52 protein-coding genes and 3 pseudogenes (1 of these 55 running past the window's edge) are annotated in these 57,671 nt (G+C 61.3%); 38 read left to right on the top strand and 17 right to left on the bottom strand.

Translation table 11 applies throughout. The features are described 5' to 3' along the window. The 20 genes and pseudogenes from AC07YV_RS22955 to AC07YV_RS22860 form a co-directional block, all read left to right on the top strand. Positions 1 to 1,409, top strand: partial view of an acyltransferase family protein gene (locus tag AC07YV_RS22955; RefSeq protein WP_102701407.1) — the 3' portion only. 532 nt of this gene lie to the left of the window's left edge; only the last 1,409 of its 1,941 coding nucleotides appear in the window; its start codon lies beyond the left edge, outside the window; the stop codon is at positions 1,407 to 1,409. Between the two features lie 486 nt (positions 1,410 to 1,895). Beyond that, entirely contained in the window at positions 1,896 to 3,248 is a 1,353-nt protein-coding gene (locus AC07YV_RS22950) for a UDP-glucose dehydrogenase family protein (protein ID WP_102701408.1), read from the top strand. Continuing rightward, on the top strand, positions 3,245 to 4,249 hold the full coding sequence (locus AC07YV_RS22945; protein ID WP_102701409.1) for an NAD-dependent epimerase: 1,005 nt from the start codon (positions 3,245 to 3,247) through the stop codon (positions 4,247 to 4,249). Before AC07YV_RS22950 ends, AC07YV_RS22945 begins: the two co-directional genes overlap by 4 nt. Before the next feature lie 166 nt (positions 4,250 to 4,415). Beyond that, on the top strand, positions 4,416 to 5,162 hold the full coding sequence (locus tag AC07YV_RS22940) for a sugar transferase (protein ID WP_102701410.1): 747 nt from the start codon (positions 4,416 to 4,418) through the stop codon (positions 5,160 to 5,162). After that, entirely contained in the window at positions 5,163 to 5,810 is a 648-nt protein-coding gene (locus AC07YV_RS22935) for a CpsD/CapB family tyrosine-protein kinase (protein ID WP_102701411.1), read from the top strand. 21 nt (positions 5,811 to 5,831) lie between these two features. Continuing rightward, the gene (locus AC07YV_RS22930; RefSeq protein ID WP_102701412.1) at positions 5,832 to 6,860 is read left to right on the top strand and encodes a polysaccharide biosynthesis/export family protein; all 1,029 of its coding nucleotides are present in this window, start codon (positions 5,832 to 5,834) and stop codon (positions 6,858 to 6,860) included. 16 nt (positions 6,861 to 6,876) lie between these two features. Next, entirely contained in the window at positions 6,877 to 8,469 is a 1,593-nt protein-coding gene (locus AC07YV_RS22925) for a GumC family protein (protein ID WP_102701413.1), read from the top strand. Then, complete coding sequence (locus tag AC07YV_RS22920) at positions 8,466 to 9,560, top strand: glycosyltransferase family 4 protein (protein ID WP_102701448.1); 1,095 nt, start codon at positions 8,466 to 8,468, stop codon at positions 9,558 to 9,560. Before AC07YV_RS22925 ends, AC07YV_RS22920 begins: the two co-directional genes overlap by 4 nt. Beyond that, positions 9,557 to 10,924 (top strand): O-antigen ligase family protein, encoded by a 1,368-nt coding sequence (locus AC07YV_RS22915; protein ID WP_102701414.1) that lies wholly within the window; start codon positions 9,557 to 9,559, stop codon positions 10,922 to 10,924. Before AC07YV_RS22920 ends, AC07YV_RS22915 begins: the two co-directional genes overlap by 4 nt. Further along, complete coding sequence (locus AC07YV_RS22910; protein ID WP_102701415.1) at positions 10,921 to 11,889, top strand: glycosyltransferase family 2 protein; 969 nt, start codon at positions 10,921 to 10,923, stop codon at positions 11,887 to 11,889. Before AC07YV_RS22915 ends, AC07YV_RS22910 begins: the two co-directional genes overlap by 4 nt. Next, positions 11,882 to 13,018, top strand: coding sequence for a glycosyltransferase (locus AC07YV_RS22905; RefSeq protein ID WP_102701416.1), 1,137 nt, complete (start codon positions 11,882 to 11,884; stop codon positions 13,016 to 13,018). The genes AC07YV_RS22910 and AC07YV_RS22905 overlap by 8 nt, the downstream gene beginning before the upstream one ends. A gap of 12 nt (positions 13,019 to 13,030) precedes the next feature. Beyond that, on the top strand, positions 13,031 to 14,032 hold the full coding sequence (locus tag AC07YV_RS22900) for a polysaccharide deacetylase family protein (RefSeq protein ID WP_102701449.1): 1,002 nt from the start codon (positions 13,031 to 13,033) through the stop codon (positions 14,030 to 14,032). After that, the gene (locus AC07YV_RS22895; protein ID WP_102701417.1) at positions 14,029 to 15,333 is read left to right on the top strand and encodes a lipopolysaccharide biosynthesis protein; all 1,305 of its coding nucleotides are present in this window, start codon (positions 14,029 to 14,031) and stop codon (positions 15,331 to 15,333) included. Before AC07YV_RS22900 ends, AC07YV_RS22895 begins: the two co-directional genes overlap by 4 nt. Further along, a complete protein-coding gene (locus AC07YV_RS22890; protein ID WP_102701418.1) occupies positions 15,330 to 17,249 on the top strand; it encodes a hypothetical protein in 1,920 nt (639 codons plus the stop codon). The genes AC07YV_RS22895 and AC07YV_RS22890 overlap by 4 nt, the downstream gene beginning before the upstream one ends. A gap of 87 nt (positions 17,250 to 17,336) precedes the next feature. Further along, positions 17,337 to 18,026 carry an N-acetyltransferase gene (locus AC07YV_RS22885; protein WP_102701419.1) on the top strand — a complete coding sequence of 230 codons (690 nt, stop codon included), beginning with the start codon at positions 17,337 to 17,339 and terminating at the stop codon, positions 18,024 to 18,026. A gap of 4 nt (positions 18,027 to 18,030) precedes the next feature. Beyond that, on the top strand, positions 18,031 to 19,242 hold the full coding sequence (locus AC07YV_RS22880; RefSeq protein WP_102701420.1) for a GNAT family N-acetyltransferase: 1,212 nt from the start codon (positions 18,031 to 18,033) through the stop codon (positions 19,240 to 19,242). Beyond that, the gene (locus AC07YV_RS22875) at positions 19,214 to 20,008 is read left to right on the top strand and encodes a ChbG/HpnK family deacetylase (RefSeq protein ID WP_102701421.1); all 795 of its coding nucleotides are present in this window, start codon (positions 19,214 to 19,216) and stop codon (positions 20,006 to 20,008) included. Before AC07YV_RS22880 ends, AC07YV_RS22875 begins: the two co-directional genes overlap by 29 nt. A 306-nt stretch (positions 20,009 to 20,314) precedes the next feature. Continuing rightward, the gene (locus tag AC07YV_RS22870) at positions 20,315 to 21,010 is read left to right on the top strand and encodes a GNAT family N-acetyltransferase (protein WP_102701422.1); all 696 of its coding nucleotides are present in this window, start codon (positions 20,315 to 20,317) and stop codon (positions 21,008 to 21,010) included. A 197-nt stretch (positions 21,011 to 21,207) separates the two neighbouring features. After that, positions 21,208 to 21,496 (top strand): annotated as a pseudogene (locus tag AC07YV_RS22865) (type II toxin-antitoxin system RelE/ParE family toxin). A 2-nt stretch (positions 21,497 to 21,498) separates the two neighbouring features. Then, positions 21,499 to 21,807, top strand: coding sequence for an addiction module antidote protein (locus AC07YV_RS22860; protein ID WP_007973802.1), 309 nt, complete (start codon positions 21,499 to 21,501; stop codon positions 21,805 to 21,807). Between the two features lie 14 nt (positions 21,808 to 21,821). Here the strand turns inward: AC07YV_RS22860 and AC07YV_RS22855 are convergent, their stop codons facing one another. Further along, complete coding sequence (locus AC07YV_RS22855) at positions 21,822 to 22,634, bottom strand: class I SAM-dependent methyltransferase (RefSeq protein WP_102701423.1); 813 nt, start codon at positions 22,632 to 22,634, stop codon at positions 21,822 to 21,824. A gap of 172 nt (positions 22,635 to 22,806) precedes the next feature. On the opposite strand from AC07YV_RS22855, the gene AC07YV_RS22850 reads away from it, so the two are divergent. Beyond that, a complete protein-coding gene (locus tag AC07YV_RS22850; protein ID WP_102701424.1) occupies positions 22,807 to 23,187 on the top strand; it encodes a hypothetical protein in 381 nt (126 codons plus the stop codon). Here AC07YV_RS22850 and AC07YV_RS22845 read toward each other — a convergent pair whose 3' ends face one another. The 5 genes from AC07YV_RS22845 to AC07YV_RS22825 form a co-directional block, all read right to left on the bottom strand. Next, positions 23,188 to 24,621, bottom strand: a complete 1,434-nt coding sequence (locus tag AC07YV_RS22845; protein WP_102701425.1) for a sigma-54-dependent transcriptional regulator — start codon at positions 24,619 to 24,621, stop codon at positions 23,188 to 23,190. It lies immediately after the preceding gene. Next, the gene (locus AC07YV_RS22840; RefSeq protein ID WP_102701426.1) at positions 24,590 to 26,083 is read right to left on the bottom strand and encodes a sensor histidine kinase; all 1,494 of its coding nucleotides are present in this window, start codon (positions 26,081 to 26,083) and stop codon (positions 24,590 to 24,592) included. Before AC07YV_RS22840 ends, AC07YV_RS22845 begins: the two co-directional genes overlap by 32 nt. Positions 26,084 to 26,186: 103 nt before the next feature. After that, on the bottom strand, positions 26,187 to 27,299 hold the full coding sequence (locus tag AC07YV_RS22835; protein ID WP_173900841.1) for an SCO family protein: 1,113 nt from the start codon (positions 27,297 to 27,299) through the stop codon (positions 26,187 to 26,189). Positions 27,300 to 27,322: 23 nt separating this feature from the next. Then, positions 27,323 to 27,544, bottom strand: a complete 222-nt coding sequence (locus tag AC07YV_RS22830; protein ID WP_102701427.1) for a hypothetical protein — start codon at positions 27,542 to 27,544, stop codon at positions 27,323 to 27,325. Between the two features lie 184 nt (positions 27,545 to 27,728). Next, complete coding sequence (locus tag AC07YV_RS22825) at positions 27,729 to 29,174, bottom strand: sensor histidine kinase (protein WP_102701428.1); 1,446 nt, start codon at positions 29,172 to 29,174, stop codon at positions 27,729 to 27,731. A 276-nt stretch (positions 29,175 to 29,450) separates the two neighbouring features. Here AC07YV_RS22825 and AC07YV_RS22820 point away from each other — a divergent pair, with 276 nt between their 5' ends. From AC07YV_RS22820 to AC07YV_RS22805, 4 genes are read left to right on the top strand one after another with little or no spacing between them, the layout of a single operon-like run. After that, entirely contained in the window at positions 29,451 to 30,797 is a 1,347-nt protein-coding gene (locus tag AC07YV_RS22820; protein ID WP_102701429.1) for a hypothetical protein, read from the top strand. Positions 30,798 to 30,832: 35 nt separating this feature from the next. After that, positions 30,833 to 33,082 (top strand): Ig-like domain-containing protein, encoded by a 2,250-nt coding sequence (locus AC07YV_RS22815; protein ID WP_102701430.1) that lies wholly within the window; start codon positions 30,833 to 30,835, stop codon positions 33,080 to 33,082. A gap of 60 nt (positions 33,083 to 33,142) precedes the next feature. After that, positions 33,143 to 33,604, top strand: a complete 462-nt coding sequence (locus AC07YV_RS22810) for a curlin (protein WP_102701431.1) — start codon at positions 33,143 to 33,145, stop codon at positions 33,602 to 33,604. 29 nt (positions 33,605 to 33,633) lie between these two features. After that, positions 33,634 to 35,085, top strand: coding sequence for a curlin (locus AC07YV_RS22805; protein WP_102701432.1), 1,452 nt, complete (start codon positions 33,634 to 33,636; stop codon positions 35,083 to 35,085). Between the two features lie 249 nt (positions 35,086 to 35,334). Here AC07YV_RS22805 and AC07YV_RS22800 read toward each other — a convergent pair whose 3' ends face one another. Next, a complete protein-coding gene (locus AC07YV_RS22800) occupies positions 35,335 to 36,741 on the bottom strand; it encodes an FAD/NAD(P)-binding protein (protein WP_102701433.1) in 1,407 nt (468 codons plus the stop codon). A gap of 14 nt (positions 36,742 to 36,755) precedes the next feature. Then, the gene (locus AC07YV_RS22795) at positions 36,756 to 37,319 is read right to left on the bottom strand and encodes a helix-turn-helix domain-containing protein (protein WP_102701434.1); all 564 of its coding nucleotides are present in this window, start codon (positions 37,317 to 37,319) and stop codon (positions 36,756 to 36,758) included. Positions 37,320 to 37,334: 15 nt separating this feature from the next. Here AC07YV_RS22795 and AC07YV_RS22790 point away from each other — a divergent pair, with 15 nt between their 5' ends. The 7 genes from AC07YV_RS22790 (at position 37,335) to AC07YV_RS22760 (ending at position 44,670) form a co-directional block, all read left to right on the top strand. Further along, positions 37,335 to 38,336, top strand: a complete 1,002-nt coding sequence (locus AC07YV_RS22790) for a DMT family transporter (protein WP_102701435.1) — start codon at positions 37,335 to 37,337, stop codon at positions 38,334 to 38,336. Between the two features lie 270 nt (positions 38,337 to 38,606). Beyond that, positions 38,607 to 41,525 carry a monovalent cation/H+ antiporter subunit A gene (locus AC07YV_RS22785; RefSeq protein ID WP_102701436.1) on the top strand — a complete coding sequence of 973 codons (2,919 nt, stop codon included), beginning with the start codon at positions 38,607 to 38,609 and terminating at the stop codon, positions 41,523 to 41,525. Beyond that, positions 41,525 to 41,869 (top strand): Na+/H+ antiporter subunit C, encoded by a 345-nt coding sequence (locus AC07YV_RS22780; RefSeq protein WP_007973781.1) that lies wholly within the window; start codon positions 41,525 to 41,527, stop codon positions 41,867 to 41,869. The genes AC07YV_RS22785 and AC07YV_RS22780 overlap by 1 nt, the downstream gene beginning before the upstream one ends. After that, the gene (locus tag AC07YV_RS22775; protein WP_102701437.1) at positions 41,866 to 43,551 is read left to right on the top strand and encodes a monovalent cation/H+ antiporter subunit D; all 1,686 of its coding nucleotides are present in this window, start codon (positions 41,866 to 41,868) and stop codon (positions 43,549 to 43,551) included. Before AC07YV_RS22780 ends, AC07YV_RS22775 begins: the two co-directional genes overlap by 4 nt. Further along, positions 43,548 to 44,036, top strand: coding sequence for a Na+/H+ antiporter subunit E (locus tag AC07YV_RS22770; protein ID WP_102701438.1), 489 nt, complete (start codon positions 43,548 to 43,550; stop codon positions 44,034 to 44,036). Before AC07YV_RS22775 ends, AC07YV_RS22770 begins: the two co-directional genes overlap by 4 nt. Beyond that, positions 44,033 to 44,311: a K+/H+ antiporter subunit F gene (locus AC07YV_RS22765; RefSeq protein ID WP_102701439.1), complete on the top strand. Its 279-nt coding sequence runs from the start codon at positions 44,033 to 44,035 to the stop codon at positions 44,309 to 44,311. Before AC07YV_RS22770 ends, AC07YV_RS22765 begins: the two co-directional genes overlap by 4 nt. Then, entirely contained in the window at positions 44,308 to 44,670 is a 363-nt protein-coding gene (locus tag AC07YV_RS22760) for a Na+/H+ antiporter subunit G (RefSeq protein ID WP_102701440.1), read from the top strand. Before AC07YV_RS22765 ends, AC07YV_RS22760 begins: the two co-directional genes overlap by 4 nt. A 139-nt stretch (positions 44,671 to 44,809) precedes the next feature. Here AC07YV_RS22760 and AC07YV_RS22755 read toward each other — a convergent pair whose 3' ends face one another. The 4 genes from AC07YV_RS22755 to AC07YV_RS22740 all read right to left on the bottom strand — a co-directional run bounded on the left by AC07YV_RS22755 (position 44,810) and on the right by AC07YV_RS22740 (position 47,139). After that, entirely contained in the window at positions 44,810 to 45,247 is a 438-nt protein-coding gene (locus AC07YV_RS22755; RefSeq protein WP_102701441.1) for a DUF3995 domain-containing protein, read from the bottom strand. Positions 45,248 to 45,354: 107 nt separating this feature from the next. Next, the gene (locus tag AC07YV_RS22750; protein ID WP_102701442.1) at positions 45,355 to 46,368 is read right to left on the bottom strand and encodes an ABC transporter substrate-binding protein; all 1,014 of its coding nucleotides are present in this window, start codon (positions 46,366 to 46,368) and stop codon (positions 45,355 to 45,357) included. A gap of 118 nt (positions 46,369 to 46,486) precedes the next feature. Continuing rightward, positions 46,487 to 46,690, bottom strand: a complete 204-nt coding sequence (locus AC07YV_RS22745) for a hypothetical protein (protein ID WP_095967984.1) — start codon at positions 46,688 to 46,690, stop codon at positions 46,487 to 46,489. Beyond that, positions 46,690 to 47,139 (bottom strand): hypothetical protein, encoded by a 450-nt coding sequence (locus AC07YV_RS22740; RefSeq protein WP_173900842.1) that lies wholly within the window; start codon positions 47,137 to 47,139, stop codon positions 46,690 to 46,692. The genes AC07YV_RS22745 and AC07YV_RS22740 overlap by 1 nt, the downstream gene beginning before the upstream one ends. A 433-nt stretch (positions 47,140 to 47,572) precedes the next feature. Between AC07YV_RS22740 and AC07YV_RS22735 the strand changes: the two genes are divergently transcribed. The 3 genes from AC07YV_RS22735 (at position 47,573) to AC07YV_RS22725 (ending at position 48,582) form a co-directional block, all read left to right on the top strand. Next, positions 47,573 to 47,821: a hypothetical protein gene (locus AC07YV_RS22735; protein WP_102701444.1), complete on the top strand. Its 249-nt coding sequence runs from the start codon at positions 47,573 to 47,575 to the stop codon at positions 47,819 to 47,821. 161 nt (positions 47,822 to 47,982) lie between these two features. Beyond that, positions 47,983 to 48,213 (top strand): hypothetical protein, encoded by a 231-nt coding sequence (locus AC07YV_RS22730; RefSeq protein ID WP_007973761.1) that lies wholly within the window; start codon positions 47,983 to 47,985, stop codon positions 48,211 to 48,213. Between the two features lie 132 nt (positions 48,214 to 48,345). Next, the gene (locus AC07YV_RS22725; RefSeq protein ID WP_007973758.1) at positions 48,346 to 48,582 is read left to right on the top strand and encodes a DUF2789 domain-containing protein; all 237 of its coding nucleotides are present in this window, start codon (positions 48,346 to 48,348) and stop codon (positions 48,580 to 48,582) included. Positions 48,583 to 48,587: 5 nt separating this feature from the next. Here the strand turns inward: AC07YV_RS22725 and AC07YV_RS22720 are convergent, their stop codons facing one another. The 3 genes from AC07YV_RS22720 to AC07YV_RS22710 form a co-directional block, all read right to left on the bottom strand. Further along, positions 48,588 to 48,791 carry a hypothetical protein gene (locus AC07YV_RS22720; protein ID WP_102701451.1) on the bottom strand — a complete coding sequence of 68 codons (204 nt, stop codon included), beginning with the start codon at positions 48,789 to 48,791 and terminating at the stop codon, positions 48,588 to 48,590. A 127-nt stretch (positions 48,792 to 48,918) separates the two neighbouring features. Next, on the bottom strand, positions 48,919 to 50,142 hold the full coding sequence (locus tag AC07YV_RS22715; protein ID WP_494990356.1) for a methyl-accepting chemotaxis protein: 1,224 nt from the start codon (positions 50,140 to 50,142) through the stop codon (positions 48,919 to 48,921). A 618-nt stretch (positions 50,143 to 50,760) separates the two neighbouring features. Then, positions 50,761 to 51,165, bottom strand: a complete 405-nt coding sequence (locus tag AC07YV_RS22710) for a TraR/DksA family transcriptional regulator (RefSeq protein ID WP_007935965.1) — start codon at positions 51,163 to 51,165, stop codon at positions 50,761 to 50,763. Positions 51,166 to 51,547: 382 nt separating this feature from the next. Here AC07YV_RS22710 and AC07YV_RS22705 point away from each other — a divergent pair. Beyond that, positions 51,548 to 51,787, top strand: a pseudogene (locus tag AC07YV_RS22705) (glutathione S-transferase N-terminal domain-containing protein); the annotation flags it as partial. Positions 51,788 to 52,637: 850 nt separating this feature from the next. On the opposite strand, the gene AC07YV_RS22700 reads toward AC07YV_RS22705, so the two are convergent. Then, the gene (locus AC07YV_RS22700) at positions 52,638 to 53,099 is read right to left on the bottom strand and encodes a hypothetical protein (RefSeq protein WP_102701445.1); all 462 of its coding nucleotides are present in this window, start codon (positions 53,097 to 53,099) and stop codon (positions 52,638 to 52,640) included. An 88-nt stretch (positions 53,100 to 53,187) separates the two neighbouring features. Here AC07YV_RS22700 and AC07YV_RS22695 point away from each other — a divergent pair, with 88 nt between their 5' ends. Both AC07YV_RS22695 and AC07YV_RS22690 read left to right on the top strand, forming a co-directional pair. Further along, positions 53,188 to 53,460 (top strand): helix-turn-helix domain-containing protein, encoded by a 273-nt coding sequence (locus AC07YV_RS22695; protein WP_102701446.1) that lies wholly within the window; start codon positions 53,188 to 53,190, stop codon positions 53,458 to 53,460. Between the two features lie 592 nt (positions 53,461 to 54,052). Next, positions 54,053 to 54,655, top strand: a pseudogene (locus AC07YV_RS22690) (DDE-type integrase/transposase/recombinase); the annotation flags it as partial. Positions 54,656 to 54,802: 147 nt separating this feature from the next. On the opposite strand, the gene AC07YV_RS22685 reads toward AC07YV_RS22690, so the two are convergent. Further along, a partial coding sequence (locus AC07YV_RS22685; protein WP_494990355.1) for an Ig-like domain-containing protein occupies positions 54,803 to 57,671 on the bottom strand: 2,869 nt, incomplete at its 5' end.

Below are 57,671 nucleotides of genomic sequence, written 5' to 3'. Positions count from 1 at the left end.
TGGGGGTTTCCGAGTACGCGACGGGGGTCTTCGCCACGGCCGCCTACTACCTGCTGCCCACGCGTTTTTTCGAACTGATGCTGGGCGGGCTGTTGGCGATCTACCTCCATTCACCGCGCGTAATCGGCAAACGGGCGGCCCATGGCTATGCGCTGGCGGGCTACCTGCTGATCGGTTTCTCGCTATTTGCCTTGAACCCCGACTCCACCTTTCCCGGGATCAACGCCCTGATTCCCTGCCTGGGCGCCGCCTTGCTGATCCTGGCCGGCAGCGGTGAACGCCACTCACGCTTGCTCACCAGCCGGCCCATGGTGTTTATCGGCCTGATCTCCTACTCGCTGTATTTGTGGCACTGGCCGCTGATTGCCTTCCTGAACTACGTGGAAATCCCCATCGACCTGCCCGTGGGCGCGCTGCTGATGGCCGCCTCTGTCCTGCTGTCGTGGCTGTCCTGGCGGTACGTCGAGGTGCCGTTTCGCCGTACCGGGGCAGGCCTGCACTTTGCCCGGGTGTTCACCCGCCGGTTTGCCCTTCCGGCGTTGGGGCTGGCCGTGCTGGCGGGGCTGAGCCTGCAGTTCAACGGTTTTCCACAACGCTTCAACGCCGACGTTTCAGCGCTTGAAGGGATGACCCTGAACAAGCCTGCCGAGGTCCGCCGCGGCTGCCATGTGCCCAATGCGCTGTACCAGACCGAACCCAATGAGCACTGCCGATTGGGTGCAACCAAGGATGAGCTGGACGGCATCATGATCGGCGACTCGTTTGCCAATCACTTCACCGGCATGGTCGACATTCTGGCCAGGCCCGACAACATGATGCTCATGGACTACACCATGGACTCCTGCCCGCCGATCCTCGGCTACACCGCCGAAATGCCTCCGGTGTATGCGGCCCATTGTGCGAAACGCAACGAGCGGGTGTTCAGCCTGATCGAGCAGAACAAGTATCGCTACGTGGTACTGGCGGCGATCTGGCCCAAGGATGACCGGGCCAGGGATCTGGTCGAAGCGAGCCTGCGGCGGGTGGTGGAGAACAGCGGCCAGGTGATCGTCATCCTGAGCAACCAGCACATCGAAAAGGCCGCGAGTTGCCCGATTCGCCGGCTGATGTTCGGCACCGGCCGCAACTGCTCGGTCGCCCAGAGCGCTCTGGCGCCCTATTGGGCGGACGTGCGGGCCAGGTTCCCGCAGATACGCTTCATCGACCCCAACCAGGTGATATGCCCGGCCGGCGTGTGCAGTCCGATCATCGAGGGTCAGTTGCTGTACCTGGACGACTCACACTTGAACGAAGTGGGCTCGCGGTTTATCGGCCACACCTTGCTCGATCGTGGCTTCTCCCTGCTGCACGACCCCAGGGCGAAACCGCAAACCGCCGACGCAAGGCGGGGTGCCAGCGTGGTCAATTGACGCCGCTTCCCCGCTCACGGGCGCTCCGGTAGAAGGTGCGCCCGGCTCATGAAAATGCCATTGGCCAGCCCCCCGTCGACCTGTCAGATCATTGAATTTTGCAATGACCTCGAAAGGCAACATGCCAATAGATTGTCGGTCGATTCTTGACGCTGGCATATCGCCACATACGCGCAAGAGCTGTCGGACCTTGGGGAAAAGCGTCAATAAACCGGTGACTCAAATCTGACACACTCAAGCTGCTACAGCCCTTGTATTTCGCGGCTTACGACCGTTTATCGCTTTCTTTGGACTCTCGCCAAAAGCCCGAAATCGGGGGAAAACCCAACACTGGTGCGAGGTTGATGGCATTTGGCCCCCCCGAGTTTGGGGGTGTCTTGCCCTTTTAACATGCCGGATGGTTGACGCGGTTTTCCGAGGCTGGTCTATACCCCTTTTTACAGTTTTCACTTCGCGACTCTCCACCGTCTTACGAGGCACGCCAATATGGACGTGAGCGTATTTGGTACGGGCTATGTTGGCCTGATACAAGCAGCGGCACTGGCCGATGTCGGGCATCGTGTCCTGTGCGTCGACATCGACCCGAACAAGATCCGGCAACTGCAACAGGCCGTGCCACCGATCAGTGAGCCAGGGCTTTCCGCCACCCTTGAAGAAAACATCAAGGCCGGTCGCCTGCTCTTCACCACCCAGGCCAGCGATGCGGTGGAGCATGCCGATCTGATCTTCATCGCCGTCGGTACGCCCGCCGACGAAGACGGTTCCGCCGACCTCAGCCATGTGCTGAACGTGGCCCGGCAGATTGCCAATTACATGGAGGCCGACCGCACCCTGATCATCAAGTCCACGGTGCCGGTCGGCACGGCGGACCAGGTCAGTGCCACCGCTGTCGAAGAGTTGCAGCGCCGCGGCAAAGGCTCGTTGAAGGTTCGGGTGGTGTCCAACCCGGAGTTTCTCAAGGAAGGCAGTGCCCTGGCCGATTGCATGCGCCCGGACCGGATCATCGTCGGTACCGCCGACGATGAAGCCCGCAGCCAGATGAGCGACCTCTACGCACCGTTCTGCCGCAACCACGAAAAACTGATGTTCATGGACAATCGCAGTGCCGAGCTGACCAAGTACGCGGCGAACGCGATGCTGGCCACGCGCATCAGCTTCATGAACGAACTGGCCAACCTCACCGAGTTGCTGGGCGCCGATATCGAAGCGGTGCGCAAAGGCATCGGTTCGGACCCGCGCATCGGTTACCACTTCATCTACCCCGGTTGCGGCTTCGGCGGTTCCTGCTTCCCCAAGGACCTGCGCGCCCTCCTGCACACCGCCGAGCACTGCGGCATGCCCTTGCGTCTGCTGCGTAGCGTGACCGAGGTCAACGACCTCCAGCGCCATATCCTGTTCAGCAAACTCAAGGCGCAATTTCCCGGCGGGCTGGCCGGCAAATCCATCGCCTTGTGGGGCCTGGCGTTCAAACCCAACACCGATGACATGCGCGAAGCCCCCAGCCGTTATCTCATGGAGGCACTCTGGGCCGAAGGCGCGAGCGTGCAGGCCTACGACCCGGAAGCCATGTCCGAATGCCGGCGCCTCTACGGCTACCGCGACGACCTGCATCTGTGCGCCACCCGCGATGACACACTCGAAGACGCCGATGCCCTGGTGATCTGCACCGAGTGGAAGAACTTCCGCGTGGTCGACTTCGACCTGCTGGCGAGCAAACTGCGCTGCCGGGTGATCGTCGACGGGCGCAACCTCTACAACCCGGAACAGGTGGCGGCTGCCGGCCTGCACTACAGCGGCATCGGCTTGCGCCACATCGTGCCCGAGGCCTTGCGTCCATGAAGATTCTCGTCACCGGAGCGGCCGGCTTCATTGGTGCCCATTGCGTGCTGCGACTGCTGCGCGACGGCCACCAGGTGTTCGGCCTGGACAACTTCAACAGCTACTACGACCCGCAACTCAAGCACGATCGTGTGCGTTGGGTGCAGGAGCAGGCACGCCCTTTCCAGCTCGCAACGGTTGACCTGGCCGATACGCCGGCCATAGAGGCGCTGTTTGCCAGGGAGAAACCCGAGGTGGTGATCCACCTCGCCGCCCAGGCCGGAGTGCGCTACTCCCTGGAGAATCCCCGGGCATACCTGGACAGCAACTTGAGCGGTTTCCTGAACATCCTCGAAAGCTGCCGCAAGCACCCGGTCAAACACTTGATCTACGCCTCGTCCAGCTCGGTGTATGGCGCCAACCAGCACACACCCTACTCGGTGCGCGATGGTGTCGATCACCCGCTCTCGCTGTATGCCGCGACCAAGAAGTCCAACGAGTTGATGGCCCACAGCTACAGCCACCTGTTCGGCATTCCCTGCACCGGGCTGCGCTTCTTCACGGTATACGGCCCCTGGGGACGGCCCGACATGTCGCCGATCCAGTTCGCCCGGGCCATCGCCGAAGATCAGCCACTGAAGCTGTTCAACTACGGCGAGCACCAGCGGGACTTCACCTACATCGACGACATCATCGAGAGCATCACGCGCCTGATCGAGTGCCCACCGCAAGCCAATGACCAATGGGACCGCGAACACCCGGACCCGGCCACGAGCATGGCGCCCTGGCGGATTTTCAACATCGGCGGCCAGCACCCGGTAGCGCTCAAGGACTATCTGGCGTTGCTGGAAAAACACATGGGTCACAAAGCCCGGGTCGAGCTGCTGCCGCTGCAACCCGGCGATGTGCTCAACACCTGCGCCGATGCCAGCGACCTGGCACACGCGACCGATTTCCAGCCGCGCATCGAGCTGGATGAGGGACTTGGGCGCTTCGTTGCCTGGTTCCGCGCTTACTACTAACCAAGTAATTAAACATTTAACACTAATCAAATAAGTAATTAACTGACTAATACCAATTAACTAAGTAACAAAGCGATAAAAAACAATTAACTAAACAATAATCTGTTTAGCACTAACTAACTGCCTATCGCCCACGCCGCACGCGGCTGAACTTTGCGGAGGAATTATGACTGGTCATGAGAAAAGTGTGCCCCTGGATGCAATGCGCAGAGACAAGCGCATGGACCCCGAGCACCGCATGCGCATGGACGCCGCCATTCACATGCAGGGACGTGGCTGGATTACCGGTCGCGACGGTGGCCGACCCTGGACCCTGTCGCGCACCAACCGCGTGTTGGCCAGCTGCGGTGCGCTGCTGATCCTGGTGCTGATTGCGCCGGTGCTGCTGGGCCTGGCGCTGGCCATCAAGTGCACCAGCCCGGGGCCGGTGATGTTCGTGCAAAAGCGCACCGGTTACCGCGGCCGCCTGTTCGGCATGTACAAGTTCCGCACCATGGTCATCAACGCCGAGGAGCTCAAGGAGTCCCTGCGGCACCTGAACAAGCACGGCGCCGACGCCATCGATTTCAAGATCGACAAGGACCCGCGCATCACCGGCATCGGCGGCTTTCTGCGGCGCACCAGTCTCGACGAGCTGCCGAACCTGTTCAACGTAGTGAGCGGCGACATGCGTCTTGTCGGCCCCAGGCCCACTTCGTTCAACGCCTACCGCTACAAGGACAATCACCTCGTTCGCCTGAGTATCTACCCCGGCATGACCGGCCTGTGGCAGATCTCCGGGCGCAGCAATATCGATTTCGACCAGCGTGTCGAGCTGGATCTGCGTTACATCGCCCAACAGAGCCTGCTGCTTGATTTGAAGATTCTGTTGAAAACCCCTTTCAAAGTATTCAGCGGCCACGGAGCGAGTTAAATGGACGGTTCAACTGCTAAAAGCCTCAGCATTGCCAGCCCGAGCGAGTCCAACCTGACATCGACCGTGCTGGACCAGGACCTGCGGATCCTGTTCCTGACCGCCGCCAACCCCGGCGCGGGCACCACCACCAGCGCCCTGGCGCTGGCCAGCCAACTGGCGCAGATGAGCAGCGGCCTGGTGCTGCTAGTGGACGCCAGCCAGTCGGCGACCAACCTCACGCAACAGTTGGGGTTGACCCGGGAACGGGGGTTTCACGACTTGCTGTTCAACACCCAGAACCCGCCCTTGTTGCAGGACTGTGTGGTGGACGTGTCCAGCCTGCCGTTCCACGTGCTGCCGTTCGGCCGCCACTCCCGGGGCAACGAACACCTCACACCGGAACGCCTGGGCCCGCTGCTCGATCAACTCGGCAGTCAGTACCGCTTCGTAGTGATCGATGGCGATGCCGTGTATTCGGATTCCGACACCCTGGCCATCAGCACCCAGGCGGACGGCGTGGTCATGGTCGTGCGCTCTGAAGACACTCGCTGGGAAGTGGCCCAGGCCGCGGCCCAGCGCCTGAGCCAGGCCGGCGCGAAACTGGTCGGCAGCGTGTTCAACCGACGCAAGTACTACATGCCCAAGTGGCTGTACAAAAACCTGTGAGCCACCAGAAAGGATGACGCCATGAACGCCAAGATGCTTGTCCTGCTGTTGCTGCCGCTTGCAGGTTGCTCCAGCACTTCCTCCGACCAGTCCCAAAGCATGCCGGTGCAGATCCTCACGGCCCCGCCGGCCAATGCCCAGGCCACCGACGTGCCCAAGGTCGAGCAGACCTTGCGGCCACAAGATGTACTGGACGTGATTTTCCACATCAGCACCAGTGGTTCCGACGCCTATCGCGTGCAGTCCGGGGACATGATCTCGCTGAACTTCACCGCCGCCAGCCAGCTCAACGGCAACCAGTTGGTGCTACCCGACGGCACCATTGAACTGCCAGGGGCCAACACCTCGGTGAAAATCGAGGGGCTGACGCGCGATCAGGCACGCGAAGCGATTCAGCGCGCCTACGACCGCAAACAGCTGTTCCAGCCCAACCGCAATCAGCTGTCGGTGAACCTGGTGAGCCCGCTGACCAATGAACAGAACCTCAAGTCCGTGCTCAACCACCCCGGCACCGGCATGAGCCGGGAAATCACCGTGGGCACCGACGGCTACGCCAGCTTCCCGGAAATCGGCTCCGTGCCGCTGCAAGGCATGACCGTCAACCAACTGGAGGCCTACCTCAATAAACGCTACGCCACCTTGCCGGGCCGCATGACCGTGGACGTGCTGCTCAAGTCCACCGCCGGCAACGAGATCTTTGTGCTGGGTGAAGTCGGCCAGCCGGGCTCCTACCCGATCCGCCGCCCGGTATCAGTGCTTGAGGCCCTGACCATGGCACGCGGCTCCAACGTCAAGGCGCGCCTGGACTCGGTGATGATCATGCGGCGCAACGGCAACCAGGTGGTCGCGCATCGTTATGACGTGGAGAAAGCCTTGTCCGGCGATGCCTCGCAGATCGCCTACCTGCAGGCGGACGACATGCTGTACGTGCCCAAGACCAAACTGGCCAGCGCCGGCGAACTCGCCCGGCAACTGGCGGACGTGGTGTTGTTCCAGGGCGTGGGCATGAGCTTCAGCTATCGCGTCGACAACAAAGACAGCAACGACTAACTCACAGGTGACCGCCATGAATCCAAAGGAAAACTACCTGCATGAGTTCTTCAGGATCTTCTTCGCCAACAAGCAATTGGTGAAACGAGTATTCCTGATCTTTGCAGTGATCGCCGTGGTCTTGCCGCTGATGCTCAAGCAGAGCTTCGATATCACCGCCCAGGTGATCGTGCAGTCCAAGAAGCTCTCCCAGGGGGATGCCACCAGCACCCTCAACCAGGAGAACGCGTCCTTCATTCCGCCGTCGCTGGCGGACATGGAGACCGAGAGCAATATCCTGCGTTCGCCGGCCTTGATTCGCCAGACCATCGACCAGTTGCGCGAAAAGGGTGAGTACACACCGCCCGTGAGCGTCTTCAACAAACTGCTGGTGCAGCCGTTCAAACGGTATGTCAGCAATCCCGTTCGCGAGCAGGTGATCAACCCGCTTCGCAACATGCTGGGGCTGCAGACCGATCCGGTACGCGACACTGCGCTCGATGTCCTCACGCAGGAAGCGTCCGACGCCCTCAAGGTTGAAACCTTGCCAGGCTCCAACGTGATCTCGATCGTCTACAGCTTCCCTGACCCGGCCCAGGGCACCCGCTTCGTCGCCGCCCTGCTGCAGAACTACCTGGTCAACCGCCAGGAAATGCAATCGATCGACCTGCCGCAGAGCTTCTACGAAACCAAGAAATTGCAGTACCAGGTGCGTCTCGATGGCCTGGAAGCCAACCGCCTGGCCTTGCTCGAAAAGATCGGCTCGTCCGATCCCAAGGAAGAAATCACGTTCCGCCTCAACGCGATCAACACCGAGGAGCAAGCGCTGAACCTGTATCAGGACCGGTTGCTGCAAAGCCAGCGCTGGCTCGAATACCTGAAAACCAACCTGGCCAGCGCCAACAACGCCCGGTTCAACGACTACACCTTCCCCTACACCTTCACCACCACGGTCGACAACGTCGCGTTCGAAGACCGCGAGATCAAGCAGCTGGGTGAGCAACTGACGACCCTGGTCAGCCGCTACATGAGCGACCTGGCGATCTTCCAGCCCAGCAGTGAGCCGATGCTGCTGGCACGTGAGCAGATCACCCGCACCCGTGGGCAGTTCCTGAAGATTGTCAGCAACCGGATCCAGGAGCGCACCAGCGACCTGGCGACGGTCAGCTCGGTCATCGACCAGAAAACCGCGCGCATTGCCGAGTTCAAGAACCGCATCCACCAGTTGCAGGAAACCCAGAGCAAGCTGCGGCAGATGGACACCGAGATCGATGCGTTGCATGCGGCGTTCTCCACCTATGCCCAGCGCTTCGCCGAAAGCAGCACCGCGCGTGCGCTGGACAACGACCTGTCCAACGCCCGGGTGCTCAGCCCGCCGTTCGAACCGACTGAGGCGGCGTTTCCCAAACCGCTGCTGATCATTCCGTTCGGGCTGTTCACCGGTCTGCTGCTGGCGATTGCCCTGGTCTACGTGCGTGAGTTCTTCGACCACCGCTTCAAGCACCCTGCGCAAATCAGCCATGAACTGGGCTTGCCGGTGCTGCTGGTGCTCAACGATCAAAGCGTCCTGCCAAACAATCCGCACAAGAACTGGAGCGTTCCGGCCCTCGTGCATTGGGTGCGCAATTGAACGCGGCGCTCGGCACCCCCCGCGACCTGCCGATCATTCATTTGCTCAGCAGCGGCGGCTTCTATGGGGCCGAGCGGATGCTGCTGGACCATTGCCTGGCGACGCCGGGGCAGCACCAGGTGCTGTTTCTCGATGCCCCGCCAGAGCTGATCGCGCGTTTTCGCCAGGCCGGTGTCGATTGCCTGGGCTGCGCGGGCCTGGGCGCGTTGCTGGGGCATTTGCGCCAGCGTCGGGACCGGCGGCCACTGATCAATACGCACAACTTCAAGGGCCTGCTGTTCGGCTGGGTCGGCGCCACGCTGTTGCGCCTGCCCCTGGTGATCACCCAGCACGGCTTCACCCCGCGCAGCCGCAAGCAGAAGTTCTACACCTGGCTGAGCCTGCAACTGTGCCGCACGGCTTCGGTGGACCGGGTGGTGTGTGTCGCCGAAAGCATTGCGGTGCTGCATCGCCAGGCCAACGTGCGCACGGACAAGTTGCAGGTGATCCCCAACGGCTTGCCGGCGGCCAACGACCTGCTGCCGCACAGTGGCGCACGTCAACGCTGGCTGGCCGGTTACGTCGGGCGCCTGAGCAGTGAAAAAGGCCCTGACCTGTTTCTCGATGCGCTGATCCCGTTGTGCCAGCAGTATCCGCAACTGGATGCGGTGATGCTCGGCGACGGGCCGGAGCGGGAAAGCCTGCAGGCGCGCATCGACGAGGCCGGCATGCAGGCACGCATCACCTTGCCGGGTTACCAGACCGACATGCGCGCCTGGTGGCGGCAACTCGATGCGCTGGTGATCAGCTCGCGCACCGAAGGCACGCCGATGATTCTGCTCGAAGCGATGCAGGCCGGCGTGCCGGTGGTGGCCTTTGGCGTCGGCGGGATTCCCGATGTCGTGCAGGACCGCCACAACGGCCTGCTCGCCGCGCCCACCGACAGCGCCGCCCTCGCCCGCCAGATCGGCACGCTGGTGCGAGACCCGGCACTGGCCGGCGAGTTGATCGACAACGCAAAACGTACGCAACGGGATCGCTACGACCTCAAGGCCCTGGCCGAACGCTGGTCGCAGCTTTACATCCGCACTGCACGGGAGGCACGCGCGTGATTTTTCCACTCTCGATCGTCAGTTTGCTCGGCCTGGTCTGCCTCGGTCTGCTGGCCAGCCCCTATCCGTACCTGGCGCCGGGCGCGGTGCTGGGCCTGGTGGGTGTCGCGGTGCTGTACCGCAAGCCGGCCTGGGGCCTGCTGGGCATTGTCGCCATCCTGCCGTTCGAGGGGTTGTTCAAGGACAACGCGTTATCGGGCTCCAAGTTCCTCGGAGCCTCGCTGGCGCTGGTCCTGATGCTGCAACTGGCGATTCGGCAACTGCCGGCCGATCGCCTGCGCAGCAATATCTGGCACTTGCTGGTCGGTTTCATGCTGCTGTACCTGCTGAGCCTGTTGAACACCGACGACATGGGCATCTCCCTGGGCCACCTGCGCGAATTGAGCGTCGGCCTGATTCTGTTTGTCATCACCCTGCTGGTGGCGCGTGAGTTGAACCTCGACATGTTCGCCCGGCTGGTCGCCATCAGTGTCGCGGTGACCTGCGCCATGGCCATGTTCTCCACCAAATACCAGGACGCGGGCCGCGCCTCCGGGCTGCTCAAGGACCCGAACAACTTTGCCCTGCTGATCGCCTTCGCCGTGCCCATGGCACTGTTGCTGGTGGTGCGCAGCCCGAACCTGTTGCACCGGTTGTTCTGGGGGGGCTGCACTCTCCTGTTGCTGGGCGGCATGACCAAGACCGATTCCCGTTCCGGGCTGGTGGTGTTGTTCCTCAGCCTGTTGATCGGTGCGTGGCATTACCGTGCGCAGTTGCCACGCATTCGTCCGCGTCACCTGGGCTTTGCCATGCTCGGCCTGGCGATTGTGATTCCGCTGGGGTTCTATGCGATGCCGGCCGGTTACGTGGAGCGCATCCAGTCGCTGAGCATCCTCAGTTCCGGGGCCAAGAGCCAGGACCCGTCCCTGGGCCGTCGCGCCTCCTACATTGTGGTCGGCAGCTCGATGATTGCCGAGAACCCCTTGCTCGGCACCGGCCCCGGCACCTTCCCGCTGCATTACGCCACCACCGGTTACGCCAAGGCCTTTTCCATCAAGGGCGAGACGCAAGACCTGTACCGGCGCGCCCACAACACCTACCTGGAAATCTTCAGTGAACTGGGGATTCCCGCCGGCCTGATGTTCGTCGGCATGCTGGCGCTGGGGTTGTACAACCTGCTTCGCGCCCGCCGGGCCTGGCTGTTGCGCGGGGACGCAGCGCGAGCCGATGTGATGACCCACCTGAGCATGAGTTTTCTGTCATTGACCTTGTTCCTGATGTTCCTCAGCGCGCCGAACCACAAATACCTGTGGATCATGCTCGCGTTGACCAGCGTGCTGCGCACCAAGGCCGAAGACGCCCCGTTGACGGAGGCCAAGGCATGACCCGCATCAGTATCGTCATCCCGATGTACAACGAAGCCCGGCACATCGCCCGGACCCTGTTTGCGGCACAACATGCCGCCGATGCGGCCAGGGTGGAATGCGAGTTGATCGTGGTCGACAACGGCTCCGACGACCAGGGCCCGCACATCGCCCGGCAGTTCGGCGCCCAGGTGCTGGTCCTGCCCGGCCTGCTCATCGGCGCATTGCGCAATCGCGGCGCGGCGATCGCCCGGGGTGAATGGCTGGCCTTTATCGATGCCGACATCGAGATGCCGGAGAACTGGTTCGAAGTGCTGTTCGACCTCGAATCCGTCGGCCAGGCCGATGTCATGGGGCTTGACCTGCACACCCCGGCCGAAGCGCCGTGGTACGCCGATGCCTGGCAGCGCCGCACCTTGCGCCCCGATACGCAGCCGCTGCATGCCGTGCAATGGCTGCCCAGTTCCAACCTGCTGATGCGCCGTCGCTGGTTCGACAAGGTTGGCGGTTTCAATGAACAACTGCGCACCGGCGAGGACAAGGAACTGACCATGCGCCTGGCCGACGCCGGCGCCAGGCTGCGCTCGGTGAACCAGAGCGTGGCGCTGCACTGGGGCTACGAAGGCAGTTGGCGCGAATGGATGGGCAAGGAACTGTGGCGCCAGGGCAGTCATCTGCAACTGTTGCGCACCCATGGCCCGAGCCTGCGCCTGCTGCGTTTTCCACTACTGTCGATGGTCGCCTGGGGGATCGACTTCCTGGCCATTTCCGCCCTGCTCGACGGCTTCCCCCACCATGCGGTGCTGATGCTGATGCTGACTCTCCTGCCCGCCCTGGGCCTGAGCCTGCGCCAGAGTGCCAAACACCACGACCCGCGCCTGACCCTGCAACTCTGGGGCCTGCACTGGGTGCGCCTGCACCTGGCGGGCGCCGGATTCATCCTCAGCCTTTGTCATTGGAATGCCAGGAGGCCCGCCCGTGGCTGAATTCATTTTCTGGTTGTGCCTGTTGCTACCGGTCTACGCCTACCTCGGCTATCCCCTGTTACTGACGTTGCTGGCACCCTTTTATCGGGCACCGCGTCACGGACCGGCGCAACCGATGGACGTGAGCATCGTGATTGCCGCCCACAACGAGGCGCGGCATATCGAAGAAAAACTGCGCACCGTGCTGGCCCAGGATTACCAGGCCCGCTCGCTGCACATCATCCTCGCCAGTGACGGTTCGACCGACGACACCGTGGCCTGCGCCCGCAGGGTCGATGACCCGCGCATCAGCGTGCTCGACCTGCCCCGCCAGGGCAAGGCGGCGACGCTCAATGTCGGGGTCGCGATCAGCAGCGGCGCGATCCTGGTGTTCACCGACGCCGACAACCAATGGTCCACCGACACCCTCGGCCATCTGCTCGCACCGCTCAACGACCCGCAGGTCGGTGGCTGCGCCGGGCACATGGTGATCCCGGTGACCGGCAAGGGCCTGAGCATTGGCGACAGCCTGTATCGGCATTACGAAGGCTGGCTGCGCTACGTGGAAAATCGCACCGGCTGCATGGTCTCCGCCGATGGCGCCTTGCTCGCCCTGCGCCGCGAGTTGTTCCAGAACGTGCCGGCGGAGGTCAACGACGACTTCTTTATCAGCACCTGCGCACCGGCGGCCTTCAAAAAGATTGTCTACGTGCCCCAGGCCCGGGTCATCGACCAGGGCGTGGACGAAGCCGACAAGCAGTTCCGCCGCCGTCAGCGGGTCACGGTCGGTGGCCTGCAAAGCCTGGCCCAGCGCCGCGAGCTGCTCAATCCGCTGACCCACGGCCTGTATGCGATTGCCCTGATCAGCCACAAGCTGATCCGGCGACTGGCGCCGATCCTGTTGCTGCCGTTGCTGCTGAGCAATTTCTGGTTGTGGGAAGACCACGACTTCTATCGCCTGAGCCTGATCGCGCAACTGCTCGGCTACACGGTGGCCATTGCCGGCCTGCTGGATTCGCAACACCGCTTGCCCAAACCCTTTCGCCTCGCCGCGTTCCTTCTGGTGACCCTTGCCGGGATGAGCATTGGCCTGTGGCAGTTCCTGCGCGGTCAGCGTTACGCCCAATGGAACCCCGAGCAAAATCGATGAGAGATGCGTGCCATGGCGATCAAGCAATTGTTAAAACGCACCAGTGGCTGGCTGTACCTCAATTCCCCGGTCGGGCGCAATCAACTGCACGGCGCCGGGGTGATCCTGATGCTGCACCGGGTGCTGGCCAGCGACCGGGCCGCCGCACTGCCCCATCGCAATGAACTGTGCGTCGGGCCAAAGGCGTTTGAACACCTGCTGCTGTGGTTGAAAAAACACTTCGACTGCGTGCCGCTGATGGACATTCTGCAACCCGGCACGCCGCGCTCGGAGCGGCCGAAAGTGGCGCTGACCTTCGATGACGGCTGGCGCGACAACGCAGTGAATGCCTTCCCGTTGCTGCGGGAATACCAGGTGCCGGCGAGCATTTTCCTGTCCACCGATTTCATCGGCAGCCGCCAGCGGTTCTGGTGGGAAAGCATCGGCGAAACCCTGTGGAACAGCCATGGCGAACAGGCACGCCGGCACCTGATCGAACGCTTGCAACTCGCGGGCCGTCCGTTGCCGACACTGTGCGATGACCCGGACGAGCAGCGCCGCAGCCTGGCGTTGCTGAATTTCCTGCAGAGCCTCAAGACCCTGTCGCCGTCGGACCTCAATCGCCTGACCGACGACTGCCCGCAGGAGTCGTTGCCCCAGGCGCTGGACTGGCAGCAGGTGCGTACGCTCGAAGCGTCCGGCCTGGTGCGCTTCGGCCCCCACGGTGCCAGCCACGCGATCCTCACCGGTCTCGACGATCAACGCCTGGACGAAGAACTGCGCCGCAGTCGCGACGCGCTGCTGCACGGTTGCAACCGGCCGCTGCCGGTCTATTGCTACCCCAATGGCGACAACGATGCGCGGGTGCGCCAACAGGTGGCCAGGCATGACTTCCCGTTTGCCCTGGGCACCGGCACCGGCATTTATCGAGGGACCGAAGATCCGCTGGCCCTGCCGCGCTTCGGCGTCAGCCAGCGTACCGCGTGCAATCCCGAGTTGCTGTCCTGGCGCATCTACCGTGGGGCACGTCCATGAGCCGCAGCCACTACCTCAAGCATCTGGCCCTGAGCATGGGCACCAAACTCGCGATGATCGCCTTGCGCTTGCTGCGCAACGTGCTGCTGGCGCGGATTCTCGGCCCCAGCGAACGCGGCCTGTTTGCCTTGCTCAGCACCCTGCCCGACCTGATCAGCGCGGCCACCAGCGGCGGCTTGAACTCCGCGGTGGGTTATCAGGCGGCCAAGCAGCGACCGATGGGATTGCTGCTCAGCCAGGTGCTGGTGTTCGGTTGCCTGCTGGCGGCGTTGCTGACCCTGCTGGTGGTGGCGCTGACCCGCGAGTTCGGCAGTGAACTGGACATCACCACGCAATTGGGCCTGCTCGCCTGGCTGTTGCTGCTGGCGGTGCCGCTGACGGTGCTCAAAAGCGGTTTGCTGACCTTGCACAACGCCTCGGGCGGCGTAGTCGCCTTCAATGCCTTGCGCCTGATCGAGTCGCTGGTGCCGCTGTTGCTGTTCCTCGCCTTGTTCTGGATGTGGCAAAGCGCGGCGCTGGAAGCGGCGCTGATCAGTTGGCTGGCGGGCATCAGCCTGGTGGTGCTGGTCGGTTGGGTGTGGCTCAAGCGCAACCAGCCACTGACCCTGCAATGGGACCGCGCCAGCCAGAACGAACTGCTGCGCTACAGCGCCCGCAGCCATCCGGACCTGCTGTTCCAGCAAGTGATCCTGCGCTCGGACTACCTGTTCATCGGCGCCCTGCTCGGCAGCACCGCGCTGGGTCACTACGCCATGGCCAGCGCTGCCGCCGAGTTGCTGTTGATCGTCCCGGAAGCGGTGACCACGCCGCTGATGAAACGCCTGCTGCAACAGGAAGACGGCATCGACAAAGTCACGCCGCTGGCCTTGCGCCTGACGGCCACGGTGATGCTCGGCGCCTGCCTGAGCATGGCGCTGATCGGTGAATGGCTGATCGTCACGCTGTTCGGCGTGGCCTACCAACCGGCCTATCCGGCATTGCTCGCCCTGCTGCCGGGCCTGCTCGGGCTGTGCTACGCGAGCATCCTGCGCCTGGACTTGCTGGGCAAGAATCGTCCCGGTTCGATTTCGTTGTTGATGGGCCTCGGTGCCCTGCTCAACCTGGCGCTGAACCTGGTGCTGATCCCGGCCTACGGCATCGTCGGTGCGGCGGCGGCCTCGTCCATCGCCTACCTTGGGGTGACGGTCGCCCTGCTGGTGATGTATTGCCGCCTGAGCCAGGTGCCGTTCTGGCAAACCCTGATCATCCTGCCCAGCGATATCGCGCCGATGCTGCTGGTGCTGCAACGGAAGTCGGCATGAAGTATTTCGCGCTGCTGGTGAGCCTTGGCCTGAGCGTCGACGTCTACGCCGGGCCGATGCGCTGGGCCGATATCCGCGACGGCAGCCTGTACCTGCAAACGGATCGCCCCGACACCCTGAGCGTGCAATGGGTGGCGGCGTGGCAGGCCGGGGCCAACGAAGAACATCTGTATCTGCTCGATGGCCAGGGCAAGCTTGCGGGCGAACGGGCGATTGCCGCCGCCGAGACCCAGGGCAGCCAGCGCTGGCCACTGGCACCGGGTGCCAGCAGTTATCGCCTGGAGATTCCGGGCTACAGTTTCCGCCGCTACCGCGTGGAACACGATGAGCGCACGGTGGCGCTGTTCGCACCGGCCAAGGTGCATTTCAGCGCGGAAACCCGTGATGGCGACGAGCTGTATTTCAAGGTCGCGGCCGGCGAACACGCCGTCCTCGCCGGCAAGTTCCACGATGGTGTCCAAACCCTGCAAGCCCAGCGCGTGGGCGACGGCAAGCAACTGACGTTGACCCTCAAGCCCTACCGCGCCTATTGGCAATTCGACAAGGCCGAACTGCCGGTCGCCGACAGCGATCAGGTCTGGCGTCTGCGCCTGCAAGGCAGCGGCAAGGCGGCGTTCTGGCTCGATGGCACGGCCAATCTGTTCGCGCAGAATCCGCAACAGCTCAAGCCGCTGCACGAGGACGATGGCCGGACCCGGTTGACCCTGCACAAGGACCTGCTCGGCAACACGCCGAACCTGGGCATCGCCCTGCCCTACGTGATGCCACCGCCCGCCAGCTTTGCCGTGCTCGATGCGCTAAAACCGCAGGCGGCGACTTACTACAGCCTCGTCGACATCATGGCCACGCGGCCGCACTACGAAGACGCGTTCCGTCGCCTGTACCAGGAGCGGTTCGGCATCACCCAGGACATCACCCTGTTGGCCGGCAGCCAGCGCCAGGCCGAACTGCGCGCCGACAGCACCAGCCATGGCGGCCTCGAGGCCTGGCTGGCCGCGACCCGTGCCCTGGGCGGCAAGGGCACGCACTACATCGGTTTTGCCGACGAGCCGAACCTCAATTACCCGGACTACGCCAGTTTCCAGACTCAGTTCGACAGCATGGCCCGGCAGGTACGCGGCAACCCCGACAACGCCAGGGCCGGCGTGCGCATCGCCATCCCGGCCAGCTCGCGTTTTATCAACGGCCCGTTGTCTGACCACGCCAGCGAGCGGCGTGGCATCGATTGGGCCCGGCGCTTGCTCAAGGACAACGGCGAGCAGATTGACGCCCTGGCCTGGCACGAATGGATGATCCGCGACCTGCTCGCAACCCGTGTCTACCGCGACAGCGTGCGCCGTGCCGCCGAACTGGTGGGGCTCGACGCCCAGGGTCGGCCGCGCAAGGCCTTGTTGCTCGACCAGACCAACATGTCCAGCGGTGCCAGCCTCAGCCCTTACGATCAGGAAACCCACTACGCCTCGCTGTGGTGGGCTTCGGTGGTGATCAACGCGTCCCAGGACGGCCTGCTCGACATGCTCGGCTGGTTCCAGGCCGCGGACGAACCCGAGTACCCCAAGGGCATGCTGCGGGTGCTCGGCGATGATCATTTCGAACTCAAACCCGTCGGCCTGGCCCAGCAGTTCATCCGGCAACACTGGCTGCACCAGGTGGTGCGCCTGGACAACGATGCCTTCGAAGTCGATGCACTGGCCATGGCCGACGACCTCAAGCGCACGCTGCTGGGGGTGAACAAGGGCACGCGTTTGCAGCGTGTCGACCTCAACGGTGTGGCCTGCCCGCTGGGCAAGGGCGCCCTGCGTTACTTCGGTGCCGACAATCGCAGCCGCGACGCGCCCTTCAACTGCCGGGACGGTCGCGTGAGCTTCGAGCTGCCCGGGCAAACCCTGTTCGCCCTCAGCTGGATCGCCTCATGACCGCCCCGCTTGTGCTTGGCCGTGTCGGCATTTCGCCGCGCGCAGGAATCACTCCACTCACGGGCAATCCCGTCAGGAGCCAACAACATGAGTGCAATGCACAAACTCAGCGAACACATCAAGCAAAGAGGCCTGAGCGCCACCCTGAAAAAAATCTGGAAGCACTTCGTGTTTTCCCACCAGGAACTGCTGTGGATGGAACGTGACCTGGTCAGCCCGGTGCCACCGCACAAACTCAAGGCCTACCCGCCGCTGCGGGTCGTCAGCATCACCCCGGAGAACGCCGTGGCCTTCACCCGTCACTTTGGCGACCGGGTAGAGACCATGGCCGAACTGGCCCGCGAGGGTTACACCGGGCAAATGCACCTGGACGACAAGGGCGACGCGGTGGCGTTCATCTGGGGGGCCGCCCGCGACTATCACGACAAGCACTACTACGGTTGCTGGTTCCCGGTGAAGCCAGGGGAATTCTTCGAGTTCGGTGGCGAACTGACCAGGGCTTACTGGGGTACCCGGCTGTCGATGGACCTGCAAACCGAGCTGTGGAAAGCCATGCACGCCCAAGGCTGCAACAAGGTGGTGGACGTGTGCGAGTGGCACAACATCCCCGCACTCAAGCTGCATATACGCACCGGCTACAACGAACAGGGACGGATCATGAACGTCTACGAACTGTTTGGCCGCTGGCGCTTCTTCCGCGAAACACGCTACACCGGCTCGCGCCTGGAAACCTTGCGCAAACCGGCGCGTGAACCTGCCACCGCCGAGGCGACGTGATCCCATGACGCTACGATTCGAATGGCACACTTCGCTGTGCACCCACGACTTTCCCGCTGCGGCTTACGAAGCGTTGCGCCAGCGCGTGACGGACCACACGCCGTTCAACACCCTGGCCTGGCTATGCGCATCGGAACAGGCACTCAAACCCGGCGAGCAGTTGCACGTACTGCTCGGCTGGCAAGGTGACGAACTGGCGCTGTGCCTGCCGCTGGTGGCGTCCGTGGAGCGCTTTGCGCGTGTGCCATTTCGGGTCCTGCATCATTTGGGCTATCCCCTCGCCGACCGCCTCGCGCTGCTGACCTGGCTGGACGGCGACGCTTTAGGCAAGGCGCTGACGCAGATCCGCCAGCGCCTGCCCCATGCCTTGCTGCAATTGAACGAACTGGCCGGTGCCACGGCCCAGGCCCTGGCACCGTGGCAGGCGCTGAGTTCGACCGCCGAACAACGCCTCGGCTGTCGAGTGCCGGTGCACCTGATCAGCGAAGCCGACCATCAGGAAGTCTCCGGCGATCCGCGCTACAAACTGCGCCGCGCACGCAAACGCATCGCCGCCTGTGGCGCCCGGTTGCGGCGGATTACCCCCGACGCGTTGACCATGGGGCCGCTGTTGCAGGAGATCGCTGAAGTCGAAGCCGTGAGTTGGAAAGGCGATGAAGGGGTCGGGATCTTTTCCGATGCACGCCATCGCCAGTGGATGGACCACGCCTTCACTGCACTGGCCGCCCGCGGCCTGGTGCGCGTGGTGGTGCTGGAGCTTGAGGGGCGCTGCATCAGCTATCGCCTCGGCTTGCTGGAACAGGGCCGGCTGTACGACTACAACCTGGCGTTCCTGCCGCAATATGCCGACCTGGGCAGCGGCCGGGTGCTGCTCGAAGAGTGGATTCGCTGGGGCCTGGAAGACCACTGGCAGTGGATCGATGCGTCACGGGTCAGCCTGGAAAACTCCAGCCATCAACTGCACGAACGCATGACCGTGCAACTGGAACACTGGCGCTGGAGTTTTTACTCCTGGCGCCCGAGCGGTCTGGTGCTGGGGCTGGCCTTACGGGTCTGGCAACGCTTCAAACCCCGATTACAGCAATGGCGCGCCCGGCGTGCAGCGGCTGCAGTCGCCACCCCGGCGCCCGTCGCGACACCGGCTGTCAAAACACCTGTGCCTACGGAAAAACCCAAGGAGGCTGAACATGCCCCGGCAAGTGATAGTCAACGCTGACGACTTCGGCCTCAGCGCCTGCGAAAACGCGGTGATCCTCGGCGCGTTCCAGGCCGGGCTCATCAGTTCCGCCACCGCCATGGCCAACATGCCGGCGTTCGAAGCGGCCTGCGTCCTGGCCCGGCACCCGTTGCTCGAAGGCCGCATCGGCCTGCACTTCAACCTGACCTACGGCCGTCCGTTGAGCCAGAGCATTGTGCAGCGCCCGACCTTTTGCGACGGCGCCGGCGTGTTCGACCTCAACCTGCGCCGCACCCGCCTCTGGCTCGGGCGCCGGGATCGTCACGCCGTGCTCGAAGAACTCGAAGCCCAGTGGCAACGCTGCCTGGACAACGGCTTGCGCCCCAGTCACCTGGACTCCCATCAACACGTGCACAACATCTGGCCGATCGGCGAGATCGTCGCGCGCTTCGCCGCCCGCCAGGGAGTGCCCGTGCGTCTGGCGCGCAACCTGGGACAAAACCTCAGCCTGCCCAAGCGCGTGTTCAAGGACCTGCTCAACCGTCGCCTGAGCCACCTGGCCGGCACCACCGCCAACTATGTGTGCACCCCGGTGGATCTGCGCAACGCCGCGCCGCCGCCCGACGGACTACTGGAAATCGTCGCCCACCCGAACCGCCTCGGCGCCGACTTCGGCGATGCCTACCTGGAACCGGGAGAGTCCTTGAGTGCGTTGCTGGAACAGCGTTTGCCGGGGGTGCCGCGGGTGGCCTATACCGCCGCTGGCGAGGCTGCGCCCCACCGCGCGCAGGTGGTTCTCGAATAAACCGCAATCCCCTGTGGGAGCGGGCTTGCTCGCGAAGAGGCCTGAGCATTCAACCTCTTTGTTGACTGAACCACCGCTATCGCGAGCAAGCTCGCTCCCACAGGTTGTACACCTTTCAATCAGCTGTTTTTCCTCCCGAATACGTCCGGGACGAGCAGCTTTTTGACGCCTGAAAACTGTGTCAAGACTGATACACAACTTGAAATACATTGATGGCAAAGACATGGCCATGCACTTGCCACGGGTGATCTATACCCATCAATACCTTCACCACACACCACCAATCCTCGGTTAAAGGAGGGCTTCATGAGCGTACTCGACAAGCTTCACGAACACATCAAGCGCAAGGGCCTGGGTCGCACGTTCAGTACGCTGTGGAAGCGCTATGTGTTCTTCCATTGGGAGTTGCTGTGGATGGAGCGCGACCTGGTCAGCCCGGTACCGCCGCACAAGCTGAGGCCCTATTCTCCCGTCCGCCAGGTCACCATCACCCCGGAGAATGCCACGGCGTTTGCCAAGCACTTCGGCGACCGTGTCGGGACCATGGCCGAGCTCGCCGCCGAAGGTCATACCGGACATATGTACCTGGATGACGAAGGCCATGCGATCGGCTTCATCTGGGGCAGCACCCGGGATTATTTCGACCGTCACTATTACGGCTGCTGGTTCCCGGTCAAGGAAGGCGAATTCTTCGAATTCGGCGGCGAAATGACCCGCGCCTACTTCGGCACCCGCCTGTCCGTGGATGTCCAGGTGGCCCTCTGGGAAGCCATGGCGCTGCAAGGCTGCAACAAGGTGGTGGACGTCTGCGAGACCCACAACATCCCCGCGCTGAAACTGCACATCCGCATGGGCTACCAGGAACAGGGCCGCGTCACCCACGTCTACGGCCTGTTCGGCCGCTGGCGCTTCTTCCGCGAAACCCGCTACAGCGGCTCACGCCTGGATCCGCTACGCAAACCGGGGCGGCCGGTGGTGACGCAGGCGCAGGCGCAGGCTTGATTACGGGGTTATCCGCTTAACCGTGTTGCCCCCTTCGCGAGCAAGCCCGCTCCCACATTTGATCTGTGTCGTTCACAAATCCGGTGTGGGAGCGGGCTTGCTCGCGAAGGAGTCGCCTACATCTTCCTCAGAAAAAAACCACCTGATCGCGGAAATGTCTGACTGCTCATCTGTATCCATTTGGATACATTCGAGCAATGAATTATCTTGTCCAGCAAACCACTAATTTCGCAGCATGGCACGCCTCAATTCGCGATTTGCGGGCCAAGCTAGCTATCGCTCGTCGCATTGACCGAGCATCTGCGGGTAATCTCGGCGATAACAAATCAGTCGGTGATGGCGTTTCTGAAATGCGCGTGGACGTGGGTGCCGGATACCGGGTTTACTTCACGATGCGAGGCGGTGTCGTCATTGTCTTGCTGGCCGGGGGTGACAAGTCATCTCAAACCGCCGATACGCGCAAAAAAAATGGCAAAGGAGGTTTGACCATGAGCCAGACTTTGACGAATTTCGACATGGCGGCGCTGCTCGACAGTGATGAAGCCATTAGCGAGTACCTGTCTCAGGTACTGGCAGACGGTGACAACGAGGAGTTTCTTCGCGCTATCGGCTATGTGGTGAAAGCCCGTGGCATGACACAGATTGCCAAAGACTCGGGAATGGGTCGCGAAAGCCTCTACAAAGCCTTCGCGCCCGGAGCAAAACCACGTTTCGATACGGTCCTGAAGGTCATTCATGCCCTGGGCATAGATCTCTGCGCGCAACCAGGGCACACGGTCAATCACTCAAATCTCTGATTTGATTCTGCGCGTTATGTCGCTGACTTCACCACCACCCAGGTAAAACACAACGGCAACTGCGCCTCCTGCTGCTGATAGCGGTCATACAGTTCTTCGCGGTTGGAGTGCGGGTATTCCTTGAAGTGACGGATCTGCAGCCCTGCGGCAATGGCGGCGCCGAAGAGGTCGCCCAGGGTGTGGACGAACCAGTAGGACGGCGCGGCCGGCTGTTCGATCTTGCCCTCGTAGACGATCGGTTCGTGCTGCACGAACGGTTCGCGACGGAAGTATGAACTGGTCGGGCGAAAAGGATCGGCGGCCTCGGGGTCGAACATTTCCAGGAACGGGTGGGTTTCGTACACCACCAGCGCGCCCCCCGGTTTCAGCGTACGCGCCACATGGCGGAAGAATTCGCCGATGTCCGGCATCCAGTTCAAGACCCCGATGGTGATCAGCGCCAGGTCGAACCGCTCCTGCAGTTGTGCAGGCAAGTGGTGAATGTCCGCTTCGATGAATTGCGGCGCGTGGGGCGAGCGGGAAGCCAGTTCCCGTGCCTGCTCGAGAAATGCGCCGGACTGGTCGACGCCCACCACGCTGCGCGCGCCCAGGGCGAACAGCGACAGGCTTTCGCGGCCGTTGTTGCAGCCCAGTTGCAGCACCTCCTTGCCATCGACACCGGTCTGGGCCAGCAACGCGGTCAGGGTGTCATCCAGGCAGGAAAAATCCGCCTGTTCCACACCCTTCAACAAGGCTTGCCATTCGCTGGAGTCTTTGTGGTGACGGGCGGAGTCATTCCAGGCCTCGCGGTTGCTGGCGATGACTTGTTCTTTTGTCGGCAGTTCCATTGCACGCTCCAGGGTTCGGGTCGTCGAATTGACCGGCCGGAGTCTAGATCAACATGTTCCTGACAGGTGTTGCGAACTTGTAATCCGCGCAACACCGACGGCGGCTCTCGGCGCCAGCTATAGTTAATGACCTTGGGGGAAATGTGGTTAAACCGATTTAGCAGGTGTTGCCATGAAAAAGACCGACCTGACGCTTCTCTTCGCCTTCTGCCTGAGCGTGTCCGCTGCAGCCCACGCCGACGACTTTCCAAACACCACGGACTACAGCAGTGAATTCAACTATTACGGCGCCGACCAACCCTTCGCCCACCCCTCACCACCGTCCATGAACATCATCCCGCCGGGCTCATACATCCCGACCGCGCCCGGGGATTTCATTCCGGTTTCAAGCGAGCATGTGTTTACCGACTCGCGCCTGCCAACCGTGGCTGATGCGACGGTCCGGGTGTTTATCCGCTCCTACGATCCTGAGCGTGGCGTCTACGTGAACCAGGAAGTCGAGAATCCCGGTTGCTTGATGTCCTGCCTGAGACAGGGCCCGGTGTTGCAATGATTACCACTGGCGTTTGTCCGGGCGGGCGAGGCCGAGCTTTTCGATCCGGTAGCGCAACATGTCACGGCTAAGACCCAGCAGGCGTGCCGACTTGGTGACGTTCCAGTCAGTCTTGTCGAGCATCTTGCGCACCATGTCGCGCTCCACTTCCGGCAGGTTCATGGATTCGCCGCCGTTGTAGGACGGACGCTGTTCGCTGAAATGTTGCGGCTCGTGGTGAAACATCGGTGGCTCATCCACCAGGCTCAGGCAGACGTTCAATTGATGGGCAGCGATGGTGTCGCTTTGCGCCAGCAACACGGTTTGCTCCAGCATGTTGCGCAATTCGCGTACGTTGCCTGGCCAGCTGTAGCTGAGCAGCAACTCTTCGGCCTGGTTGCTGAAATACAGGTTCGGCTTGCCGTAGCGTTTGCCATGCAGCCCCAGGAAGTGCCGGGCCAGCAGCAGGATATCGGCGCCACGGGCGTACAGGCGCGGCACCTTGATTGAAATGATGCGCAGGCGGAAAAACAGATCGCGGCGGAACTTGCCTTGCTGGACCATCTGTTCGAGATTGCAGTTGGTGGCGCTGATCACCCGCAGATCGACCTTGCGCTCCTTCACCGAACCGACCCGGCGAATGGTCCGGTCTTCCAACAGCTTGAGAAGCTTGGCTTGCAACAGCAGGTCCATTTCACCGATTTCATCGAGGAACAGCGTGCCGCCATCAGCCGCTTCCACCAGCCCCATGCGACGGTCCTTGGCGTCGGTGAAGGCGCCCTTCTCGTGGCCGAACAGCTCTGATTCCACCAGGTTGGACGGGATCGAAGCGCAGTTGAATTCTATGAACGGGCCTTTGCTGCGCGGGCCGTCGAAGTGCAGTGCCCGGGCCACCAGTTCCTTGCCGGTACCGGTCTCGCCTTCCACCAGGACCGGCGGCAGATCGCTGTTGGCCATCCGCCGTTCGGCGTCGAGCAACTGGCTGATGGTGCCCTTGAGATACACCATCGGTGCCGACTCGCCAATCAGTGCCTGCACCCCCGACTTCTGGGCCTCACGCTCCTGATAAAAGGACAGCGTGCGCTCCATGCGGTCGGTCGCCAGGGCCTTGTCCAGCAGCAGCTTGAGTTCCGGCAGGGCCACCGGTTTGGTGACGTAGTGAAAGGCGCCCTCCTTCATTGCCACCACGGCGTCTTCGACGTTGCCATAACCGGTCATCATGATCACTTTCAGATCCGGCGCGCTGATGCGCAGCTTCTGGATCAGGTCGTGACCACTCATGCCCGGCAACGAGTTGTCGGTCAGTACCACGTCAGGTGCGAAAGAACCCAACTGCTCCAGTGCATCTTCAGCCGAGTGGCAGACGGTCACCTCGAAGTCCTTGCGCTCCAGGTAAGTCTGAATATTCTCGGCGAGGATCTCGTCATCCTCGACCAGCAGAATGCTGTGCTCCATATACCCCTCCCGTTGCCACTTTGAAATTGAGACAAACGCGGGTTCCTTCCTGCTCCCGGCTGGTCAGTTCGACCGAGCCGTCAAAACGCTCCATTATTCTTTTGACCAGGGCCAGGCCCACGCCCAATCCACCTTGTTTGGTGGTGAAAAACGGCTTGAAGACCATTTGTTGTTGTTGTTTGGACATCCCCTTGCCGGTGTCGGTCAGGATCATGCTCAAGTAGCCGGGCACCGTGGAGTCGATCTCGATCGTCAGCATGCCCTCCTTGGGCATGGCTTCCAGTGCGTTAGCAAACAGGCTATTGAGTATTTGCGTCAGTAGCACCTGGTGGCTGACGACCGGTGGCACGCTGGCGGGCGCGAAACGCACTTCGACGTTCGAGCGCTTGATCAGGGACTCAAAGGCACTCAGGGTGTCTTCGATGGCGAGCACCAGGTCGACCGTTTCAAAGTCGTCATTCATCGGCCGCAACGACACCAGCAACTCCCGGACCCAACGCGACATGCGGTCGACCTGATTGATGATGTCGCCAATGTTTTTCTGGGCCGGCTGGCTGGCGATGTGCTGGGCCAGTTCGGCGCTGGAGCGGATGTTGGCCAGTGGATTGCGCAAGCTGTGGGCGACCGCCGAGGACATTTCCCCCAGGGCGACAAAGGTTTCGTTGGCGATCAGCTGTTTTTGCTGGCTTTGCAACAGTATCGCCGCACGCCGCACGATCCAGAACAACCCCAGGTAGATCGCCGCCCCGCCAATCAGGGTTGCCAGCCAGATCGCCTTGAAGCCACGCTGGATGCGTCCCACCAGGTCCACCGGTTCCTTGTAGATCTCCACCATGGCAATCACTTTGCTTTTGTCGGCGTTGAACATCGGGATGTAGTTCTCGACGAACAGGTATTCCGGTTCGTGCAGCAGGCGCTGCTCGGGACGCTCTTCATCGATCTCGTGGTAGCTGGTGGACACCGGCGATTTCATTTCGAAGGATTCATCCAGTTCATCGTCGTCCTCGATGCGCACGCCGATCAACTCGGGGTTGGTCGACCAGACCACCGTGCGATCCTGGGCATACACCGTCGCCAGCAGGATGTCCGGCAGATGCTCCACATGATCGAGAAACTCGGCACGTGCGGCGGCCCGGGATTCGGGACGGACGTCGGCATAGGCATGGTCCAGTCGCGGGTCGAGCATTTCGCCCATGGTTCTGTCCGGCGAAATTCCGGCATGACGGATTTCGGCCTCGCCAATGGCCTGGATGAACTGCGCGGTCAGCATCGAATCGCGCTCGATGCTTTCATCGACCACGAAGCGCGTGGAGATGTAGCCCAGCCCCAGCGCCACCACGGCAATGATGAAAAAACTGGCCAGGGAGAACCAGCGCAGCAAGTTGAATTGAGGCAGCCAGCCCTTGCGCGAAGCTGCCGGGGCCTGCGGCGCAGGTACTTTTTGTTGTTCCAGTATCTGCATGGGGTCTGTCCTGAGTCCTTGAAAACCAGCCTTTCCAGCCCTGTATCAAGTCAGTGTAGGTAACATTGATAGCAATTGACTGGCCCACATAACTATTTTGACGCTATTGCACCGGGGGCATCTCCGGTTGTTCGACGGCGTGATGATGTTCCGGCTCTTCGTTACCGCTGACCAAGGGCGCCACCGGTGGATGCTGACGGTCGGTTTCTTCCTGCAGGAAGTCGATGATGGACTGGGCGGACTTCTGGTCCAGCCGCAGGTTGGGCATCGAAATCCGGTTGTAGCGTTCGAACAGCTCCGTCGCAATCGGGTCCTTTTCCGCCAGCATGCGATCCGGTTCGCGGATCCAGCGGTTGAGCCAGGCCGGATCGCGCTTACGGGTCACGCCGATCAGGTCCGGGCCGATGCTGTGCACACCGATACCCTGCCCGTCCAGTGGGCCGAGGCTGTGGCAAGACGCACAGCGGGTGCGGAACAGCTCTTCGCCATTGCTTGGCGGCCGGATTTCCGGCGCATCGACGTAGCTTTCTTCGACACTGGGCTGCTTCCAGTTCTGCAGGGTGTTGGCCAGTTGGTCGGCCAGGATCCACGGATTTTCGAACGGCGAGGCTTTCATCCAGCGGCCCGTTTCCTGGTTGCCGACGATCAGGCTCAGGTTGTGGTCCTTGTTGCGGCCGTTATCGATGCCTTCGATGAACAGGCCCAGTTTCTGCCGCAGCTCGGTGACGTCGGCGAATTCCCCGGTGAGGAATTTCCACCCGGGCCCGACCTGGAAGCGTTGCGCATAGGCCTTGAGCACCTCGGGGGTGTCGCTCAAGGGGTCGATGCTGATGGAGTAGAAGAAGATGTCCTTGCCAACCCTGTCTCCCAGCAGTTTCTGCACCTGACGCAGACGCGCGGTTTCCAGGGGACAGGAGTCGCTGCAGGTGGTGAAGATGAAATTGATCACCACCACCTTGCCTTTGATCATGTCATCGAAAAAACGCAGTTGCCGACCGTCCTGGTCGGTCAGCAGGGTGTTGGGGAAATAGTCGCGACCCCACGGGGTGGCGTCTTCAACGACAGCGGATTCGGGAGCGACTGCCGGAGCCGGTGTGGGCGTCGACAATGGCTGGCTGGCGACCAGCAACTGGCTGGCCAGCAAACCGGTCACCAGCATCAGCACCAGGTGCATGCCCAAAGCGCGTGAGCGCGGTGAATGCGTCTGCATGTTCATGTCGACACCCTCCCTGTTCAAGTTCAGGACCGAAGCCGTTGCGATTGAGGAAGGTTGGCAGTGCGGCGCAACGGGCCATTGGCCGTCGGTGGAAACGGCAAGGGCGCCGTTGGCGTGGTGGGGTAGTCAAAACGGGCCTGCACTGCAGGCGGCAGAGCGTTTTCCACCCGCGCGGTGTTGCGTGAGCCTTTGACCCCGTCAGGCAAATCGAAGGCTTCTTCGCTGCACTGCGCTTTGTTTTCCATCGCCAGCCGCCTCGATGTCGTGAAGGGGGTGATGGTGGTCTTGCAAGGATCTCGCCAGTTCTGTAACTGTTTTATGCAAAATCATTAACACTCGATAAAACAATGATTTATCGACATCAATGCACTACGTCCGTGGAAATGACTGGGGGTTTGACCCGTTAACGGGGACAGTTCGTCCCCATTATCAGGGGGCCAGATTAAACGACAGGCGAACAGTGGTGCCCTCGCCTTCACGGCTATCGAGGGTCACTACCCCGCCAAAACGCTCCATGATCCGCTTGACCAGCACCAGCCCGACGCCCAGCCCGCCCTGCTTGGTGGTGAAGAACGGCCGGAAGGCCATGGTGCGCTGTTCTTCGCTCATGCCTTTGCCGGTATCGCTGACCGTCACGCTGACACGCTCGGCTTCGCGGGGCTCGATCCGGATGGTCAGCGTTCCGCCGCTGTCCATGGCTTCCACCGCGTTGGACAGCAGGCTGTTGAGGATCTGGGTCAGTTGCACGTGCTGGCTCAGGACCATGGGCGTCTGGTCCGGCTCGAACACCACGTTGACCCTGGCCTTGCCGATCTGCTGCTCGTAAGCCAGCAGGCTGTCGTGCAGTGCAGCCACCAGGTTCACCGGTTCCGCCTCGTCATTGAGCGGTCGCAGGGACTGGAGCAACTCCCGTACCCAATTCGACATGCGATCGACCTGACCGATGATGTCACTGATGTTCCGGTGTGCCGGGCCGTCGTCGAACTCCATCGCCAGCTCGGCGCTTGAACGGATGTTCGCCAACGGATTGCGCAGACTGTGGGCGACCGCCGAGGACATCTCCCCCAGCGCGACGAAGGTTTCGTTGGTGATCAACTGCTTCTGCTGAGTCGCCAGCAGGATCGCCGCACGCCGCACGATCCAGTACAGGCCCAGGTAAATCAGCGCGCCGCCCAGGGCGGTCGCCAGCCAGATCAGCACCAGGCCGCGTTCCATGCGGTTGATCAGGTCCTGCGGTTCCTTGTAGATCTCGACCATCGCCGTGACGGTGGTGCCATCGGCGTCGAACAGGGGAATGTAGTTCTCGAGGAAGATGAATTTCGGTGGCACCACGAACTTCTGCTCCATGCGCGATTTGTCCACCTCGTGATAACTGGTCGACACGGAAGTCTTCGAGTTGAATGCCCGTTCGAGGTCTTCATCGTCATGAATCGTGGTGCCCATCAAGGACGGGTTGGTCGACCAGATCACCATGCGGTCGGGGGCATAGATATTGGCCAGGATCACGTCCGGCAGATTTTCGATATGGTCGAGGAATTCATCACGGGCACTGGCCCGGGCCAGCGGGTCGACGTCGGGAAAGTCCTTGTCTGTTCGTGGGTCGAGCAACTGGCCCATGGTCCGCACGTTGGGAATCGACACATGGCGCACTTCGGCCACGGCGATCGCCTGAACGAACTGTGAGGTCAACAGCGCATCGCGCTGCACGCTTTCGGTAATCACGAACCGCGTGGACACCGCCCCCAGCGCCACCGCTACCGTGCCGATCACCGCCATGCTGATCAGCGAAAACCAGCGCAGCAGATCGAACGGCTGCTTGCGCGTTCTCAAGCGGACTTCGCTTTCGGTCGCAAGCACTTTAGCGATTGTGGTCATGGACACGTTCCCGGTAACCCCCCTTAGGTTTATAGCCCACTCAAGGCGGTTTGCCCGGACCCGGGGACTGCGATTCCCCTCTCCCATACGCCCCATTACCCCAATGTTGGGGACAACCGCCCGCTTGAACACTTCCCGGTCTGTCGGCCGCGACTGCGTCAACGCCTTTACTCCGGGCCTCTCCCGGGCGTTTTCGCTGATTGGTATGGAAGTTGCCACCCTCCCTGCCAACTGACCCATCCCCAAGGGGCAGGTACTTCGATAGAGGGAATACTCATGCACCCTTTACTGTGCAAAACCGCGACCGCGCTGGTCGTGACCGCTCTAGCCCAAGGCATCGCCCAGGCAGCGCTGTTTGCCGTAGACCCGGGACCCTACCTGCCAGCCAATGGCAACTTCGCCGCCTGGTATCAGGATGCCCACGGCCGGACCCTTGACCTGTGTCTGTCAAAAGCTGTCAGTTCCAGGGTTGCCAGCGCGCCTGGCGCCCCGACTTACATGTGCTCGTTGATCCCTAACCCCGGGATTTTCGATGACACCAAACCGTTGGTCTTCCCGACCAACTTCCCCGACGAAGCGTTCTGGGCGACAGGCGAAACGACCATCGTCGACGCGGCCCGAGGCATCGACCTGACCTATGTCTCGGCGCTCGAAGCGGCCTTCAGCGGTGGTGATCCGCTGGAGGGCGATCAGATCAGCTTCGCCCGTATCCGTATCCGCGTCGACGTGCCCGTTGCCGGCACCTATGTCATCACCCACCCCTACGGCGTCGACGTATTCAATATCGACACCCCCGGCCGGCGGGCGATCAACATGACCCGGGACATCGGCATCGGCGCGCCCAAAACCTATGACGGCGCGCTCAAGGGCGACGTCGGACCCTTCCTGCGCAGCGTCAACGGCCCCTACACCGAGACCAACCCGACCACGGGCCAGGCGGAAAAATTCGTCGGCGATCCGAACCTCAACGAAGCCGTCACCGGTAGCCCGTTCAACACCAACTACGTGCGCATCGAAGGCCCCAACGGCCTGGACTTGCGCACCACCCTCTTTGCGGTTTCCGGCAAGTTGTCGACGGTCGTCCGGCCGACCCCGGTGATCGCCGAACGCAGCACCTACTCGCGACATGCCGGCGCCAGCGCACCGGTGGCCCAGCAGGATGTGTTCGTGATGGCCCCGCCGCCACCGGCCAGCGTGACCCTGACCAGCAACAACCCGGTCCTGAACCTCTCCGAAGCGAACACCACCGGCCACTGGTATGCGCAGTCGCCGACCAATCCGGCCCTGCCGAGCACCTTGCAGGTGACCGCCGACAACCACCTGGCCATCGCCAGCAGCACGCCGACCGTCTTGCCCATGCCGCTGACCGACCTGGTGACCATCTCACGTGCCGAGTACAGCCTGAGCACCGGGCAAATCAGCATCACCGCCTCGACCAGCGACGAAACGTCGCCACCGGTGCTCACCGCTACCACCGGCACCGGTCTTGCCATCGGCGCCCTGAGTGGCGACGGCGCCGTGAAAAGCCTGGCCACCGGCATCACGCCGGTTCCGCCAGCCCAGGTTCGCGTGACGTCAGCCAATGGCGGCAGCGATACCGAAGAAGTGGTCATCGTGCAATGAACGCTCACATGCCCAGATCCTCATCAGGAGGCATCATGAACAAATGGCCACGCCTGGCGGTCAACGCCCTGGGACTGACTCTATCGCTGTCCGGCAGTGCTTTCGCGCAACTCGCCGCCGTCGATCCCGGCCCCTACACCTTTGCCACCGGGAAATTCCCGATCTGGTATCAGGACAACAATCAGCTGTCGATGGAGCTGTGCCAGTCCCGTGCCGTCAGCACACGGGTCGCTGCCAGTGTGCCACCGGCCTACATGTGCACCCTGCTGCCGACACCCGGCATTTTCGATGACACCCAGCCGATGGTGTTCCCGGATAACTGGCCGGACGAAGCCTTCTGGTACCTGGCCGAGACCAGCATCCCCAACAACGCCGCCGGCTATGGCATGGACGCTTATGTCGCAGGGATCGAGGCTGCCTTTGCTGGCGGCAATCCGGTCGATGGCGACCAGATCAGCTTCGCGCGGATTCGCATGCGGATAAATATTCCCACTGCCGGGACCTACACCATTACCCACCCCTATGGTGTGGAAACGGTCAACGTCACCACCCCTGGCCGTCGTGCGATCAACATCACCCGGGACGTCGGCATCGGTGCGCCAGGGGTATTCACCGGTGCGGTCAACGGTGCGCTCGGGCCGTTCCTGCGCAGCGTCAACGGCCCCTACACCGCAGTGAATCCGGACACCGGCGCCATCGAAACCTTCATCGGCGACCCGAACCTCACCGAGGCCGTGACCGGCAGCCCCAACAACACCAACTTCGTACGCATCCAGGGCCCGGCCGGGACCATCCAGACCAACCTCTTCACCGTGGCCGGCAAGGTGCTCGACAGCCGCGCGCAAACCGCGGTGGACATGAGCCGTGCCACCTACCGGCGCACCGCCGGCACGGGTGGCAACAACACCCGGGTCGAAGTGTTTGCCAAAGCCGCCAACGGTTCGAGCCTGTGCTTTCGCGAAAGCATCGCCCTGGTGCCCGGCCCACCACCGACGCCTTGCCAGACCAACATGGTGAGCGATAACAACGGCACGTTCTTCGCCCAGCATCTGCTGGCCAACGGCACCGTGCCGCCGGTCGTGGTGGTGACCGCCACCAACCCGGCCGGCACCACCCGCCCGACCGCGGTGTCGAGCAAACTCTCGGACGTGGTGAAAATCCAGACCGCCAGTTATAGCTGGAGCAACCACAGCCTACTGATCGAGGCCACCTCCACAGACGAAGTGGTGGTACCGGACATGGTCGCCCAGGGTTACGGACGGCTGTCGAAAACCGGCACCCTGCAACGCCTGACGGTGGCCGACCTGGCCCAACCACCGGCAACCGTCACGGTGAAATCCGCCGCCGGCGGCAGTGACACCGAGCCAGTCGTTGTCGTCGGCACTGCACCGGACACCGGCGCTAACCAGGCACCGATCTCCGTCGCCGATACCGGCAGCACCAGCTTCGGCGTGCCGATCACCCTCAACCTGCTGGCCAACGACAGGGACCCTGATGGCAACACACCGCTGAGCATTACCGCGCTGACCCCACCAGCCGCCGGCCAGGGCACCGTGGCATTGAGCGGCACCACGGCGGTGGTCTACACCCCTCCCGCCGTGGTCAACGCGCCGCTGACCGCGACCTTCACCTACAAGGCCCAGGACGTCAAAGGCCTGGCCTCGACGACGGCGGCAACCGTGACCATTACCGTGGCGCCTAACCGGCCTCCGGTGGCAGTCGCCGATGCCGTCACGACCCTGGGTGTGGCGATCCCGATCAACGTGCTGGCCAACGACACCGATCCGGAAGGCAACCTGCCACTGGCCGTCGCCAGCTTCACGCCACCACCGACAGGTCGCGGCACCGTCAGCAGTAACGGCACGGTGCTCACCTACACGCCACCGGCCTCCGTCCCCACGGCCTTCACCACGACCTTCACCTACTTCGCCAGGGACAGCTTCGGCGCCGTGTCGACGACGCCGGCCACGGTCACGGTGCAAGTCTCGCCACGGCCTGCTGCGGAAACCTTCGCAGTGACCACCGCAACGGTGAGCGCCCGCTCCAATAACCGCTTCACCTGGGACTTTGCCGGCACCTCATCGGTGACCACCGGCAACACCATCACCATCAAGGTCACGACCCCTGCCGGGCTGGTCACCCTGGGCACCACCTCCGTACCGCTGAATGGACGCTGGAGGTTGACGGTGAACAACACCACCACGGTGGTTCCGTCGGCGAACCCGACCGCCACGATCACCTCGTCCCAAGGCTCCGTGCGTTCGGTGCCGGTGATCGCCAACTGAGCCCGCGCCCCATCAACCGCGCGGGTTGATGGGGCCGGCTTCAACCCTAAGGACAGGCCCATGAAAACTTCGACTGCCGCCCTGCTCTGCCTGCTTCTGCTCTGCGGCAGTGCAGGCGTGCACGCCGACGACTTGATGGAAAACGAGGACCTCGGCCCCGGTGGCGATCTTGGTGAATTGCCACCACCGGCAGGTCAGCACGCGTTGATCGACCAGAACGGCCAGGCCAACGTCGCGATGCTGCAACAGAACGGTCAGTCGTTGCTCGGCAGCATCGTCCAGTCGGGCAGCAATCAGGAGGCCTACATCCTGCAACAAGGAAGCGACTTGATGGCAATGATCAATCAACAAGGGTCCGGTAACGATGCCTCGATTACCCAGACAGGCAGCCACAACCGCGCCCGGATCTCGCAAAACGGCAATGACAACAGCGCCAGCATCGACCAGGCCGGCACGGGGCTGCAAAGCGCCGTGAACCAGTCCGGGAACGGCATGAGCGTTTCGGTCAAACAATATCGCTAAAGCACTGCACCCGATATGGAGATTCAATCATGTTCAAATTGACGCCCCTCACCGCCGCGATCCTCGTCATGGCCAGTGCCCAGGCCATGGCTGAAGACAGCATTTCCAACCAGTTTCAGGACGGCACCGCCAACATCGCCGACGTGAAGCAGATCGCGGCTCCGCTCAGTAGCGCCAATCAACAGCAACAGGGTCTGGGCAACGATGCCGCGGCGGTGCAGGACACCGCCACCAGCACCATCGACCAGCAACAGTCCGGCCAGTACAACGCCGGTTATGCCGAGCAACTGTACGAAAACGGCAGCACCATCCATCAGCTGCAGTCCGGCACGTACAACAACACCCATGCCAGCCAGTCAATCGGCGTGGGTAGCAGCGAAGCCTTGCAGCAACAGGAAGGTAACGGCAGCTTTTCGCTCATCTACCAAAGCAGCCAGGACGGCGCGTCCGCCAAGACCTTCCAGTTCGGTGACAACAACGAAGCCAACGTCGAACAGACGGAGGTGGGCGTCGACAATAAAGCGACGGTCACCCAGCACGGCAACGAGAACTACGGCACCGCCGAACAGGTGTTGCACAACGGCGCCCGGATGGACATCAACCAGAACGGCGACGGCAACTATGCCTATGGCGACCAGCGCAACGGCCAGGGCGGCAACCTGACCATCAACCAGTACGGCAACGGCAACGGCACCGAAGTCTGGCAAGAGACTCAGGTCGCCAGCCAGGCCACCATCAACCAATACGGGAACACCAACGAAACCATCGTCGACCAGAGCTTTGGCGATAACAACGTGGCTTCGGTGTTGCAGGTCGGCAACCTCAACGCCCTCTATGCCGACCAGTACGAATCCGCCAACTCGACCCTGGCGCTCTATCAACAAGGCAACAGCAACGTGCATTACACCTACCAAAACGGCACAGACCAGGTGCTCAATGTCAACACCACAGGCGACGGCAACAAGGTTTACGCCAGCAACTGGAAAGGCCCGCAGACCGGCGGCCAGTTCGGCACCGGCCAGCGTGCGACCATCAACCAGAATGGCTACGACAACGTCGCCAACTTCACCCAGAACGGCACCGGCCATATCGTCACCACTAACCAGACCGGTACCGGCAACAAAACCACCATCAGCCAGGACAATTTGTATAACGAGCTGTACTTCGACCAGAACGGCACTGACAACATCCTGATCTCCGACCAGCGCGGCGAGACCAACCTGGCCATGGGCAGCACAATGGGCTCGGGCAACAGCACTGAGTTCAATCAGGACGGCAGCAGCAACCGCGCGTACACCCAGCAATTGTCCGGCAGCAGCGACAACATGATCACCGTCAAACAGGCCGACACCATGAACGTGGCGTACGTGACCCAGGGCGGCACCGGCAACATCGCCAACATCGACCAGAGCGGCATGACCCAGACAGCCACCGTGCAACAGTATGGGTCGACCAACCAGGCAACCGTGATGCAGCAGTAATCGGGGGGCTGCGGGGCGGGTTACTTGGAAAAACGGAACACCGCCCGGCTTGTAGGAGCGAGCTTGCTCGCGATGGAGGTCAACGATGATGCGGGGAGCCTGACACCCCGCGGTGCTCTCAGGTTTTTCGCGAGCAAGCTCGCTCCTACAGGGTGGGAGAGTGTTTCCCTGTAGGAGCTGCCGAAGGCTGCTCCTACAGAGGGAGTGCGGGGCGTGCAGCGCACGACGCAGTGTGTTGAATGGACAGCCTTAACGCACCAGTCGCTCGGCCAGCGCCTTGGCCTGGCTCGCCACATCGGTGACGGCCGTGCTTTCCCACCACAGGCCGCGCAACGGCGGGCCCATGGCAAACAGACGGCTGGCGGGCAGCCCCTGCGCGTTGAGCACCGCGCCATCGACTTCTGCCGCAATACCCAGGGCCAACGGCCCCGGCCGCACCAGGCCACGGGCGAGCAATTGCCGGGGCAACGGTCGCGCGACCCGGCGCCAGTCGTATTCGATACCGCTGGAGTTGATCAGGGCAGCACCGCTGACCACACAGGCCTGCGCCTCGCCGCGTCGTCGAAGGCGGATGCTCACCCCGCCATTGATCGAAGGCTCAAGGCCCTGGTAGGACGCTGTGTGAATACGCAACCGTCCTTCTTTATACAAGCGCTCGACCAGTTCGGCACTCAAGGGTGGCGAGCGGTGGTGATGGCTTTCCCACCAGGGCCGCACATGCCGCACGAACTGCCGACGCTGCACATCCGTCGCCTGATGCCACAAGCGACCAATGTGTGCCCGTACCGTGTCCAGTGGCGCCTGCCAGTCGATGCCCTGGGCGATGGCGTCCCGGCAGTGTCGACGCAATTCGCGCAGCAACTGGCGAGGTGTGCGGATGTCCTGATCCTCGGCGAGAAAATCCACCCAGGCCGGAGGCTGGCGCCGCACATGGGGCAGCAGCCCATGGCGGGAAAACACTTCGATCGGCCCGCGATGTCCGGCCTGTTCGAGGGACACCACGGCGTCGACCATGGTCAGGCCCGAGCCGATGATCATGACCGTCGATTGCGCATCGAGCTGCTGCATGGCCGCCACGTCCCACGGATCGAGGGCGGCCGCATTCAAGCCGCTGGATTGGGTTTGTGGCGTGCGCGCGGCGGGGAACATCCCGGTGGCCAGTACCGCAAAAGCGCCCTGCAGGCATCGACCGTCGCTCAAGGTCATACGCACGGCGTCTGCATCGGTTTGCAAATCGACCACTTCGGCCTGCACATGCTCGACCGTCGAACCGACCAAGGCACCCACCGCCTGCGCTTCTGCAAGGCGCTGCCGAGCGTACAGGCCGAAGATTCCCCGAGGCGGAAACAATTCGCTGATCGGCACATGCTGCTGGTCCGACTCCGGCCAGCCGCCGCCGGCAATGTAGTCGGTGAGCCATTGGGTCAGGTCGTCGGGGTTGTCCGGGTCGACACTCATGCGCGCCGCGTTGCCGTTGAGCGTATGGCCCAACTCCACCGCGCTGTAGGCTTCGCCCCGCCCCAACTCGGCACGGGGTTCGATCACCAGCACCCGACGCCGACCGGGCAATCGCATCAACTGCGCCGCCAGCATCGCGCCACTGAGACCGCCACCGACAATCAGGACATCGGCGTCATTGTTCAAGGTCTGGCCCATCCTGCTCTCCCTGTTCAGATCACCACATTTCGCACAAACCGCGCCGCTACCGTCCCGTCATTGCGATAACAGTGCGGCTGGTTGCTGGCGAACATGAAGAATTCACCCGCCGCAATATTCTGTGGCCGGTCGCCGAGCATAACGGTCAGGCAACCTTCGAAGACATAAATCTGCTCGCTCCAGCCATCGGCGTCCGGTTCCGAGGGGTACACCTCGCCCGGTTGCAGGCACCACTCCCACTGCTCGACTTCGCGACTGGCCTGGGCCTTGGAGAGCAACACGGCCTTGCTGCCGGGAATCGTGCCGGTCCAGGCCAGCTCATTGATACGGCTGGGATCGCGGGCGTCGGGGGCCTGGATCAAATCGCTGAAGGCGACGTCGAGGGCTTCGGCCACGCGGTCGAGGGTGGTCAGGCTGACATTCTTTTCCCCCGCCTCGATCGCCACCAGCATTCGGCGGCTGACACCGGACTTTTCGGCCAACGCGGTCTGGCTCAGGTCGGCGGCATGACGCAAACGACGAACATTTTGGCTGACGTGCTGGAGGACCGAAGCCCGTTGGGTAGAATCTTTGTGCACTATATTGCTCACTGAGTGGGGTTGGGCAGTATACTGCGCAACATTCGGCGCATTGTGCGTCCCCCTCCAGTAGCGTGCAAGGTCATGACGTCGGTGAATTCTCCAAAGGCTTCCTCCCGTTTCACAAGGTTCAGCAAGGCCGAATGCGTGCTGGTGCTGATCACGATGGTCTGGGGCGGAACCTTCCTGCTGGTCCAGCATGCGATGACCGTCAGCGGCCCGATGTTTTTCGTCGGCCTGCGCTTTGCCGCCGCCGCGAGCATCGTCGCCCTGTTTTCCTGGCGTCACCTGCGCGACCTGACCCTGTTCGAACTCAAGGCCGGGTCGTTCATCGGCGTGGCGATCATGCTCGGCTACGGCTTGCAGACGGTCGGGTTGCAGAGCATTCCCAGCAGCCAGTCGGCATTCATTACCGCCTTGTATGTTCCGTTCGTGCCATTGCTGCAATGGCTGGTGCTGGGGCGGCGTCCGGGGTTGATGCCGAGCATCGGCATCATGCTGGCCTTTACCGGGTTGATGCTGTTGTCCGGGCCGGCCGGTGCGTCGTTCAACTTCAGCCCCGGTGAAATCGCCACCTTGATCAGCGCCGTGGCCATTGCGGCCGAGATCATCCTGATCAGCACCTATGCCGGCCAGGTCGATGTGCGCCGGGTGACGGTGGTGCAACTGGCGGTCACTTCGGCGCTGTCGTTCCTGATGGTGGTGCCGACCAACGAGGCGATTCCGGACTTCTCCTGGCTGCTGCTGTGCAGCGCACTGGGCCTTGGGGCGGCGAGTGCGGCGATCCAGGTGGCGATGAACTGGGCACAGAAAAGCGTGTCACCGACCCGCGCCACGCTGATCTATGCCGGCGAGCCGGTATGGGCCGGGATTGTCGGGCGCATCGCCGGGGAACGCTTGCCGGCGATTGCCCTGGTCGGGGCCGGGTTGATTGTGGCGGCGGTGATTGTCAGCGAGTTGAAGACCAAGGGTAAGGCGGCGTCTGAGCGGGAACTGGAGCAGGAAACACAGCGATAAACCGCAGGTTCCGCAGCGCCATATAAATCGCCTTCGCGGGCAAGCCCGCTCCCACAGGTTCAGAGGCGTTCACATAACTTGTGTACGACGCGGACACTGTGGGAGCGGGCTTGCTCGCGAAGGCGTCGGCACAGGCGAAACCCTTCTACCGGAAACAATGTGAATCAGGGCTTTTCCGTCTACCGTGTAGGATTCTGCGACAGCTTGGCGTTTGGCGATCCGGGAGCTGGCACGTATGATGCTTCACAAACTTCCGCAGATTAGAAGCCTATGTCCCTGATAGTTCTACTGCTTCTGCCTTTCATAGGCAGCTGTTTGGCGGCCGTGTTGCCGCACAATGCCCGTAACGCCGAATCCCTGCTGGCTGGCCTGATCGCCCTGATCGGCAGCGTTCAGGTCGCCTTCCTGTACCCGCAGATCGCCGATGGCGGCGTCATTCGCGAAGAGTTTTCCTGGCTGCCCAGCCTGGGCCTGAACTTCGTTCTGCGCATGGACGGTTTCGCCTGGCTGTTCTCCCTGCTGGTGCTGGGCATCGGCACCCTGGTGTCGCTGTACGCCCGCTACTACATGTCGCCGAACGATCCGGTGCCGCGCTTCTTCGCGTTTTTCCTGGCCTTCATGGGCGCCATGCTGGGGCTGGTGATCTCCGGCAACCTGATCCAGATCGTATTTTTCTGGGAGCTGACCAGCCTCTTCTCGTTCCTGCTGATCGGCTACTGGCACCATCGCGCCGATGCCCGGCGCGGTGCCTACATGGCGCTGATGGTGACCGGTGCGGGCGGTTTGTGCCTGCTGGCGGGGGTCATGCTGCTCGGCCATGTGGTCGGCAGCTATGACCTGGACAAGGTCCTGGCCGCCGGCGACCTGATTCGTGCCCATGCCCTCTACCCCATCCTGTTGCCCCTGATCCTGATCGGCGCCCTGAGCAAAAGTGCGCAATTCCCCTTCCACTTCTGGCTACCCCACGCCATGGCCGCGCCGACGCCCGTGTCGGCGTACCTGCACTCGGCGACCATGGTCAAGGCCGGGGTGTTTCTGCTCGCGCGGCTATGGCCGTCGCTTTCGGGCAGTGAAGAATGGTTCTACATCGTCAGCGGCGCCGGTGCCTGCACCCTGTTGCTCGGGGCGTATTGCGCGATGTTCCAGAACGACCTCAAGGGATTGCTGGCCTACTCGACCATCAGCCACCTCGGCCTGATCACCCTGCTGCTCGGCCTGAACAGCCCGCTGGCCGCCGTCGCCGCGGTGTTCCACATCCTCAACCACGCGACGTTCAAGGCCTCGTTGTTCATGGCCGCCGGCATCATCGACCACGAAAGCGGTACCCGCGATATCCGCAAACTCAGCGGCCTGTACAAGCTGATGCCATTCACCGCCACCCTGGCCATGGTCGCCAGCGCCTCGATGGCCGGCGTGCCGTTGCTCAACGGTTTCCTCTCCAAGGAGATGTTCTTCGCCGAAACCGTGTTCATCAATGCCACGCGCTGGGTCGAGTTGAGCTTGCCGATCGTGGCAACGATCGCCGGTACCTTCAGCGTGGCTTACTCCCTGCGTTTCACCGTGGATGTGTTCTTCGGTCCGCCCGCGACCGACTTGCCTCACACCCCCCACGAGCCACCGCGCTGGATGCGCGCGCCGGTCGAGTTGCTGGTGTTCACTTGCCTGCTGGTGGGGATCTTCCCGGCGCAGGTGGTCGGCCCGCTGCTCGCGGCGGCGGCGCAACCGGTGGTCGGCGGCTCCCTGCCCGAATACAGCCTGGCGATCTGGCACGGCCTGAACGCGCCGATGATCATGAGCCTGATCGCCTTGTCCTGCGGCACCGTGCTCTATCTGCTGCTGCGCAATCAATTCAAGCGCGGACGCTTCAACCGTCCGCCCGTCTTGGGTCGTCTGGACGGCAAGCACCTGTTCGAATGGGCACTGGTCGCCAGCCTGCGCCTGGCCCGTCGCCTGGAGCCGCGGATTGGCACCCGGCGCCTGCAGATGCAGTTGTTCCTGGTGGTGCTCGCCGCCGCGCTGGCCGGCTTGATTCCCATGCTGCACAGCAGCCTGCACTGGGGCGACCGGCCGAAGATCCCCGGCTCGATCGTCTTCGTCACCCTGTGGTTGCTGGCCATCGCCTGTGCCCTTGGCGCGGCGTACCAGGCCAAGTATCACCGTCTGGCGGCCCTGACCATGGTCAGCGTCTGCGGTCTGATGACCTGCGTCACCTTCGTCTGGTTCTCGGCGCCGGACCTGGCCCTGACCCAACTGGCGGTCGAAGTGGTGACCACGGTGCTGATCCTGCTGGGCCTGCGCTGGCTGCCACGACGGATCGAAGAAGTCTCGCCGTTGCCGGGCAGCCTGCGCCGCGCGCGGGTGCGGCGGATCCGCGACTTGCTGCTGTCGACCGTGGTCGGTGTCGGCATGGCCTTGCTGGCCTACGCCATGCTGACGCGCCAGACCCCCAACGACATTTCCTCCTTCTACCTGAGTCGCGCCTTGCCCGAAGGCGGTGGCAGCAACGTGGTCAACGTGATGCTGGTGGACTTCCGCGGTTTCGACACCCTCGGTGAAATCACCGTACTGGTGGCCGTGGCCCTGACCGTCTACGCCCTGCTGCGCCGCTTCCGCCCGCCGAAAGAAAGCCTGCAGCTTCCGGCCCAGCAACGCTTGCTCGCACCGGATGTGGTCACCGACCTGGTCAACCCGCGTCACGCCAGCGACACCGCGCTCGGCTTCATGATGGTGCCGGCGGTGCTGGTGCGCCTGCTGTTGCCGGTGGCGCTGGTGGTGTCGTTCTACCTGTTCATGCGCGGGCACAATCAACCGGGCGGCGGCTTTGTCGCCGGGCTGGTGATGTCGGTGGCGTTCATTCTGCAATACATGGTCGCCGGCACGCAGTGGGTCGAGGCGCAAATGAGCCTGCGGCCGCTGCGCTGGATGGGCACGGGCCTGATGATTGCCACGGCCACCGGCCTGGGTGCGATGCTGGTCGGCTACCCGTTCCTGACCACCCATACCTGGCATTTTTCGTTGCCGCTGCTGGGTGACATCCACCTGGCCAGCGCGCTGTTCTTCGACATCGGCGTGTACGGCGTGGTGGTCGGCTCGACCCTGTTGATCCTCACCGCCCTCGCCCACCAATCGGTGCGCGGTCACAAAACCGCTGCCCAGCCTAAATGCGTTGCCGCCAAGGGAGCCGTCTGATGGAAGAAGTCATCGCAATCGCCATCGGCGTCCTGGCCGCGTCCGGCGTTTGGCTGATCCTGCGCCCACGGACGTTCCAGGTGGTCATGGGCCTGTGCCTGCTGTCCTACGGCGTCAACTTGTTCATTTTCAGCATGGGCAGCCTGTTCATCGGCAAGGAACCGATCATCAAGGACGGCGTGCCGCAGGATCTGTTGCACTACACCGACCCGTTGCCGCAAGCGCTGGTACTGACGGCGATCGTCATCAGCTTCGCCATGACCGCGCTGTTCCTGGTGGTGCTGCTGGCGTCCCGGGGCCTGACCGGCACCGACCATGTGGATGGCCGGGAGCCCAGGGAATGATGGCGATGACCCACCTGATCGTCGCGCCCATCCTGCTGCCGTTGCTGACGGCCGCGATCATGCTGATGCTCGGCGAGAAGCACCGGCCGCTCAAGGCCAGGATCAATCTGTTCTCCAGCTTGCTCGGGCTGGGCATTGCCGTGGCGTTGTTGCAATGGACGCAAACCACCGGCGTGCCCGGCTCCATCGGCGTGTACCTGCCGAGCAACTGGCAAGTGCCGTTCGGCCTGGTGCTGGTGGTCGATCGCCTCTCGGCGCTGATGCTGGTGCTGACCGGCATCATCGGCGTCAGTGCCCTGTTGTTCGCCATGGCCCGCTGGGACAGCGCCGGTTCCAGTTTCCACGCGCTGTTCCAGATCCAGTTGATGGGGCTCTACGGCGCATTCCTCACCGCGGACCTGTTCAACCTGTTCGTGTTCTTCGAGGTGTTGCTGGCCGCGTCCTACGGCTTGATGCTCCACGGCTCGGGCCGGGCGCGGGTGTCGTCGGGGCTGCATTACATTTCGATCAACCTGCTGGCCTCGTCGCTGTTCCTGATTGGCGCGGCGCTGATCTATGGGGTGACCGGCACGCTGAACATGGCCGATCTGGCGGTAAAGATCCCGCTGGTGTCCGAAGCTGACCGGGGCTTGCTGCACGCCGGCGCGGGGATCCTGGCCGTCGCGTTTCTGGCCAAGGCCGGCATGTGGCCGTTGAACTTCTGGCTGGTGCCGGCCTATTCCTCGGCCAGCGCGCCGGTGGCGGCGATGTTCGCGATCATGACAAAGGTCGGCGTCTACACCTTGCTGCGCCTGTGGACGCTGCTGTTCTCCGCCCAGGCCGGGGCATCGGCGTTCTTTGGCGGGGAGTGGCTGATCTACGGCGGCATGGCGACCATCGTCTGCGCCGCCCTGGCGATCCTCGCCGCGCAACGCCTGGAGCGCATGGCCAGCCTGAGCATTCTGGTGTCGGCGGGCATCCTGTTGTCGACCATCGGTTTCGCCCAGCCGAACCTGGTGGGCGCTGCGCTGTTCTATCTGTTCAGCTCGACCCTGGCGCTAAGCGCGCTGTTCCTGCTGGCCGAACTGATCGAGCGTTCGCGCTCGGCCAACGAAATACAGCTCGAAGACGAAGCCGAACTGCTGCCCCGCCCCCTGGAATCCCTGCATCCCCCCAAAGGCACCAACCTCGACGACGACCAGAAAGCCGTGGTCGGCCAGGTGATCCCGTGGACCATGGCGTTTCTCGGCCTGAGCTTCATCGCCTGCGCCTTGCTGATCATCGGCATGCCGCCGCTCTCCGGATTTATCGGCAAACTCGGGTTGATCGGCGCCCTGCTCAATCCGCTGGGCCTGGGCAACAGCGGCGACACACCGATTTCCAATGCCGCATGGGGCCTGCTGGTGCTGTTGATTGTGTCGGGGCTGGCGTCGCTGGTCGCCTTCTCGCGCCTGGGCATCCAGCGCTTCTGGACGCCGGCGGAACGACCATCGCCCCTGCTGCGACGCCTGGAATGCGTGCCGATCTTCGCCCTGCTGGGCTTGAGCATTGCGCTGACCTTCAAGGCCGATCCGCTGCTGCGCTACACCCAGGCCGCCGCCGATGCCTTGTACAACCCGCAGCAATACGTGATGGCGGTGCTCGACACCCGCGTCGTACCGAACCCCTCGGCCAAGGCGATCCCGCAGGAGGTGCAACCATGAAGCGCCTGTTTCCCGCACCCTTGCTGTCGCTGGCCTTGTGCCTGCTGTGGCTGTTGCTGAACTTGTCGACCAGCCCCGGCAATCTGCTGCTGGGGGCGGCGCTGGGGTTCTGCGCGCCGCTGATGATGCGCAGGTTGCGTCCGCTGCCGGTGCGCATCCGTCGTCCGGGGGTGATCCTGCGCCTGGTCCTGCTGGTCGGGCGTGACGTGCTGGTGTCCAACCTCGCCGTGGCCTGGGGCGTGCTCAATGCCGGTCGCCGCCCGCCCCGCTCGCAATTCATCAAGGTGCCGCTGGACTTGCGCGACGCCAATGGCCTGGCCGCACTGTCGATGATCACCACGGTGGTGCCCGGTACAGTCTGGTCGGAGCTGGCGCTGGACCGCAGCATTCTGCTGTTGCACGTCTTCGACCTGGACGACGAGGCGCTGTTCATCCAGCACTTCAAGACGACCTACGAGCGTCCGTTGATGGAGATCTTCGAATGAGCCCCTTGCTGGCGAACGCGATCCTGCTGAGCCTGTTCCTGTTTTCCCTGGCAATGATCCTGACCCTGATCCGCCTGTTCAAAGGGCCGTCGGCCCAGGATCGGGTCCTGGCGCTGGACTACCTGTACATCGTCGCGATGCTGATGATGCTGGCGCTGGGTATTCGCTATGCCAGTGACACCTACTTCGAGGCGGCGCTGCTGATCGCCCTGTTCGGTTTCGTCGGCTCGTTCGCCCTGGCGAAATTCCTGCTGCGTGGTGAGGTGATCGAATGAATGCGCCCTTGTCGTTGTGGGTGGAAATCCCGGTGGCGATCCTGCTGGTGCTCGGCAGCCTGTTTGCCTTGATCGGCGCCACGGGCCTGCTGCGCATGAAGGACTACTTCCAGCGCATGCACCCACCGGCCCTGGCCTCGACGCTCGGGGCCTGGTGCGTGGCGCTGGCTTCGATCATCTACTTTTCGGCGCTCAAGTCCGCGCCGGTCCTGCACGCCTGGCTGATTCCGATCCTGCTGGCGATCACCGTGCCGGTGACCACCTTGCTGCTGGCCCGGGCGGCGCTGTTTCGCAAACGCATGGCCGGGGATGATGTGCCGGCTGAGGTGAGTAGTCGGCGTACGGAGAGCGGTAGTTAGACCAAGGATTTGCATCGACTGGACCGGCCTCATCGCGAGCAAGCTCGCTCCCACAGTGGATTTGTGGCGCACACAAAACCTGTGGGAGCGAGCTTGCTCGCGATGAGGCCAGTACTGTCACTACAGAAACGTCGCTGTATCAGACCCAGGCCACCGCCAACAACCCCGCCCCCAACACCACACACAACGGCGAATAAACCCAGGTGTCGAGCCGGGCAAATTTCGAACCTTTGACCTCCTTGAAAAAACCCACCAGCTCCGAATCGCCAATGGCCCGGGCAAACAGCAAGATCGCAATGGCACTGATCGCCCACTGCAACGACCAGTGATGCAAGGGCGGCAGCCACCAACCCACCCGCCAGCACACCAGCACGGCAATCAACAGCAATGCCCCGGCCACCACCAGCGTGATCCAGCCTCGTGGCTTGAACGCCGGCCTCAATTTTGCGCTGCCCTCCTGCGGTACTTGCGGGACCGCCGCCACCGCCGCCCACTCGCCACCCAACGCCCAATACACATGCACCAGACTGATCACGGCGAAGATCGTCACCAGCCATTGAGCCAACAGCAAGGTCATGGTCAGGAATCCTTGAAAGGGATTTGAACAGAACATTGTAGGAGCTGCCGCAGGCTGCGATCCTTTGATTTTGCTTTTTCAGACAAGATCGCAGCCTTCGGCAGCGCCTACAGGGCGGCGGAGACTTTGTCCGCCACGTCCTTGGGCAGCCAGGCGCGCCAGACGTCCGGATGAGCCTTCATGAACGCCTGCGCCGCCTGGCGCGGCGGTGTATGTTTCTCGCTCATCTCGGCCAGCGCCTTGTTCAGCGGGTCGATCGGAAAGTCGACCTTGGCGAAGAACTCGGCAATCTGCGGATATTGCTTCTGGAAGGGGGTGGACACACCGATCGACAGCTTGGAGGCCAGGGAACGGGTCGGCCGTGGATTGGGGTTGTCGGCGTCGGTCAGGGTTTTCCAGGCTTCGGCGTCGAACGGTGGCTCTTCCAGCTGAATCAGCTTGAAGCGGCCGAGCAACGGCGTGGGCGACCAGTAGTAAAACAGCACCGGCTTGCCACGATGAATGGACGAACTGATCTCTGCATCCAGGGCCGCCCCCGAACCGCTGCGGAAGTTCACGTAGCTGTCCTCCAACCCGTACGCCTTGAGCTTCTGCTTGTTGACCACTTCCGAGGTCCAGCCGATTGGGCTGTTGAGGAAGCGCCCTTTGGTCGGGGCTTCCGGGTCCTTGAACACGTCTTTGTAGCGCGGCAGGTCGCTGACGCTGCGCAGGTCCGGCGCCAGCGGCTTGATGCCCTTGGCCGGGTCGCCCTTGATCACGTATTCCGGCACCCACCAGCCTTCGGTAGCGCCCTTGACCGTGTCGCCGAGGCTGACGACTTTGCCTTCGGCTTCGGCCTTGACCCAGACCGGGCTGCGACCGGCCCACTCTTCGCCAATGACCTGGATGTCATTGTTGGCCAGCGCGGTTTCCAGGGTGATGGTGGTACCCGGCAAGGTATCGGTGGGCAGCCCGTAGCCCTTCTCGACAATGATGCGCAGGACATCGGTAATCAGGCTGCCGCTTTCCCAGTTCAGGTCGGCGAAGTGGATCGGCGCCTGGGCGGCAAACACCTGGGCGGGTGTCGCCAGCAAACCGAAAGTGGCCAGGACAGCAGCCAGCAACCGTCGTAATCCGTTCATGCTTTTGCACCTCGTGCTGTTCACAGCAATAGCAGGATGGCCTGGCAGTAGACCGCGAAGCCTCTGAATACTCAGTCCAATGACTGTAGTAGAGGTTCCTGCTTTCGAGGTGCGGGGATCAGTTTTCGGAAGTTTCCTGCAAACGCGTCAGCTCTCGCCTGACCATGCTGGCGTAGGGCGCCGGTTGCAATTGGTAAAGCTGTGACGCCACCCAGTTCAGCCAGGCTCCCTGCAGAAGGGGCTTGTGCTCGAACAGCCGCCGCGCTTCGTCTTGAGCGCTGGCCAGGTTCTGTTCGTGGAAGTCGGCGCGGGTCAGGGTCATCACTCGCTGGCCTTGAAGGTCACCAGCTCGCCCTTGCGCCACTTGGCCACTTTGGCGGTCACGGCCTTGAGGGTCTTGGTCAGGCCTTCCTGCAACTGTTGATGGGCGGCAAACACCATCACCACGCTGTGACCTTCCTTGAACACGACCCCCTGACCATCGGCGGTGGTCACGAAGGCGTAATCGCCAATGCCGTAAACCGTCAGCTTGATGTCGCGGAACCTGATGTCCAGCTTGCCGCCTTCGCGACTGGGCAACACGGAGGCGCTGAAATGATCGCCGACCTTGAGCTTGAGTCCGGGCTTGTCGTCCACCACCAGGGCTGATTCGGTGTCGATTTCGGCAATGTAAATGCCTTCAGCGTTCTGTTCGGTGATGTAAACGAAACGTGACTGAAACTGCTTGACCAGCTTTGCGCGCAAATCGCCCAGCACGAACAAGGCATGCATATCGAGATTACTTACTGCCAAGGAAACATCCCCACATCTGAAAAATGGCGCCGTACGCGAAAACAAACGCACAGCCAAAAAAGCGGCAATGCCGAAGGTGTCGCCAGAGAACCCGGATTGATGTCCTGAATGAGCAGTGCACTCATTCATCACGAAGCTTGAGAAGACTACTGGAACGTCACTCGCGTCGTCCTGACTGGTGTTCGTCACAGGCTGAAGGAAAACGCCCTTCCTGCTGCCCGAAAATTATGGACTATCAACTTCGGGGAAAAATCTCACCAAGAGAAAAAAATTTCCTACATATCGTCAGCAAAAAATTGCTTTAGATAAACATCATTCACCCACCAATAAGGGTGATTCTAGAGCAGCGATGCTCCTGAAGACTAGCCAAAACGACGTACATACGTCGGCAAAACAATGAAAAGGACTTCATATGTGCACACTGACACACTTTGCCTATCCCTTGGTGCCTGACTCGCAAACAACAGCGATCTCGCAGCCGAGACCGTTCGGCCGTTCCGGACCGCTTCCCGATGTCCCTTCCCGCCCGCGCTTTCAGGTGGTGATGGCGGGCATTGCCTTCTTTCACATCAAGGATATTTCTACAGGCTGTGTAAGAGGTTTCCGAGCCAATCATAACGAAGCCTGCGCCCTCGCCCGGTTTCTTGAATCACAGGGTTGACAGGCCCGTCGCGCTCATTTTCATCAACGTTTGGTCTGCCCGTCGACTTATCTCAGCCGTCGACGGGCAACTACTGCCATACTGCCCGCCCAATAAAACGAATCCGCAACAAATCGGATGGCGTTGACAACAACAATGTATTTCCAGGGGAAGTCTGCAACGTGACGGAATTTGATATCGGCGAGTTTTTTATCCGGGGTGAAGCCAGAGAAGTCGAGGGTGAATTCCAGGCCGTGATTGTCATGCGCGCCAAACCACCGCTCAAGACCGTGACCTATCACCAGGTCGAAAAAGATCGCTGGTTCAAAACCCCGGATGTCGCTGCGATCGCGGCCCAGGAATCGGCCAGGGAGCTGAAGGCGGCGGTCGATGCCGGGGCACTGAAAGCCTGATACCCGGATTGGCGGTCTATGCTCTGTGTTGCGTTTGAACATCGTGATCGAACTCCACCCGTGCGGCGCCCTCGAAACCAGGAGACCGCACCTCGCCCCTCGTCCCGACTGATGACCTGCAAGGAGATGAAGATGGAATCACCGACACACGACCTGAAAGGCCTGTTCGACCAGCTCGGCCTGGACTCGAGCCAGAAAGCGATCGACGACTTCATTGCCGGCCATTCCCTGCCCGACGACAAGAAGCTCATCGACGCCGAGTTCTGGTCACCGCAGCAGGCCGGCTTCCTCAAGGAACAACTACGCGAAGACGCAGACTGGGCGCGAGTAGTCGACGACCTGAACCTGCGCATGCATCAGACCCACTGACCACTTCAATGCAGGCTGTCAGGTCTTTCGGCGTTCAATTGCGCCAACCAGGCAGCCCTGCACTCCTCCGCTTCGTCGCGACTGGAGAACGCCGTGCCCCGGCGCTCGCCATTGAGCAACACCACCCAGCAAACCTTGCGTCCCATGGAGCGCAGATTGGCAGGTACGCCGCTGCCGATCATGACCGCGACATCAACTTTGCCTTGCATGCTGACCTCGAACTTCATTAGCAACCTAATTAATAGGTATGCTAGTTAAATTCTCGACGAGGAAACAGCAAAACGCTGCACAGGTCAGTTGCAGGATTTGTAACAATCACCCGGCAACCCGGGGTTGCTAGCGCGGTTTTTCCGGCTTGTAGCCCAGGCGCAAACCGCCCCAATGCCGGCCCTTGAGCATGATCGGCACCGAGAGATCGTGCATCAACTCGCCGGTGTCCCGGGTATAGGTTTGCAGCAGCACGGCCTTCTGATGGCTGCCGCAGCGGATCCCGGTGCGGTCGGCGAACTTGCGTTTGGTCCGGTTCTGCAAGGCATCGACCTGCGCGTCCCCCGTCAGCGGCTGGCTGAACGCATGGTTGTGGGTCGGCACATAACCCTGCTGGGTGCAGGCGATGGCGAACACCAATCCTTCGTGACGCGGCAACAAGGGTTCCTGGATCGCTGGCAAGACCTGATCGGTGTAGCGGTCGAAACGCGTCTGATACTTGGCCGGGCTGGTATGGGGGATGACCTGGTAGTTGCGGTCGAACAGGTCGTCCAGACTGATTCGACCGGCATCGATATCCGCCTCGAAACGTTCTGCAATCCGGCTCGCGCCTTCCCGGGCCAGGTCATAGATCCGCTGGTGATAATCATCCAGCCCCACCTCGGCCAGTCGCTCGCTGATGGTTTCGGCCTGCCCTTCCATTTGCACCGCCGCCTGGGCCAGACGCTGAGTCTGCTGATCGCTGACCGCCAGGTCGCTGCGCATCTGTTCGATGGCGTGAAACAGGCTGTCGAGCTGTTCACGGTTGGTGTCTGCGCCCTGGGCGATTTCCCCGACCTGGGACTCGACACTGGCCGCCAGACGGGCAATGTTCTCCAGGTGCTGCCCGGTGCGCTCGACCTGCTCGACGCCGGTGTCGAGGTCGCTGGACAGTTGGCGGATCTGCTCCACCACCTGCGCGGTCCGTTGCTGGATATCGGCCACCATCTCGCCGACTTCGCCCGTCGCGGTCGCCGTGCGTGCGGCAAGCCCGCGAACCTCGTCGGCCACCACGGCAAAACCGCGACCGTGCTCCCCCGCCCGCGCCGCTTCAATGGCGGCGTTCAACGCCAACAGGTTGGTCTGGCTGGCGATGGACTGAATCACCAGGGTCACGCGCTGGATATCATCGCTGCGCAGGCTCAAGGCTTCGATCAGTTCACGGCTGTTGCTGGCGCGCTGGCTGAGCTGATGCATGCGGGCAATGGACTCGATCAGTTCCGTACGCCCCACCGCGCCACTTTGATGAGCCTCGCTGGCGGCGCTCAGCGCCTGGCGACTGAGCAGCGAGGTGGCGTGTTCGGTGGTAATCATGACCTCGGCGTTGCTGACGATCTGTGCCGCCGCCGAGAGCTGCGATTGCAGTTTTTCCGCCAGTTGCCGAACCGAGAACGCCACCCCGGCGGCCGAAAGCGCGTTATGGCTGGTGGTGTAGGAAAGATCGCGAGTCAACTCGCCGATGGCATCGGGGTTGCCGGGGGAAGCCGACTGTGGGGTCGCGCGCGAACGCAAGCGAGGCAGCCAGATGATCAGGACGGCCAGGGGCAGGCCAAGGTAGAGCGACCAACCGCCCAACGACATGCCACATAACAACAGCATCAAGGCGATGCTTTGCAGCGTCGGTGTCAGCCAGCGGTTTTTCGGCAACAGCACTGGTGCAGGCACTGCCGCAGCCAGAGACCCGTCTCTTGTCATCATCGTCACCCCGGAAAACTTCTAATTGTTGTCTTCGCATTAAACGCCGGCATAAGGCCATTATCCATGAGCCTTTAGTCGCGAACGTTGCAGCAGATCAATAGAAGAATCGGGAAATCGCAGACGGCAGAAAACAAAGATCGCAGCCTGCAGCAACCCCCTACGGAACAAATGTAGGAGCTGCCGCAGGCTGCGATCTTTTCAGGCAGCCCGGTTCAACAGGGCTGCCTCACAGAATCAGGCCTGACGCTGGTGCTTGTCGATTTGCTCGTGACGCTCTTGAGCTTCGATGCAGTACTTGGTGGTCGGGCTGATCAGCAGGCGCTTGAGGCCGATCGGCTCGCCGCTGTCGTCGCACCAGCCAAAGCTGTCTTCCTTGATGCGCTCAAGGGCTTGCTCCAACTGAGGCAGCATGCGCTGGTCGCGATCGATCGCGTTCACCAGCCAGGTGCGCTCTTCTTCGACCGAAGCCGCGTCTGCCGGATCGGCCGGGGTGTCCAGGCTTTCGATGGCGATGCGGTTCTGTTCGATGCGCTCATGGGTTTCGACTTTCATGTTCTGCAACAGCTCGGAGAAAAAAGCATGTTGCTCGGCATTCATGTAGTCATCCGCCGGCATGGCCAGCAACTTGTCCTTTGTCATTGATATCTCTATAAAAAAACGTGCATTAAGGCGAATAAGGGAGCGTTCCGGCAGACCTGGGCAGGCCATCGGAAAGGCGCCGTTTGTTCCAAGCGCCACCCGGCACTCAATTTACGAGGGGCGGCAGTCTAAGGCCGACTTGAGGCCTCAGCAACTGAAAAGACAGCGAATTTGTCCGACAAAGCCCTGAAAATGCTCTACGGCAGGCTTTGAGGCGGTAATCGGAGTGCGTTTATAGCAAGAAATTCAATCGAGCGGCTGTATATAGAAGACAAACGGCCTGCACGGGGCCATTTTCCCCGCCTTTTTCCCTGCCATTTGCATGGCTGCGAACCTCAGCTAAGGTTGTCCCTCCCGAAATGGCCATATAAAGGAAAGGACCATGAAGCTGATCGGTATGCTGGACTCGCCCTATGTCAGGCGCGCCGCCATTTCTGCCAAATGCCTGGGAATCACGCTGGAACATCAATCGGTCTCGGTGTTCCGCCACTTCGAACAATTCCGGCAGATCAACCCGGTGGTCAAGGCGCCTACGCTGGTGCTGGATGACGGTGAGGTGTTGATGGACTCGACGCTGATCATCGACTACCTGGAAACCCTGGCCGATAACAGCCTGATGCCCGTCGAACCCCCCATTTGTCACAATGCATTGACACGTTGTCACGATGACCTGACATGAAAGCGCTTTAGCGTGTCAATCAATGCAAAAAAAGAAAAAAAACCCAACCAAACCAAGGTGGTTTTTCCGCATATCCGAGAGGTTCAAGATCGCTCCAGTCGCGCCATGCGTGATGTGAAACAACAAGACTTAATTGCGTACCGCAAGAGTCCGTAGCCCACCGTCATGATATCGAGCAATTGCGGGCCAAAGTCATCAAGCTCAGGTTCGTCAATGAAGTGCTTTTGGACGAGAACCGTGTACTCAAGGCTAAATTAAGCAACCTTGAGGTAGTGGACCTGCCATCAAGGAAGCCGCAGAAATAGGTCGAATTCGCAAGCTGCGCAACTGCACATGGTCACCCATCATCATTGATCGCCGGCGATTTTATCCGGTTTGCTCGGTGGACGAACGCAACGCGACTGGCGGAGAAACGCACACTTCCGGTCAAATATAAAAATGCTCGTTCGTGGTCAAGGCTTTGTGAGCGTTGCATATTAGATTGGAGGACGCTCCCTGGAGAATCTATGAGCTGTTTAGAGTTGTTGAAGCCTATAACTGAAAAAGTGCTTTCGGCAGGGAGGCGGCTATCCGCGGCGATTCAATTGTCCTGATGGACCAAGAGGTCATGGGGATATTTTTTATCCATACTGTTTCCCCCACGCCCTGCACACCCTGCCTTTTGCCGCCTCAGACGTCTCTCGAGCCAAATTATGAATTTTTTCATAATTGCGCATAAAGCTAGTTTTTTGGACGCTCTACCCGATATAGACGATTTACGGACAATAAAATCTAATTTCACCTTGTATTTACACTATTTTTTGTGGTCGAAAAACTGAGAATCTAGACACATGGATGAATCAAAAATCAGGTCATAGCCATCAGACCGAGCTGGATCAATAGTTGGATCGCCTACTGGGTAGCACTTACCACTGTCGACCTCGTAAAGAATGCCATTCTTACTTTTATGGAACAGTCGTTCAGCTTTCACTAGTGACTTCATCAGTAGTCGCCCGCTGTTGTTGACCTCACTAGAGCTAACTAGCTGAACGTCGACTACTGCTAGATGTTCAGACTGTCGTGCAATCAAAGACCGCAAAGCGAATTCACCGCTGATCATGAGATTGAAACGACGCCATCTTGTGCATTCACGTTCCTCGATCTGGACGTGAAACCAAACCCCGCCGACGTCGTACTCGACATATGTCCAAACGCGAAAATCATCCTCGAAAAAAGGGACTGAAATGGCCTCAGCCCAGTCATAAGTGCGGAACACGGTGCACCTCCGTCGTCATAATATCGCTATCGAATATAGTCCTTTCCGTGCTTGACCGGCTTCATCGTTCCTTTTGTGAGTTGTACAAATGGAACGGAAGATCGCGTTTGGATTAGCGCTAAGAAAAAGTCGACTGCGCATGGGTCTGTCGCAGGAAACGCTAGCCCCCAGCCAAGCGTATGTAAGTGAGGTTGAGAATGGGAAGAAAAGCCCTTCAATCGAAAAGGTTGAAGATCTCGCGAAGGCCTTAGGCATCCGTCCTATTACTCTTTTGGCAAAAAGTTACTTATTGGAGGGGGAAGATGTATCCGCGCTTTTGAAGCGTGTTGAGCTTGAGCTCAATCACCTCGCTTCTTGCTGACCTAGGGTTCTGGGATCACCGTCGGCAGCAACCGACCGATTCTTCCGAAAAATCGGCGTGTCCAAACTGCCTGTCATTGACTGGTGAAAACGTTTTTTTACACGCCATTATGTGAAATCCGAGTCCGGAGCCACTGCCAAACCTTTACGACACCAAGCAGAAGCGGCCGCCATGCAGGATGTCACTGGCCGTTTTTGACCATCGCCACCGGCAGCAATGGGCGCTGGCTATCGATAGCGGCTGATCCCTTTGGCCTGCCCTCATTCTCATGCTAGGATTCGGCTTGAGAATAGCCCCACGCCTCGGGCGGGACCTGTCCCTTAGTGCGCACCAGGGGGTTAGTTTTGTTGCCCAGCAAGGCACTTGCCCCACGTCTGCTTACACAATTTCCCTTCCCAGTCCCCCTTTCGTCGAGTTGCCATCATGCACAGCCCCGTAGCTGACGTGCTCGACTTGAGCGCCATTCACAACCTCTCACACAGGTAGCAATCGGCGGTTGCTGCCAATGGCGAAGGGCAACAATCGTTTTCAGCCGCTCACAACAGGCAGCTAACGGCCCAGAGTGTGTAAAACGAAAGCCGGGGCGATTCACATCGTAGCGCTGGCACATCGGTATCGTCGCTTTGGTGCAGCGATGATCTATCTGAAGCTGCGGCAGGCAGGCGAACAGGTCAACAACAAGCGGGTTGAACGTCTTTATGCCGATGCTCGCCTGCAGGTAAAGAGGCGCAAACGCAAGAAGATACCGATTGCGGATCGGCAACCACTGGGCCGTTCACAAACTGCTAATTCAGTATGATCGATGGACTTTGTGTTTGATCGCACGGCTAAGGGGCGGGTCATCAATAGTCTAACCGTAGTGGATGATGCCAACCATGCGGCTGTCGCCATCTTGCCGGAGCGAGCGATTGGTGAGCACTCTTCGACACGTATCCTTATCGCCTCGCTATGTCACGTGGCCCGCCCAAAACCCTCCGCACAGATAACGGCAAGGAGTTCTGTGGCCGCGCTATGCAGACACGGGTCCATCATGTGGTGTGCAGCTATCTCTAATTGAACCAGGAAAATTCAACCAAAAAGCTTACATTGAATCGTTTAATGGACGCTTCGTGATGAATGCCTGAAGGAGCACTGGTTCATTAGTTTACCACACTCCAAGGTGATCATTGAGGCCTGGCGAAGGGAATGCAACGAAGTGCAGGCTTGTTCATGCTTCCGCCCCTCCAAATAAAACACCCTGCGAAAGACTGGCCCTCGCAGGGTGTGGGGAACATCTTATGACCGCGAGTAGGGAACCTACCCGCGGTCAATTGCTACAGCATTGGCAAATCAACAACAGGTATCAGACCAGATTCACCGTCACCCCCTGCTGAACCAACAGTTCTGCATCCATCGTAGAGTGCTGGTAGCTGGCGTAGGTTACGCCCCCTACATCCACCGACCCAGTATTGGCCCAATCACCTGGATCCATGCCATTGGGCAGCAGATCATCGAGCATAACCACATCGCCGGCGTTGCCTTTGACCATCATCTGGACATCGCCACTGGCATGGAACAGGTCCATGCTGCCCTGACCCAGTACATCACCCAGTGACAGCTTGAGCGTGTTGTCACCCGTGCCGGTGATGTCGATCACTTCGACGGAGCTAATCTTGTTGCCAAGCGCGGTCAGATCAAATGTCTGCAGGGCGCCCTTGATCCGCAGAACATCGGTCCCACCGCCGCCATCCACCGAACCGGCGACCCCACTAAGCCACTCGCTATACGAAAGGCTGAACGTGTCGTCAGCCGCAGTGCCCACGTAGGCAAAGTCTTTGGTGATTTCTATGATGTCGGACGGTGCAATATAAGTGATATTCGTCAAGCCCGAATTAAACCCTCCCGTCTCCCCCGTTACGACAATTTTCACGCGATCAATTGGTGCACCTACTCCACCTGTGTCGTACATAGCATAAGTCATCGCATCGGAAGGGAAAGCAGTGTGTCGCAACACACCGTTCGTGTCATAAAACTCGAACGCCACAGAACCTACGTGGCTGATGTCCTTGAGCTGGGTCATCGCGAACTTGGTCGCGGGGCGCCAGAGCTTGATTTCTACCCAACCGTTGTTTGTTCCACTCGTGCCAACGTGCAGATAGTTTGTCGTCTTACTACCACCGTATGCCCCCCCAATGCCAACCAGCCCTGCACTCGCAGTCAAATAGCCTATATCCATCCTCACGCTTCCATTGACATCCCCCTTGGACTCATAGGCGTAGAGTGAACTCATGACGGTTTGAGTTGTTTTAACGGAAGAAGAAGCATTGCCGTATGAGTCCACGATTTTCACGTCGTAGATCGAAGAATTGCTTAACACATGAACTACTGCCTTACCTGCACTCGTATCTGCAGCCGTCACGACGTACTCAACACCTAGATTCTCACCATGTATGAGTATCTTGTCGCCCACCTTGATGTCCGGGTTGTTTAGACCGTTCACAGTCAGCTCCATGTAGGCGGTCTTATTTATTACGGTAGCGCTGGTCGGAGCACCTGGCGCCAAACTATCCATGGTTATGGAGACAGATGTCGCTGCTCCTTCACGTCCAAAGCTATCCACAACGCGCGTCTGAATTGACCAGCTCCCGGCATGACTGTTGAGGTCCTGCAGTACCCAGTCCAGGCCATTCACCACCGCATCCACCCATGTGGCACCACCATCAGTGGACATCTGCAGCCTTTCATGTCCACTCAGTGCTGCGCTCAGCTTGCCCTGTATCAGGCGTCCGGCACTGCCATCGTTGGTATTAAAATCAGTGCGAACGGAACCACTGTCCTTGGTCATGGAGGTGACCGAAGCCGTCTGCGTGGGTGCAGTGGTGTCAACCTCGATCAGTTGCTCCGTCCGCACAGAAACGTTACCCGCTTCATCTACCGCTTCAACGGACAACTGATGTACACCATTACTCAACACAGGTGATGGCGTGTACGACCAACTGCCATCTTCAGCCACTATAACGCGGTCGATTTCCGAGCCGTTGTCGTAGATGACAATCGTTGCGCCCGCCTCTGCCATACCGCTCAACACAGGTGTGCCGTGATCAAGGATTCCTGCCAGAGCGTTGAAGGCCGGTGCGTCTGGAGCGACGATGTCGACAAACACCACGGTGTCATCCGAGGTATTGCCGTTGCGGTCGATCACGCTGACCACCAGGTTACCTTCCGGCTGGGGAACACCGGCCGGGCTGTTGAGGGTGTAGCTGCCCGAATAATCCAACACCGCGCTGCCGGTGCTGCCATCCGGGAACACGACGTTGACCGTACCGAGTGGTTCACCGTAGCCGGTAATCGTGATCGTGCCGTCCCCGTTGTTGGTGAACAAGACCGTTGGAGCGGCAGGCTTGATGCTATCGACATAAACCTCCACGGTGTTTTCGGAGAGGTTGCCGTTAACGTCAGTAACATTGACCACGATTTCGCCATTCGGCTGGATCTTACCCTCCGGGCTGTTGAAGCTGTAGTTGCCTGCAGCATCCACCACCACGCTGAAGAGGCCGCCATCCGGGAGCAGCACGTTCACGGTCGCTCCTGGTTCAGCGCGACCTGCTATGGTCAGGGTGCCGTCACCGTTGTCGGTGATGCCGACAATCGGGGCTTCTGGAACGCGGGTGTCCTCATACTCAACCACAGTGTTTTCAGAATGGTTGCCATTGATGTCAGTGGCACTAACCACAACTTCACCGTTCGGCTGGCTCACGCCCGCCGGGCTGTCGACGCTGTAGTTACCTGCAGCATCCGCCACCACGCTGCCAGTGCTGCCATCCGGGAAGGTCACGTTCACGGTCGCGCCTGGCTCGCCGCTGCCGGAAATGGTCAGGGTGCCATCACCGTTGTCAGTGATACCGACAACCGGGGCTTCTGGAGCACTGGTGTCTTCATACGCCACAACCGTCTCTTCGGAGAGGTTGCCGGTACCGTCGGTGAGGGTGACCACGACGTTGCCATTCGGCTGGATCTTACCCTCCGGGCTGTTGAAGCTGTAGTTGCCTGCAGCATCCACCACTATGCCGAAGAGGGCGCCATCCCAGAAGGAGCCATCCGGGAGCGTCACGTTCACGGTCGCGCCTGGCTCGCCGCTGCCGGCAATGGTCAGGGTGCCGTCACCGTGGTCGGTGATGCCAACCACCGGCGCTTCGGGGGCCGTGGTGTCGTCGTACTCCAGCACCGTGGTG

Source organism: Pseudomonas sp. GW456-E7, assembly GCF_059424105.1.
This window is presented reverse-complemented; position numbering and strand designations above follow the sequence as displayed.

Coding starts and splice junctions, on each gene's coding strand:
- AC07YV_RS22880 (WP_102701420.1), top strand. CDS start 18,031: ATGACGCTACGATTCGAATGGCACACTTCGCTGTGCACCCACGACTTT.
- AC07YV_RS22890 (WP_102701418.1), top strand. CDS start 15,330: ATGAAGTATTTCGCGCTGCTGGTGAGCCTTGGCCTGAGCGTCGACGTC.
- AC07YV_RS22765 (WP_102701439.1), top strand. CDS start 44,033: ATGAGCCCCTTGCTGGCGAACGCGATCCTGCTGAGCCTGTTCCTGTTT.
- AC07YV_RS22780 (WP_007973781.1), top strand. CDS start 41,525: ATGGAAGAAGTCATCGCAATCGCCATCGGCGTCCTGGCCGCGTCCGGC.
- AC07YV_RS22725 (WP_007973758.1), top strand. CDS start 48,346: ATGGAATCACCGACACACGACCTGAAAGGCCTGTTCGACCAGCTCGGC.
- AC07YV_RS22925 (WP_102701413.1), top strand. CDS start 6,877: ATGAATCCAAAGGAAAACTACCTGCATGAGTTCTTCAGGATCTTCTTC.
- AC07YV_RS22950 (WP_102701408.1), top strand. CDS start 1,896: ATGGACGTGAGCGTATTTGGTACGGGCTATGTTGGCCTGATACAAGCA.
- AC07YV_RS22855 (WP_102701423.1), bottom strand. CDS start 22,634: ATGGAACTGCCGACAAAAGAACAAGTCATCGCCAGCAACCGCGAGGCC.
- AC07YV_RS22815 (WP_102701430.1), top strand. CDS start 30,833: ATGAACAAATGGCCACGCCTGGCGGTCAACGCCCTGGGACTGACTCTA.
- AC07YV_RS22900 (WP_102701449.1), top strand. CDS start 13,031: ATGGCGATCAAGCAATTGTTAAAACGCACCAGTGGCTGGCTGTACCTC.
- AC07YV_RS22870 (WP_102701422.1), top strand. CDS start 20,315: ATGAGCGTACTCGACAAGCTTCACGAACACATCAAGCGCAAGGGCCTG.
- AC07YV_RS22720 (WP_102701451.1), bottom strand. CDS start 48,791: ATGCAAGGCAAAGTTGATGTCGCGGTCATGATCGGCAGCGGCGTACCT.
- AC07YV_RS22735 (WP_102701444.1), top strand. CDS start 47,573: ATGTGCACACTGACACACTTTGCCTATCCCTTGGTGCCTGACTCGCAA.
- AC07YV_RS22715 (WP_494990356.1), bottom strand. CDS start 50,142: ATGATTACCACCGAACACGCCACCTCGCTGCTCAGTCGCCAGGCGCTG.
- AC07YV_RS22830 (WP_102701427.1), bottom strand. CDS start 27,544: ATGGAAAACAAAGCGCAGTGCAGCGAAGAAGCCTTCGATTTGCCTGAC.
- AC07YV_RS22755 (WP_102701441.1), bottom strand. CDS start 45,247: ATGACCTTGCTGTTGGCTCAATGGCTGGTGACGATCTTCGCCGTGATC.
- AC07YV_RS22840 (WP_102701426.1), bottom strand. CDS start 26,083: ATGCAGATACTGGAACAACAAAAAGTACCTGCGCCGCAGGCCCCGGCA.
- AC07YV_RS22940 (WP_102701410.1), top strand. CDS start 4,416: ATGACTGGTCATGAGAAAAGTGTGCCCCTGGATGCAATGCGCAGAGAC.
- AC07YV_RS22710 (WP_007935965.1), bottom strand. CDS start 51,165: ATGACAAAGGACAAGTTGCTGGCCATGCCGGCGGATGACTACATGAAT.
- AC07YV_RS22930 (WP_102701412.1), top strand. CDS start 5,832: ATGAACGCCAAGATGCTTGTCCTGCTGTTGCTGCCGCTTGCAGGTTGC.
- AC07YV_RS22820 (WP_102701429.1), top strand. CDS start 29,451: ATGCACCCTTTACTGTGCAAAACCGCGACCGCGCTGGTCGTGACCGCT.
- AC07YV_RS22740 (WP_173900842.1), bottom strand. CDS start 47,139: ATGCATGCCTTGTTCGTGCTGGGCGATTTGCGCGCAAAGCTGGTCAAG.
- AC07YV_RS22695 (WP_102701446.1), top strand. CDS start 53,188: ATGGAACGGAAGATCGCGTTTGGATTAGCGCTAAGAAAAAGTCGACTG.
- AC07YV_RS22885 (WP_102701419.1), top strand. CDS start 17,337: ATGAGTGCAATGCACAAACTCAGCGAACACATCAAGCAAAGAGGCCTG.
- AC07YV_RS22850 (WP_102701424.1), top strand. CDS start 22,807: ATGAAAAAGACCGACCTGACGCTTCTCTTCGCCTTCTGCCTGAGCGTG.
- AC07YV_RS22935 (WP_102701411.1), top strand. CDS start 5,163: ATGGACGGTTCAACTGCTAAAAGCCTCAGCATTGCCAGCCCGAGCGAG.
- AC07YV_RS22910 (WP_102701415.1), top strand. CDS start 10,921: ATGACCCGCATCAGTATCGTCATCCCGATGTACAACGAAGCCCGGCAC.
- AC07YV_RS22800 (WP_102701433.1), bottom strand. CDS start 36,741: ATGGGCCAGACCTTGAACAATGACGCCGATGTCCTGATTGTCGGTGGC.
- AC07YV_RS22770 (WP_102701438.1), top strand. CDS start 43,548: ATGAAGCGCCTGTTTCCCGCACCCTTGCTGTCGCTGGCCTTGTGCCTG.
- AC07YV_RS22860 (WP_007973802.1), top strand. CDS start 21,499: ATGAGCCAGACTTTGACGAATTTCGACATGGCGGCGCTGCTCGACAGT.
- AC07YV_RS22760 (WP_102701440.1), top strand. CDS start 44,308: ATGAATGCGCCCTTGTCGTTGTGGGTGGAAATCCCGGTGGCGATCCTG.
- AC07YV_RS22785 (WP_102701436.1), top strand. CDS start 38,607: ATGTCCCTGATAGTTCTACTGCTTCTGCCTTTCATAGGCAGCTGTTTG.
- AC07YV_RS22750 (WP_102701442.1), bottom strand. CDS start 46,368: ATGAACGGATTACGACGGTTGCTGGCTGCTGTCCTGGCCACTTTCGGT.
- AC07YV_RS22810 (WP_102701431.1), top strand. CDS start 33,143: ATGAAAACTTCGACTGCCGCCCTGCTCTGCCTGCTTCTGCTCTGCGGC.
- AC07YV_RS22895 (WP_102701417.1), top strand. CDS start 14,029: ATGAGCCGCAGCCACTACCTCAAGCATCTGGCCCTGAGCATGGGCACC.
- AC07YV_RS22825 (WP_102701428.1), bottom strand. CDS start 29,174: ATGACCACAATCGCTAAAGTGCTTGCGACCGAAAGCGAAGTCCGCTTG.
- AC07YV_RS22845 (WP_102701425.1), bottom strand. CDS start 24,621: ATGGAGCACAGCATTCTGCTGGTCGAGGATGACGAGATCCTCGCCGAG.
- AC07YV_RS22745 (WP_095967984.1), bottom strand. CDS start 46,690: ATGACCCTGACCCGCGCCGACTTCCACGAACAGAACCTGGCCAGCGCT.
- AC07YV_RS22945 (WP_102701409.1), top strand. CDS start 3,245: ATGAAGATTCTCGTCACCGGAGCGGCCGGCTTCATTGGTGCCCATTGC.
- AC07YV_RS22775 (WP_102701437.1), top strand. CDS start 41,866: ATGATGGCGATGACCCACCTGATCGTCGCGCCCATCCTGCTGCCGTTG.
- AC07YV_RS22805 (WP_102701432.1), top strand. CDS start 33,634: ATGTTCAAATTGACGCCCCTCACCGCCGCGATCCTCGTCATGGCCAGT.
- AC07YV_RS22835 (WP_173900841.1), bottom strand. CDS start 27,299: ATGAACATGCAGACGCATTCACCGCGCTCACGCGCTTTGGGCATGCAC.
- AC07YV_RS22875 (WP_102701421.1), top strand. CDS start 19,214: ATGCCCCGGCAAGTGATAGTCAACGCTGACGACTTCGGCCTCAGCGCC.